Origin of the sequence: Polynucleobacter sp. IMCC30063 (assembly GCF_021395235.1) — a bacterium.
Classification (GTDB): Bacteria; Pseudomonadota; Gammaproteobacteria; order Burkholderiales; family Burkholderiaceae; genus Polynucleobacter.
The window spans coordinates 228,827-286,497 of the sequence record NZ_JAJVCQ010000002.1 but is presented as its reverse complement, the minus strand read 5'-3'; the positions used below and the strand labels follow the sequence as shown (position 1 = coordinate 286,497).

General features: G+C 45.5%; 56 protein-coding genes and 1 tRNA gene (1 of these 57 cut by a window edge). 24 read left to right on the top strand and 33 right to left on the bottom strand.

Annotation, left to right across the window (positions count from 1 at the left end; translation table 11 throughout):
* Positions 1–16: 16 nt before the first annotated feature.
* From pnp to LZG75_RS06035, 8 genes are all read right to left on the bottom strand, one after another.
* Positions 17–2,200 carry a polyribonucleotide nucleotidyltransferase gene (gene pnp / locus LZG75_RS06070; protein ID WP_233936211.1) on the bottom strand — a complete coding sequence of 728 codons (2,184 nt, stop codon included), beginning with the start codon at positions 2,198–2,200 and terminating at the stop codon, positions 17–19.
* Positions 2,201–2,437: 237 nt separating this feature from the next.
* A complete protein-coding gene (gene rpsO, locus LZG75_RS06065; RefSeq protein WP_233923981.1) occupies positions 2,438–2,707 on the bottom strand; it encodes a 30S ribosomal protein S15 in 270 nt (89 codons plus the stop codon).
* Positions 2,708–2,843: 136 nt separating this feature from the next.
* Entirely contained in the window at positions 2,844–4,391 is a 1,548-nt protein-coding gene (locus tag LZG75_RS06060) for a 2-isopropylmalate synthase (protein WP_233936208.1), read from the bottom strand.
* A gap of 231 nt (positions 4,392–4,622) precedes the next feature.
* Positions 4,623–5,492, bottom strand: a complete 870-nt coding sequence (pssA, locus tag LZG75_RS06055) for a CDP-diacylglycerol--serine O-phosphatidyltransferase (protein WP_233936205.1) — start codon at positions 5,490–5,492, stop codon at positions 4,623–4,625.
* Complete coding sequence (locus tag LZG75_RS06050; protein ID WP_233923978.1) at positions 5,492–6,142, bottom strand: phosphatidylserine decarboxylase; 651 nt, start codon at positions 6,140–6,142, stop codon at positions 5,492–5,494. Before LZG75_RS06050 ends, pssA begins: the two co-directional genes overlap by 1 nt.
* A gap of 20 nt (positions 6,143–6,162) precedes the next feature.
* Positions 6,163–7,179: a ketol-acid reductoisomerase gene (gene ilvC, locus LZG75_RS06045; RefSeq protein ID WP_233923977.1), complete on the bottom strand. Its 1,017-nt coding sequence runs from the start codon at positions 7,177–7,179 to the stop codon at positions 6,163–6,165.
* 53 nt (positions 7,180–7,232) lie between these two features.
* Complete coding sequence (ilvN, locus tag LZG75_RS06040; protein ID WP_233923976.1) at positions 7,233–7,724, bottom strand: acetolactate synthase small subunit; 492 nt, start codon at positions 7,722–7,724, stop codon at positions 7,233–7,235.
* On the bottom strand, positions 7,724–9,502 hold the full coding sequence (locus tag LZG75_RS06035; RefSeq protein ID WP_233936203.1) for an acetolactate synthase 3 catalytic subunit: 1,779 nt from the start codon (positions 9,500–9,502) through the stop codon (positions 7,724–7,726). Before LZG75_RS06035 ends, ilvN begins: the two co-directional genes overlap by 1 nt.
* Before the next feature lie 221 nt (positions 9,503–9,723).
* Here LZG75_RS06035 and LZG75_RS06030 point away from each other — a divergent pair, with 221 nt between their 5' ends.
* From LZG75_RS06030 to LZG75_RS06015, 4 genes are all read left to right on the top strand, one after another.
* On the top strand, positions 9,724–10,293 hold the full coding sequence (locus LZG75_RS06030) for an RNA polymerase sigma factor (protein WP_233923974.1): 570 nt from the start codon (positions 9,724–9,726) through the stop codon (positions 10,291–10,293).
* Entirely contained in the window at positions 10,290–10,844 is a 555-nt protein-coding gene (locus tag LZG75_RS06025) for a DUF3619 family protein (protein ID WP_233936199.1), read from the top strand. Before LZG75_RS06030 ends, LZG75_RS06025 begins: the two co-directional genes overlap by 4 nt.
* A 74-nt stretch (positions 10,845–10,918) precedes the next feature.
* A complete protein-coding gene (locus tag LZG75_RS06020) occupies positions 10,919–11,482 on the top strand; it encodes a DUF3106 domain-containing protein (RefSeq protein ID WP_233936196.1) in 564 nt (187 codons plus the stop codon).
* Positions 11,483–11,490: 8 nt separating this feature from the next.
* Positions 11,491–12,018 (top strand): RDD family protein, encoded by a 528-nt coding sequence (locus tag LZG75_RS06015; RefSeq protein ID WP_233936194.1) that lies wholly within the window; start codon positions 11,491–11,493, stop codon positions 12,016–12,018.
* 27 nt (positions 12,019–12,045) lie between these two features.
* Here LZG75_RS06015 and LZG75_RS06010 read toward each other — a convergent pair whose 3' ends face one another.
* From LZG75_RS06010 to LZG75_RS05975, 8 genes are all read right to left on the bottom strand, one after another.
* On the bottom strand, positions 12,046–14,550 hold the full coding sequence (locus LZG75_RS06010; protein WP_233936191.1) for an ABC transporter permease: 2,505 nt from the start codon (positions 14,548–14,550) through the stop codon (positions 12,046–12,048).
* Positions 14,551–14,576: 26 nt separating this feature from the next.
* On the bottom strand, positions 14,577–15,362 hold the full coding sequence (locus LZG75_RS06005; protein WP_233923969.1) for an SDR family oxidoreductase: 786 nt from the start codon (positions 15,360–15,362) through the stop codon (positions 14,577–14,579).
* Between the two features lie 32 nt (positions 15,363–15,394).
* Positions 15,395–16,366 carry a tripartite tricarboxylate transporter substrate binding protein BugE gene (locus LZG75_RS06000; RefSeq protein WP_233936188.1) on the bottom strand — a complete coding sequence of 324 codons (972 nt, stop codon included), beginning with the start codon at positions 16,364–16,366 and terminating at the stop codon, positions 15,395–15,397.
* A 2-nt stretch (positions 16,367–16,368) separates the two neighbouring features.
* The gene (locus LZG75_RS05995) at positions 16,369–17,052 is read right to left on the bottom strand and encodes an ABC-type transport auxiliary lipoprotein family protein (protein ID WP_233936184.1); all 684 of its coding nucleotides are present in this window, start codon (positions 17,050–17,052) and stop codon (positions 16,369–16,371) included.
* Entirely contained in the window at positions 17,049–17,999 is a 951-nt protein-coding gene (locus LZG75_RS05990; RefSeq protein ID WP_233923966.1) for an MlaD family protein, read from the bottom strand. The genes LZG75_RS05995 and LZG75_RS05990 overlap by 4 nt, the downstream gene beginning before the upstream one ends.
* A complete protein-coding gene (locus LZG75_RS05985; protein WP_233923965.1) occupies positions 17,996–18,751 on the bottom strand; it encodes an ABC transporter ATP-binding protein in 756 nt (251 codons plus the stop codon). The genes LZG75_RS05990 and LZG75_RS05985 overlap by 4 nt, the downstream gene beginning before the upstream one ends.
* Entirely contained in the window at positions 18,751–19,926 is a 1,176-nt protein-coding gene (locus LZG75_RS05980) for an ABC transporter permease (RefSeq protein ID WP_233936182.1), read from the bottom strand. Before LZG75_RS05980 ends, LZG75_RS05985 begins: the two co-directional genes overlap by 1 nt.
* A gap of 52 nt (positions 19,927–19,978) precedes the next feature.
* Positions 19,979–20,055: transfer RNA gene (locus LZG75_RS05975), tRNA-Arg, on the bottom strand.
* 18 nt (positions 20,056–20,073) lie between these two features.
* Between LZG75_RS05975 and greB the strand changes: the two genes are divergently transcribed.
* Positions 20,074–20,571: a transcription elongation factor GreB gene (gene greB / locus LZG75_RS05970; RefSeq protein ID WP_233936180.1), complete on the top strand. Its 498-nt coding sequence runs from the start codon at positions 20,074–20,076 to the stop codon at positions 20,569–20,571.
* Positions 20,572–20,594: 23 nt separating this feature from the next.
* Here the strand turns inward: greB and LZG75_RS05965 are convergent, their stop codons facing one another.
* The 4 genes from LZG75_RS05965 to LZG75_RS05950 all read right to left on the bottom strand — a co-directional run bounded on the left by LZG75_RS05965 (position 20,595) and on the right by LZG75_RS05950 (position 24,797).
* Complete coding sequence (locus LZG75_RS05965) at positions 20,595–22,910, bottom strand: bifunctional (p)ppGpp synthetase/guanosine-3',5'-bis(diphosphate) 3'-pyrophosphohydrolase (protein ID WP_370634791.1); 2,316 nt, start codon at positions 22,908–22,910, stop codon at positions 20,595–20,597.
* 69 nt (positions 22,911–22,979) lie between these two features.
* Positions 22,980–23,183 (bottom strand): DNA-directed RNA polymerase subunit omega, encoded by a 204-nt coding sequence (gene rpoZ, locus LZG75_RS05960; protein ID WP_233923961.1) that lies wholly within the window; start codon positions 23,181–23,183, stop codon positions 22,980–22,982.
* Between the two features lie 43 nt (positions 23,184–23,226).
* Positions 23,227–23,853 carry a guanylate kinase gene (gene gmk / locus LZG75_RS05955; RefSeq protein ID WP_233936170.1) on the bottom strand — a complete coding sequence of 209 codons (627 nt, stop codon included), beginning with the start codon at positions 23,851–23,853 and terminating at the stop codon, positions 23,227–23,229.
* A gap of 2 nt (positions 23,854–23,855) precedes the next feature.
* Complete coding sequence (locus LZG75_RS05950) at positions 23,856–24,797, bottom strand: YicC/YloC family endoribonuclease (RefSeq protein WP_233936168.1); 942 nt, start codon at positions 24,795–24,797, stop codon at positions 23,856–23,858.
* A 50-nt stretch (positions 24,798–24,847) separates the two neighbouring features.
* On the opposite strand from LZG75_RS05950, the gene rph reads away from it, so the two are divergent.
* The 3 genes from rph (at position 24,848) to hemW (ending at position 27,450) form a co-directional block, all read left to right on the top strand.
* Entirely contained in the window at positions 24,848–25,627 is a 780-nt protein-coding gene (rph, locus tag LZG75_RS05945; protein ID WP_233936166.1) for a ribonuclease PH, read from the top strand.
* 66 nt (positions 25,628–25,693) lie between these two features.
* Positions 25,694–26,290 (top strand): RdgB/HAM1 family non-canonical purine NTP pyrophosphatase, encoded by a 597-nt coding sequence (gene rdgB / locus LZG75_RS05940; protein WP_233923957.1) that lies wholly within the window; start codon positions 25,694–25,696, stop codon positions 26,288–26,290.
* The gene (gene hemW / locus LZG75_RS05935; protein ID WP_233936163.1) at positions 26,287–27,450 is read left to right on the top strand and encodes a radical SAM family heme chaperone HemW; all 1,164 of its coding nucleotides are present in this window, start codon (positions 26,287–26,289) and stop codon (positions 27,448–27,450) included. Before rdgB ends, hemW begins: the two co-directional genes overlap by 4 nt.
* Before the next feature lie 2 nt (positions 27,451–27,452).
* Here the strand turns inward: hemW and LZG75_RS05930 are convergent, their stop codons facing one another.
* Positions 27,453–28,670 carry a CaiB/BaiF CoA-transferase family protein gene (locus LZG75_RS05930; RefSeq protein ID WP_233923955.1) on the bottom strand — a complete coding sequence of 406 codons (1,218 nt, stop codon included), beginning with the start codon at positions 28,668–28,670 and terminating at the stop codon, positions 27,453–27,455.
* A 63-nt stretch (positions 28,671–28,733) separates the two neighbouring features.
* On the opposite strand from LZG75_RS05930, the gene LZG75_RS12325 reads away from it, so the two are divergent.
* The 5 genes from LZG75_RS12325 to LZG75_RS05905 all read left to right on the top strand — a co-directional run bounded on the left by LZG75_RS12325 (position 28,734) and on the right by LZG75_RS05905 (position 32,685).
* Positions 28,734–29,021: a hypothetical protein gene (locus LZG75_RS12325; protein WP_370634782.1), complete on the top strand. Its 288-nt coding sequence runs from the start codon at positions 28,734–28,736 to the stop codon at positions 29,019–29,021.
* The gene (locus LZG75_RS05920) at positions 29,021–29,824 is read left to right on the top strand and encodes an enoyl-CoA hydratase/isomerase family protein (protein ID WP_233936161.1); all 804 of its coding nucleotides are present in this window, start codon (positions 29,021–29,023) and stop codon (positions 29,822–29,824) included. Before LZG75_RS12325 ends, LZG75_RS05920 begins: the two co-directional genes overlap by 1 nt.
* 63 nt (positions 29,825–29,887) lie before the next feature.
* The gene (locus LZG75_RS05915) at positions 29,888–30,229 is read left to right on the top strand and encodes a hypothetical protein (protein WP_233923953.1); all 342 of its coding nucleotides are present in this window, start codon (positions 29,888–29,890) and stop codon (positions 30,227–30,229) included.
* A gap of 13 nt (positions 30,230–30,242) precedes the next feature.
* Entirely contained in the window at positions 30,243–31,517 is a 1,275-nt protein-coding gene (locus LZG75_RS05910) for an NAD(P)/FAD-dependent oxidoreductase (RefSeq protein ID WP_233923952.1), read from the top strand.
* Positions 31,518–31,542: 25 nt separating this feature from the next.
* A complete protein-coding gene (locus LZG75_RS05905; protein WP_233936159.1) occupies positions 31,543–32,685 on the top strand; it encodes a mandelate racemase/muconate lactonizing enzyme family protein in 1,143 nt (380 codons plus the stop codon).
* Positions 32,686–32,721: 36 nt separating this feature from the next.
* Here the strand turns inward: LZG75_RS05905 and LZG75_RS05900 are convergent, their stop codons facing one another.
* A complete protein-coding gene (locus LZG75_RS05900; protein ID WP_233923950.1) occupies positions 32,722–33,735 on the bottom strand; it encodes a tripartite tricarboxylate transporter substrate binding protein in 1,014 nt (337 codons plus the stop codon).
* Positions 33,736–34,006: 271 nt separating this feature from the next.
* Between LZG75_RS05900 and LZG75_RS05895 the strand changes: the two genes are divergently transcribed.
* Genes LZG75_RS05895 through pcaF form a run of 5 tightly spaced genes read left to right on the top strand, consistent with a single transcriptional unit; the run spans position 34,007 to position 38,447 of the window.
* Positions 34,007–34,480, top strand: coding sequence for a MaoC family dehydratase (locus LZG75_RS05895; RefSeq protein WP_233923949.1), 474 nt, complete (start codon positions 34,007–34,009; stop codon positions 34,478–34,480).
* 20 nt (positions 34,481–34,500) lie between these two features.
* On the top strand, positions 34,501–34,941 hold the full coding sequence (locus LZG75_RS05890) for a MaoC family dehydratase (RefSeq protein WP_233936157.1): 441 nt from the start codon (positions 34,501–34,503) through the stop codon (positions 34,939–34,941).
* A gap of 49 nt (positions 34,942–34,990) precedes the next feature.
* A complete protein-coding gene (locus LZG75_RS05885) occupies positions 34,991–35,968 on the top strand; it encodes a tripartite tricarboxylate transporter substrate binding protein (RefSeq protein WP_233936155.1) in 978 nt (325 codons plus the stop codon).
* Between the two features lie 3 nt (positions 35,969–35,971).
* Positions 35,972–37,225 carry a CaiB/BaiF CoA-transferase family protein gene (locus tag LZG75_RS05880; protein ID WP_233923946.1) on the top strand — a complete coding sequence of 418 codons (1,254 nt, stop codon included), beginning with the start codon at positions 35,972–35,974 and terminating at the stop codon, positions 37,223–37,225.
* 4 nt (positions 37,226–37,229) lie between these two features.
* Complete coding sequence (gene pcaF, locus LZG75_RS05875; RefSeq protein WP_233923945.1) at positions 37,230–38,447, top strand: 3-oxoadipyl-CoA thiolase; 1,218 nt, start codon at positions 37,230–37,232, stop codon at positions 38,445–38,447.
* A gap of 158 nt (positions 38,448–38,605) precedes the next feature.
* Here pcaF and hpaH read toward each other — a convergent pair whose 3' ends face one another.
* From hpaH to LZG75_RS05845, 6 genes are read right to left on the bottom strand one after another with little or no spacing between them, the layout of a single operon-like run.
* Positions 38,606–39,409, bottom strand: a complete 804-nt coding sequence (gene hpaH / locus LZG75_RS05870) for a 2-oxo-hept-4-ene-1,7-dioate hydratase (protein ID WP_233936153.1) — start codon at positions 39,407–39,409, stop codon at positions 38,606–38,608.
* 7 nt (positions 39,410–39,416) lie between these two features.
* The gene (locus LZG75_RS05865) at positions 39,417–40,208 is read right to left on the bottom strand and encodes a fumarylacetoacetate hydrolase family protein (protein WP_233936151.1); all 792 of its coding nucleotides are present in this window, start codon (positions 40,206–40,208) and stop codon (positions 39,417–39,419) included.
* On the bottom strand, positions 40,205–40,855 hold the full coding sequence (locus LZG75_RS05860) for a fumarylacetoacetate hydrolase family protein (protein WP_233923942.1): 651 nt from the start codon (positions 40,853–40,855) through the stop codon (positions 40,205–40,207). Before LZG75_RS05860 ends, LZG75_RS05865 begins: the two co-directional genes overlap by 4 nt.
* A gap of 27 nt (positions 40,856–40,882) precedes the next feature.
* The gene (locus tag LZG75_RS05855) at positions 40,883–41,755 is read right to left on the bottom strand and encodes an amidohydrolase family protein (protein WP_233923941.1); all 873 of its coding nucleotides are present in this window, start codon (positions 41,753–41,755) and stop codon (positions 40,883–40,885) included.
* Positions 41,756–41,759: 4 nt separating this feature from the next.
* On the bottom strand, positions 41,760–42,143 hold the full coding sequence (locus tag LZG75_RS05850; RefSeq protein ID WP_233936142.1) for a RidA family protein: 384 nt from the start codon (positions 42,141–42,143) through the stop codon (positions 41,760–41,762).
* A 37-nt stretch (positions 42,144–42,180) separates the two neighbouring features.
* Positions 42,181–43,158, bottom strand: coding sequence for a tripartite tricarboxylate transporter substrate binding protein (locus tag LZG75_RS05845; RefSeq protein WP_233924084.1), 978 nt, complete (start codon positions 43,156–43,158; stop codon positions 42,181–42,183).
* A 168-nt stretch (positions 43,159–43,326) separates the two neighbouring features.
* On the opposite strand from LZG75_RS05845, the gene LZG75_RS05840 reads away from it, so the two are divergent.
* Positions 43,327–43,962 (top strand): flavin reductase family protein, encoded by a 636-nt coding sequence (locus LZG75_RS05840; protein WP_233936140.1) that lies wholly within the window; start codon positions 43,327–43,329, stop codon positions 43,960–43,962.
* On the opposite strand, the gene LZG75_RS05835 is transcribed toward LZG75_RS05840, so the two are convergent.
* On the bottom strand, positions 43,955–47,521 hold the full coding sequence (locus LZG75_RS05835; RefSeq protein WP_233936138.1) for a UvrD-helicase domain-containing protein: 3,567 nt from the start codon (positions 47,519–47,521) through the stop codon (positions 43,955–43,957). The genes LZG75_RS05840 and LZG75_RS05835 overlap by 8 nt on opposite strands.
* Positions 47,518–50,496 carry a PD-(D/E)XK nuclease family protein gene (locus LZG75_RS05830; RefSeq protein ID WP_233936135.1) on the bottom strand — a complete coding sequence of 993 codons (2,979 nt, stop codon included), beginning with the start codon at positions 50,494–50,496 and terminating at the stop codon, positions 47,518–47,520. The genes LZG75_RS05835 and LZG75_RS05830 overlap by 4 nt, the downstream gene beginning before the upstream one ends.
* 82 nt (positions 50,497–50,578) lie before the next feature.
* Here LZG75_RS05830 and trxA point away from each other — a divergent pair, with 82 nt between their 5' ends.
* From trxA to LZG75_RS05805, 5 genes are all read left to right on the top strand, one after another.
* Positions 50,579–50,905 (top strand): thioredoxin TrxA, encoded by a 327-nt coding sequence (gene trxA / locus LZG75_RS05825; protein WP_233923936.1) that lies wholly within the window; start codon positions 50,579–50,581, stop codon positions 50,903–50,905.
* Positions 50,906–51,146: 241 nt separating this feature from the next.
* A complete protein-coding gene (rho, locus tag LZG75_RS05820) occupies positions 51,147–52,409 on the top strand; it encodes a transcription termination factor Rho (protein ID WP_233923935.1) in 1,263 nt (420 codons plus the stop codon).
* A 155-nt stretch (positions 52,410–52,564) separates the two neighbouring features.
* The gene (locus tag LZG75_RS05815; protein ID WP_233936132.1) at positions 52,565–52,930 is read left to right on the top strand and encodes a type B 50S ribosomal protein L31; all 366 of its coding nucleotides are present in this window, start codon (positions 52,565–52,567) and stop codon (positions 52,928–52,930) included.
* A 144-nt stretch (positions 52,931–53,074) separates the two neighbouring features.
* Positions 53,075–54,793, top strand: coding sequence for a glycosyltransferase family 39 protein (locus LZG75_RS05810; protein WP_233936129.1), 1,719 nt, complete (start codon positions 53,075–53,077; stop codon positions 54,791–54,793).
* An 18-nt stretch (positions 54,794–54,811) separates the two neighbouring features.
* Positions 54,812–56,203, top strand: coding sequence for an MATE family efflux transporter (locus LZG75_RS05805; RefSeq protein WP_233936126.1), 1,392 nt, complete (start codon positions 54,812–54,814; stop codon positions 56,201–56,203).
* 62 nt (positions 56,204–56,265) lie between these two features.
* Here the strand turns inward: LZG75_RS05805 and LZG75_RS05800 are convergent, their stop codons facing one another.
* From LZG75_RS05800 to LZG75_RS05790, 3 genes are all read right to left on the bottom strand, one after another.
* Positions 56,266–56,709 (bottom strand): glycine zipper family protein, encoded by a 444-nt coding sequence (locus LZG75_RS05800; protein ID WP_233936124.1) that lies wholly within the window; start codon positions 56,707–56,709, stop codon positions 56,266–56,268.
* A 30-nt stretch (positions 56,710–56,739) separates the two neighbouring features.
* On the bottom strand, positions 56,740–57,243 hold the full coding sequence (locus LZG75_RS05795) for a hypothetical protein (protein WP_233936448.1): 504 nt from the start codon (positions 57,241–57,243) through the stop codon (positions 56,740–56,742).
* Positions 57,244–57,359: 116 nt separating this feature from the next.
* Positions 57,360–57,671, bottom strand: the final stretch of a protein-coding gene (locus tag LZG75_RS05790) for a tripartite tricarboxylate transporter substrate binding protein (RefSeq protein ID WP_233936113.1). The gene runs 726 nt beyond the window's last position; 312 of the gene's 1,038 nt are visible here — the last part of the coding sequence; the start codon falls outside the window, past its right edge; it ends in the stop codon at positions 57,360–57,362.

Sequence of the window (57,671 nt, the reverse complement as noted above, 5' to 3'; positions counted from 1 at the left end):
GTAAAAACTCTTTTACTTAGACCGTTTCACCATTCGCAGGTGAACTTTCAGCAGATTCAGCAGTAGGCGAGCTACTAGCACCAGCCGCTAAGGGTGCAATTGTGCCACCCTCTTCAGCCATTGCTGCTTTTAATGACAGGCGTAAACGACCACGTTCATCGGCAGCCAATAGCTTCACTCGCACAATTTGACCTTCCTGCAAATAATCTTTGACTTCTTTCACGCGCTCATTAGCAATTTCGGAAATATGCAAAAGACCATCTTTGCCGGGCAGAATATTAATTAAGGCGCCAAATTCAAGCAACTTCACTACAGGGCCTTCATAAATCTTGCCTACCTCAGCTTCAGCGGTAATGCCCTCAATTCGGCTCTTTGCTTCAGCTAAGCCATCAGCGCTGGTAGAGGCAATGGTAACCGTACCATCATCTTCAATATTGATGCTGCAACCCGTTTCTTTAGTTAAGGCTTGAATGGTAGCGCCACCCTTACCGATTACTTCACGAATTTTATCGGGATGAATTTTGAAGGACACCATTCTGGGAGCATGCTCTGATAACTCAGTACGAACCGAACCCATCGCTTCTTGCATTTTGCTCAGAATATGTAGACGACCTTCTTTAGCTTGCGCTAAAGCCACTTGCATAATTTCCTTGGTAATGCCTTGTACTTTGATATCCATTTGCAAAGCGGTAATGCCATTTGCTGTGCCGGCTACCTTGAAGTCCATATCGCCTAAATGATCTTCATCACCCAAAATATCAGTTAAGACAGCAAATCGGTTGCCATCTAAAATGAGGCCCATTGCTACGCCAGCAACGTGTGCTTTAACAGGGACACCTGCATCCATTAAGGCTAAACAACCACCGCAGACTGAAGCCATCGATGAAGAACCATTTGATTCAGTAATTTCAGAAACAACTCGAATGCTATAAGCAAAATCTTCTGGGTTTGGTAACACAGGAATGAGTGCGCGCTTCGCTAAACGACCATGGCCAATTTCGCGACGCTTCGGGCTACCAACCCGACCGGTTTCACCAGTAGCGAATGGAGGCATGTTGTAGTGGAACATGAAACGATCACGGTGCTCGCCTTCAAGTGCATCGATAATTTGTTCGTCGCGTGCAGTGCCCAAGGTAGCAACTACCAAAGCCTGGGTTTCACCACGGGTAAAGAGCGCTGAACCATGGGTACGAGGCAAAACACCACTACGAATTTCAATTGGGCGAACAGTGCGAGTATCGCGCCCGTCAATCCGGGGTTCACCATTCAAAATCTGACTACGCACAATTTTGCCTTCAATCTCAAACAAAATATTACCCACAGCAACTTCATCTATATCACCGTCAAGCGCTAACTTAGCCAACACTTCTTTATTAATTTCTTTGAGCTTGGTTGAGCGCGCTTGTTTCTGGCGCATTTGATAGGCCTCACGTAAAGGCGCCTCAGCAAGGGCTGTCACCTTGGCAATTAAAGGCTCATCCTTCGGTGCGGCTTGCCAATCCCATTCGGGTTTACCAGCTTCGCGGACCATTTCTTGAATGGCGTTAATCGCAATTTGCATTTGATCGTGGCCATAAACGACTGCACCCAACATCACATCTTCTGGTAATTGTTGTGCTTCAGACTCAACCATTAACACTGCGGCCTGCGTACCAGCCACAATTAAATCGAGATCGCTGGTTGCTTGCTCAGCACGGGTTGGATTAAGTAAATACTGACCATCACGATAACCCACGCGGGCCGCACCAATGGGGCCATTAAACGGAATTCCTGAAATCGATAAAGCCGCTGATGCAGCAATTAAGGCAGGAATGTCTGAAGGAATGTCGGGGTTAATCGATAAAACATGAATGACCACTTGCACTTCGTTATAAAAACCTTCAGGAAATAGCGGGCGAATTGGGCGATCGATTAAACGCGAAATTAAGGTTTCGCCTTCTGATGGACGTCCTTCACGGCGGAAAAAGCCACCAGGAATTTTGCCTGCGGCATAGGTTTTTTCTAAATAATCAACCGTAAGAGGGAAAAAATCTTGCCCGGGTTTTGCTGATTTTGAAGCTACAACAGTGGCTAATACCACCGTATCGCCTATATCTACCATAACCGCACCGCCAGATTGACGCGCGATTTCACCCGTTTCCATTGTTACTTGCTGTTGGCCCCATTGAAAGGTCTTTACTACTTTATTAAACATGGTCATTTTTTCATTCTCCAAATTGTGCTTGTGCATTCCAAATGGATGCTAAAACAAGCTACTTAACGCTCGCCGAGGAAATGCAGCGCCTCGACTACGCTGGAGCAATTCGAGATTACAAGGGATGCCATTCCAGTGAGGCACTCAGCGCAGGGCAATGGGGGCTGAGAGACGCATTGGAATGACACGATCCCCTAAACAGGTAATCTAGAAGCACTCAAACTGCTACTAAATGCCAGCCAATTACTTACGGAGGCCTAACTTCTCAATCAACGCGCGATAACGATCCAGATCTTTGCCCTTGAGATAATCCAAGAGACGGCGACGACGCGAAACCATCTTCAACAAACCACGACGGCTGTGATGATCTTTGGCGTTTGCCTTGAAATGGGGTGTAAGGTCGTTGATACGAGCGGTTAATAAGGCCACTTGAACTTCAGGGCTACCCGTATCATTTGCGCTACGCGCGTTTTCTTTGACGATTTCCGCCGTTTGACTATGAACTACTGACATCGTATTACTCCTTACTTGCGAACACCCGAGCTTTCACCCTTTTAGTGTCGTGCGATTAAAAAAAGCTTTATAAATCAAAGCCATCGAATTGTAGCAGAATTCAAAATAGAGGGCAATCTGCTTGATATAAGGCAGCTTATGGGGTCATTTGGGCGTTTAACTTCACATGCCGTGGATCGTAAAGCTTGTTTAAGGCAGATAAATAGGCTTTAGCTGAAGCTGCAATGATGTCAGGATCGGTACCCACCCCATTCACAATACGTCCTCCTTTTGCCAAGCGCACAGTCACTTCACCCTGCGATTGGGTGCCAGAAGTAATCGCATTAACCGAGTACAAAAGCTGTTCAGCACCACTTTTAGCTAAAGTCTCAATTGCGTTTAAGCTCGCATCAACCGGCCCATTGCCTTCAGCCTCTGCACTGACGTCGGTATCACCCATGCGAAAACTCACTCGAGCCATTGGTCTTTCACCGGTTTTAGAGTGCTGGCTAATGCCAATAAAATGATAAAAATCGTGTTCTTCAGCATGAGCAGCCTCCGACATAATCGAAATAATGTCTTCGTCGAAGATTTCCGCTTTTTGATCTGCCAAGGTTTTAAAGCGCACAAATGCTTCATTAAAGTCGGCCTCCGACTCTAAAGTTAAGCCCAAATCATCTAAGCGTTGTTTAAATGCATTTCGACCAGATAACTTACCCAAGACTATTTTATTTGCTGACCAACCTACATCTTCAGCACGCATAATTTCATAGGTTTCGCGGGCTTTCAAAATACCATCTTGATGAATACCAGAGGCATGTGAAAACGCATTAGCTCCAACCACGGCTTTATTGGGCTGCACGACAAAGCCCGTAATGTGGGAAACCAATTTTGAAGCCGGCACAATTTGAGTGGCATCAATTGTTGAAACTAAATTGAAGTAGTCTTTACGGGTGCGCAAAGCCATCACAATTTCTTCCAATGAAGTATTACCAGCGCGCTCACCTAAACCATTAATCGTGCACTCTACTTGTCGAGCCCCTCCAATCTTCACCCCAGCCAAAGAATTAGCCACCGCCATACCTAAATCGTTATGGCAATGTACCGACCAAACCGCTTTATCCGAATTAGGCACGCGGGTACGCAAAGTTTTAATAAACTCGCCATATAACTCAGGAATGGCATAGCCAACAGTATCGGGAACATTAATGGTCGTTGCTCCAGCATCGATAACGGCTTCAAATACGCGACACAAAAAATCCATTTCTGAGCGATACCCGTCTTCAGCTGAAAATTCCACATCATTAGCTAAGTTACGTGCGAAGCGAACTGAGCGTATCGCTTGATCTAAGACTTGGTCGGGCGTCATCCGCAATTTCACTTCCATGTGCAATGGGCTAGTGGCAATAAAAGTATGAATCCGCTTTGAATTAGCGGCCTTTAATGCATCGGCAGCCCGCGTAATATCACGATCATTGGCACGCGCTAAAGAACAAACAGTGGAATCTTTCACGGCTGCAGCAACTGCCGAAATTGCGTCAAAATCACCTTCTGAGCTAGCCGCAAAGCCTGCTTCGATCACATCCACCTTAAGGCGCTCAAGTTGTCGCGCAATGCGGACTTTTTCGTCTTTAGTCATCGAGGCGCCAGGCGACTGCTCGCCATCGCGCAAGGTGGTATCAAAAATAATTAATTTGTCTGTCATGGTTACTCTCCAATAAATCGCTACTCATCGATCTGCACTGCATTACGCAAACTACAAAACAAAAACCCCAGCAATTTGCTGGGGCCGGTATGTTTGGATTAATGAATCAATCTGGTTTCATTAACTCAAGGCTTACCCGCCCCAAGCGCTAGGCTTAGTGCTAATAGAAGCAGGGCTAAATTAGGGGTTAAATTCATCAACATAGATAAACTATACATCAAATTAGTTTACTTAGCCTTTAGCGGCAAAGCGACGCCAAGCCCAAATGACATATCCTGAGACTGAATAGGCAACAAAAACAGCAAATAAGGTCACCGGGGGGTTTGATGAAATCAGCACAAAACCCAGTATTAGCAAGACCATAACCCAAAATGGCACGCGGTAGCGCACATCTAAGGCTTTGCCGCTATAAAAATAGCCATTAGAAACCATCGTTAAACCAGCATAAACCGTTATAAAGAAAGTCACCCAAGGAATGGCGTAATCTTTAACGGGCAACTTATTGTCATCAGCCAACCAAATAAAGCCTGCTAATAAAGCGGCGGCGGCTGGGCTTGGCAGGCCTTGAAAAAATTTCTTATCAACGACGCCGGTATTAATATTGAAACGTGCTAGTCGTAAGGCTGCACCAGCACAATAAGTAAAGGCAGCTAACCAGCCCCATTTACCTAAATCTTTTAAAACCCACTCGTACGCCACCAAAGCCGGCGCAACGCCAAATGAAACCATGTCAGATAAAGAATCATATTGCTCACCAAAAGCGCTTTGGGTATTGGTCATCCTTGCTACCCGACCGTCCATGCCATCTAAAACTAAGGCTGCGAAAATTGCAATTGCCGCAGTTTCAAATTGGTGGTTCATGCCATTCACGATCGCAAAGAAACCACAAAATAAAGCAGCGGTTGTAAACGCATTAGGTAACAAATAAATTCCCTTGCTACGCAGGCGAGGCTTCAATTCAATTTCTTGCTCAACCTCAAAATCAGGATGATCGTCGGCCGCGCTATGCGTATCTCCATTCCAAGCATCGCCTTCGCGACCTAAAGTACGCTGGCGCTTTAAACGGCTACGATCGAATCGTAAACGGCGACGAAATGGCATTACGTATCTAAACCTGGTAAACGCGCTAGCGCAGTTTTAGTCGCAAAAACAATATCGCCCACACTCACTAATGGCTCAGCGGTTAGAGGTAAGTACACATCAACCCGCGAACCAAAGCGAATGAAACCATAGCGCTCACCCCTTTTTACGCGGTCGCCAACATGCACATAACATAAAATGCGCCGTGCAATGAGCCCTGCTACCTGCACTAAAGTAATGATTTGGCTGTTAGCCTCAATTACTACAGCATTGCGTTCATTCTGCGTAGAGGCTTTGTCCAAATCGGCATTCACAAACGAGCCCGGAAAATATTGAATGCTACGTATATGCCCCGTCACTGCAATTCGGTTCGAGTGCACATTAAAAACATTCATAAAGACACTCATTTTTAATGCCTCGCGATCAGCATAGGGGTCATTACACACCTCAACCGCAACAATTCGGCCGTCAGCAGGCGACACTACTAAATCGCGACCTAATGGAGCAATACGCTGTGGGTCACGAAAAAACTGCAAGACAAAAAAGAAAATGAGCCACAGCGGCCATGACCACAATAAACCGCCAAAATGCTGCACGATCAAAATAACGATCGCCAAACCAATTAAATAAGGCCAGCCTTCTTTAGCAATAAGGGGATGGGGATACATCATCGAAACTGGCCTATATCCACTTAGTTTTTCGCTTTATCAACTAATTTATTTTTCGCAATCCACGGCATCATCGCGCGTAACTTAGCACCAACCTCTTCAATCTGATGTTCTTCAGTTAAACGACGACGGGAAATTAAAGTGGGCGCACCCGCTCTATTCTCCAAGATAAAGCTCTTTGCATACTCACCAGTTTGAATATCTTTCAAACACTGACGCATGACATTTTTAGTTTCTTCAGTCACAATGCGTGGGCCAGAAACATATTCACCATACTCGGCATTATTCGAAATCGAGTAATTCATGTTGGCAATACCGCCTTCATAAATTAAATCAACAATGAGCTTTAATTCATGTAAACATTCAAAGTAAGCCATTTCAGGCGCATAGCCAGCTTCAACCAAAGTTTCAAAACCCGCTTTAATTAACTCAACCGTGCCGCCGCACAACACTGCTTGCTCACCAAATAAATCGGTCTCAGTTTCTTCGCGGAAATTCGTTTCAATAATGCCGGCGCGTCCACCGCCATTGGCAGTGGCATAAGAGAGTGCGACATCACGAGCATGACCTGATTTATCTTGATATACCGCAATGAGATGAGGCACGCCACCACCTTGGGTATACGTATTTCGCACGGTATGACCAGGCGCTTTAGGGGCAATCATGATCACATCTAAGTCGGCGCGTGGCACTACTTGACCATAATGCACATTAAAACCATGGGCAAATGCTAAGGCTGCGCCCTGCTTAATATTGTTATGTACTTCCGCTTTATAAACCGCACCAATATCTTCATCGGGCAATAACATCATCACCACATCGGCGTCCTTAACGGCATCGGCCACTTCTTTCACTGCTAAACCGGCTTGTTCAGCTTTTTTCCATGAAGCGCCATGTTTACGCAAGCCCACCGTAACATTGACACCAGAATCTTTCAGATTTAAGGCATGTGCATGACCCTGTGAACCATAACCAATGATGGTCACATTTTTTCCTTTAATTAAGGATAGATCTGCATCTTTATCGTAAAACACTCTCATACTATTTCCTTCTTGTTGATATAAGTTATCGCTATTACAAAATAAACTACCAATTACACTTTAAGAATACGCTCACCCCGACCAATGCCTGTTGCGCCAGAACGGACGGTTTCTAAAATAGAAACTCGATCAATCGAATCGATAAACGCATCTAACTTCGTGCTATCGCCAGTTAATTCGATGGTGTAGCATTTATCAGTCACATCGATAATGCGCCCACGAAAAATATCGGCGGTACGCTTTAATTCTTCGCGTTCCTTGCCAACTGCCCGTACTTTAATCATCATTAATTCACGCTCAATATGTGGGCCTTCAGTCAAATCAAATACCTTGACAACTTCAACCAAGCGATTCAAGTGCTTAGTAATTTGCTCAATAACATCATCCGAGCCAATCGTGACGATAGTCATACGTGATAGTGAGGGATCTTCAGTTGGCGCAACGCTTAGCGTTTCAATGTTGTAACCACGCGCCGAAAATAAACCCACCACGCGGGACAAGGCGCCAGGTTCATTTTCAAGTAAAACTGAAATAATGTGACGCATTACAACTCCTCGCTACCTAACAGCATTTCAGTAATGCCTTTGCCCGACTGCACCATCGGCCAGACGTTTTCTTCTGGATCGGTTTGAAAATCCATAAAAACTGTGCGATCTTTAAGGCGAATAGCTTCTTTTAAAGCAGGCTCAACATCGGCTTTCTTTTCAATTAACATGCCGACGTGACCAAAGGCTTCCGCTAACTTCACAAAGTCTGGCAAGGAATCCATGTAAGAACTGGAATAGCGGCGGTTATAGGTGAGTTCTTGCCACTGCCGTACCATACCCAAGTAGCGATTGTTTAATGAAACAATTTTGACTGGTGTGTTGTATTGCTTGCAAGTCGACAATTCTTGAATACACATTTGAATCGAGCCCTCACCCGTAATAGTGAAGACATCTTTATCAGGAAAGGCTTTTTTAATCCCCATGGCATAAGGCAAACCAACCCCCATCGTGCCTAGGCCTCCTGAATTGATCCAGCGTCGGGGTTGATCAAATTTATAAAACTGTGCTGCCCACATTTGATGCTGGCCAACGTCGGAGCAAATAAAGGCATCGCCTCCAGTCAATTCAAATAACTTCTCAACGACATACTGTGGCTTAACAATTTGTGAGTCGCGATCATATTTAAGACAATCTTTCTTACGCCACTCATTAATTTGTTGCCACCATGCGGCGAGCTTAGTATCATTTTTTAATGGGCCAGCGGCCTGCAATTGCGCGGTCATCTCGACCAATACCTCTTTGAGATCGCCAACAATGGGTACATCTACCTTAACCCGCTTCGAAATGACGGATGGATCAATATCAATATGAATAATTTTGCGCGGATGACTGGCAAAATGTTCGGGATTACCAATAACGCGGTCGTCAAAGCGTGCACCAATCGCAATTAAGACATCGCTATGTTGCATGGCCATATTCGCTTCATACGTTCCATGCATACCGAGCATGCCCAAAAATTGGGGGCTCGTACCAGGAAAGCCGCCCAAACCCATCAATGTATTAGTGACGGGGTAACCTAATAAATCAGCAAAGGCTTTTAATTCCGGCGCTGCATTGCCTAAAATGATGCCGCCGCCAGTATAAATATAAGGACGTTCAGCTTGCTGCAGCAAGGCTACAGCCTTACGAATTTGCCCGCTATGACCCTTTACCACTGGGTTATAAGACCGCATTGTTAACTCAGCAGGATAGTAAAACGGGGCCTTCGCTGCCGAAACGTCTTTGGGTATATCAACCAAAACAGGACCAGGACGCCCAGTTTGAGCGATATGAAAGGCTTTTTTCAAGGTTAAAGCTAAATCCTTAACGTCCTTAACTAAAAAATTATGCTTAACGATTGGCCGCGTAATACCAACGGTATCCGCCTCTTGAAACGCATCTTCACCAATCGCATAAGTAGGTACGTTGCCAGAAATAATCACCATGGGAATTGAATCGGTATACGCCGTAGCAATACCGGTAACAGCATTAGTTACGCCAGGGCCCGAAGTAACTAAGGCAACACCAACCTTACCAGTCGCACGCGCATAGCCATCGGCAGCATGCACTGCTGCTTGCTCATGGCGCACCAAAATGTGTTCAAACTTATCTTGTTTAAAGATTTCATCATAAATAAAGAGGACCGCACCACCGGGATAACCCCAAACATACTCAACGCCCTCAGCATGCAAAGCATGAACGAGCATTTCGGCGCCAATCATTTCGGGGCCAGTATTTTGAGAAACGGTGGGGGTATTAGCCTTTGAGGCCAAGAATTCTGCGCTGCTGGTATTCATTTCATTTCCTTTGCAATTTTCGGCAAAAAATTGTTTAGTCAGCCCTTTCCTAGACTTTTGGACCTGGTTCGGGCGGCGCTGCTGCTTAAAATTAAAGCAAAAATAAAAGCCACTTCTTGAATGGTTTTTAAATACTGAGCCTTAGATTGTAAAGCAATACCCTAGAATGGGGGTGAAAACCCTTATTTAACCGTGAATTCGTCCTTTTATATCTAGCCATTATGGCAAGCCCCCAACAGTTAGCCGACTTTCTCAGTGGTATCGATAAACGGGCCTTTAAGCAGGCGGTATATGCCGTGCGAGACGATGATGCAGCCCTAGATATTGTCCAAGATGCCATGATTAAGCTGGCTGAAAAATATGGCGACCGCCCCGCTAATGAGCTACCCCTCATCTTTACGCGGATTCTACAGAACCGCATTCATGATTGGTTTCGACGCCAAAAGGTTCGCAATACCTGGGTTACCTTGTTTTCGGCTTTAGGTAAAAAACAGCTTGAAAACGAGGATTACGACCCGCTAGAGCACTTAATTGCGCCCGATGAAAGCAGTATTCATCAAGATGGTGCACAGCAACTCGAGAAAATTCAGTTAATTGCTATTCTTGAAGCAGAAATATCAAAATTACCAAGTCGTCAACAAGAAGCCTTCCTAATGCGTTATTGGGAGGAGTTCAGTATTACCGATACCGCCTTAGCAATGGGATGCAGTGAGGGTAGTGTAAAAACTCACTGCTCCCGCGCTACCCAAGCATTAGCTAAGGCATTAAAAGCCAAAGGAATCTCGCTGTGAACCGCCCTACCGCACCAACCCAATCTTCTCGACCCACTCAATCAGGCGGGCAAAGCCAAACCGCGGGCCTTACACCGACCGAAGAGGCACAATTTGCCCAGAGCGCAATGGCTCTTTTGCAGCAAGGTGCGCAACAACTTGTGCCAAAAATTCGTCATCGTCTAGACGAGGCAAGACTGCACGCGCTACGCGCGCAAAAAACCCCTACGCCGTTTTTCTGGCAGCGTAACTTTGCACCTGCTTTTGGCGGTCAAACGGGAAGCCAACTCAGTGGCGATGCTAAGCACGGCCCCATATTTAACATGCTGATGTGGCTTGCCGCTAGCGCAGCGGTTATTTTTGGTTTGATGGCGATTACCGATTGGCAACAAGAATCGCGCTTGCAAGACCTTGCTGTTCTAGATGCAGCAATTCTCACCGATGATGTGCCCCCCAACGCTTATGCCGATAGCGGTTTTTTAGCGTTTTTAAAAGCGCATCGTGACCTGAGTCACGAACTGAGTCCCGATAGTCTTGAGCCCGCCGCAGCAAACGCTGCCTCTCCCTCCTGAATCGATACTTCAATCCACCCATAGCGATGTTGAATCCGCAGCGCCTCAGCTTGATCTTTAGTATTGGCTTACTCATGAACGCCAATCTAGTTCTTGGTCTACTCGCCCCGCAAGTATGGGCACAATCTACCGTGAGCAATGAGGTGCCGACTGAAACCACTAACCAACCAGTAACGAATGCCTTAACACCTCCGCTAGTTACGCCAATTGCACCCCATGGCAAAACCAGCGCGAATACTGGTGATAAAAAACCCATTAGTAATTGGGCGAGCTTAAGTCCTGCGCAACAACAAATTCTTGCGCCCTTAGAGGGTGACTGGCCCTCAATGACCAACGAAAGTCGGCAAAAATGGGCTAAGTTAGCCAACCTATATCCTAAAATAGGTGCTGCAGAACAAGAGCGATTACAAGCCCGAATGCTCGAGTGGGCCAAGTTATCTCAAAAAGATCGTCGCTTAGCCCGTGAAAATTATTTAAGTAGTCTCAAGTTTCCTAACGATAAAAAAAATGAGGCCTGGCAAGCGTATCAACAATTACCTGATGAAGAAAAACAAAAACTCGCAGCACGCGAAAATAGCCAAAAAAAACCTAGCACGGCTACCTCCCCCAGCTTGCAAACTTATCCAGCTAATAAATAAGTTCTGCGATGAGTCAAGCAGCAATTAACCGCTTACCCGCGCCCGGTTTTTGGCGCCGTGTAGCCTGCAATCTCTACGAGCAATTAGTCTTGCTCGGGGTCGTTGCACTAACATTTTTACTGCCCAATTTAGCTTTAGGCATGCTCTTTCAAATTACACTACCCAGTTGGCTTACTTTTTTTTATTTATATGGTGTATTAGGTCTGTATTTTGTTTGGTACTGGACCCGAACTGGTCAAACGCTAGCCATGCAAACTTGGCAAATTCAACTGCTTTCTAATTCAGACCAAATCCTTTCTCGGCGGCGGGCAATCTCGCGCTATATTTATGGCTCTCTGTGGTTGCTTCCCTGCATAGTCTTACAGGGCATCTTTCACTTTCAACAATGGCAAATTATTGAATTATTATTTGTGGTGGCGCTACTATTTTCACCGCTGAGTATTTTTCTCGATCGCCGTTCAGACACAAGTCGCCAAAGCTGGCCAGATCGCTTTGCTCAAACTAAGCTGGTGCAATTGCCACGCCTAAAGCGCTAAACATTATCGAGTTTCACTACCTTTATCTTACATTGCCTCTCTCAGGCAATTGACTGCAGTGGTTACTTGAATTTTGCGATAAAAACGATAGCCCGCCAAAGCACAAGCTACTAAACCCATCAGCAAACCAAAGATGAGGGGTTGAAAAAAAGCATAAAACTCAAGCTCCATCACATAGCGCCCTAAGGCCCAAGCTGCAGCAGAAGCCGCCAAACCACCTAATAATCCTGCCAAGCCGCCAATCACGACTAACTCTAGCGCAGCAATTTGCGCTAGCAAGCCCCGCGAAGTACCTAATGCTTTTAACAGAGCGGCATCGCGAAAACGCTCTTCTTGTGTCGCTGCAATGGCAGCAAACAAGACCAAAATAGCCGCAACGATAGCAAACAAAAAGAGAATGCTTAGGGCTGAAGTTAAACGCTCGATGACATCTTGAATTTGTTTAAGTGACAAGCCTACATCAACGACAGTCAGGTTTGGATATTTTTGACTTAACTGCAAATCGAGGTTTGCTTGTGTCGGAGGCTGATAAAAAGAGGTAATCCACGACTGGGGTAAATTTTGTAAAGTCTGAGGCGGCATAAGGACAAAGAAATTCACCCGCATTGAGCTCCAGTCTAGTTTACGTAATGAAGTAATTTTGGCCGAAACAATTTGACCGGCAATTTCAAAGCTAAGTACGTCACCTAACTTTAGGCCTAGGGTTTTAGCAATGCCACTCTCGAGGGAGATTTGGGCTGCATCCGAACTAAACCATTCGCCTGCGATTAAGCGATTGCCAAGGGGCAAGGTATCAGTATAAGAAAGATTAAATTCACGATCAACTAAACGCTTTGCATTTTCATCTTTGTAATCACTTGGGATTACCGACTTCCCATTGATATCAATTAAGCGACCACGCACCATTGGATATAGTGGCGCAGCACGAATACCAGCCAACGATAAATCTTCAGCAACCGCAAGGCGTTGATCATTTTGAATGTTAATCACAAAGCGGTTGGGCGAATTGGCTGGCACCGATCCCTGCCATGCAGGCAACAAATCTTGCCGTAAAACAATAATTAAGAGCATTGCCATTAACGCAATCGCTAAGGCGCAAATTTGCATAATCGTAAAACTACTCCGCCGAGTTAAGGCAGCTAAAGCAAAGCGTAATGCAAAGGCCGAGCTACCACGCAGCGAAAATTGCTTGGAATCACTCCATTTTTTTAAGCCGCGCAATATTAGCCAAATAAGCACTACAAAAATGAGAATGGCACCAGCAAAACTGAGGCTCACCCACCCTGCCAGCTTCCAATCACGCGCTGCCCAAAAAATCATTGCTAAACAAGTTGCGATACTGATGATGGTCGACCAACGTGCGGCAATCGGTAGCGCACCTAATTCACGGCGAATTAACCGAATTGGCGAGACCGCTGTCAGCGTAAGTAATGGATAAGCGGCAAAACCAAAGAGCAGTAATACAGCCCACAAAATACTCCACACCACTGGCCAAATTGATGGTGCAGGCAGGCTGGCTAATAGTAGGCCACCTAAAAACCACACCAAACCTTCTTGCACTAACCACGCTAAGCCCGCACCAATAAAACAAGCGCCACCAACTAAATACAGTAGAAGATGTAATTGACGCCAGATTAAATCGCGCTGAGTCGCACCAAAACATTTCAAAATGGCATAAGCATCAGCCTGCTTTAATACATAACGACGAGCTGCTAAGGCTATTGCTACTGCTGCAATCAATGCAGTTAATAAAGCCATGAGAGTGAGAAATCGCTCGGCCCGCTCTAAAGTTTTACGCATCGTCGGTTGCGCTGTTTCCAAATTTTCGACTTGAATACCCCGCAGGCCGTTGGACGCTATTTGTTGTCGCACCCAAGCTTCATAGGCTTGAATTGCTGCATCGCTACCAGCAAATAGGGCTCGATACGTAACCCTGCTGCCTAAGCCAATTAAGCCCGTTGAATTTAAATCGATTAAAGGCATCATGACCCGTGGCGCAAAATTCATAAAGCCTGCACCCCGATCTAATTCTCGAACCAACACCCCGCTAATTAAAAATTGCCGCTCACCTAGCTTAAGCTGCTCACCTACTTGGGTATTGAGGGCAATAGCAGCGGCTGCATCGATCCACACTGTACCTACTTTTGGGCCGCCGATTAGCTCAGTAGTACTTTCAGCTAGTTGTAAATTACCACGTAAAGGATAGGTATCACTCACCGCCTTTAAAGATACTAACTTGGCTTGCTTGGCTGAATTAGCCATACTAGGAAATACAACTGTAGTGGCAACACGAATATCTCGTCGCTTGGCTTCAGCAAGAAAAGTCTCGGTAATGGGTCGATCAGAAACAATTAATAAATCGCCAGCGATTAATTGCCGTGCATCAAATTGAAATGCCCGTTGTAAGCGATCGGCTAAAAACCCCACGCTGGATAATGCCGTAACCGAAATAATGAGCGCTACTAATAAATAGAGCAGCTCAGTAGAACGTAGATCACGCCGAAGGTGGCTGAGCACAACTGAATTAAACAAAAAGACCAGACCTTTAGCGTAATAAATCAAATGCCCTGAACTTGTCCACCATCAACCCGAATAACTGAGCCAGTAATGTATGCAGCGCTCATACTAGCTAAAAATGCAGCTGTATCACCGTATTCTTTAGGGTCGCCATAACGTCCGGCGGGAATCAGCTTAAGGCTTGCCTCAACAACAGCTTCATAAGTCATATTTTCGCGCTTCGAGCGCGCCTCATCAAGCTGCCTTAATCGATCTGTCGCAACCCGCCCTGGCATGATAATGTTAGCAGTAATACCTTCGCCTGCAACTTCATTCGCTAAGGTTTTAGACCAAGCCGATAAGCCTGCCCGCAGCGTATTTGAAATCGCTAAATTACGAATCGGTGCAATTGCTCCCGACGTCGTGCTAGTAATAATGCGACCCCAACGGCGTTCGCGCATACCAGGCAAAACACGATCAGTAATACTAATTAAGGATAGGACCATATCATGAAAACTTTTTTCCCATAATTTTGGGTCTTGGCCAGCTGCAGGCGTCGGCGGTGGGCCACCAGTGTTATTAATCAAAATATCTATCGGCCCCAATTGCTGCTCGACCAGACTCACATTAGGATCAATTGCGCCTAACTCAGATAAATCCCAAGGGATTGGCAACGCTGTGCCACCGAATGCTTTAATCATCTCAACGGTAGTATTTAAACCCTCGGGATTACGCCCCGTAACGGCGACTTTGACACCTTCACGCGCTAAAGATACTGCCATCGCCTGACCCAAGCCCCGACTAGAGGCCAAGACTAAGGCTACCTTACCTTGAATTCCGTAATCCATATCTTTCCTTTGCTGTTATTCATTGATCTGCATTAGTCAATTTGCAGTTTTTGTTTTACTACTACTTCTTTATATACGGTGTACTCGGCTTTAATTTCTTTGGCAAACTCCTCGGGTCCATTCACATTAATGATTGATCCAGTATCTTCAATACGCTTGCGAACTGCAGGCTCAGTGACTGCTTTTTGTGTCGCTACGTAAATTTTCTCAACAATATCACGGGGAAGTCCAACTGGACCATAAAGCCCATAGTAGGCCATCCGATTCACGGGAGCTAAACCCACTTCAGCAAAAGTTGGTACATTAGGTAGCTGCGCTAAACGCTTCGGGGCGGCAACCACAATCGGTACTAACTTACCATCCCGAATAAACGGCAAGGCCGAAGGTAAGTTATCAAAAATGATCGGCACTTGCCCTGCAACGGTGTCCGTTAATGCTGGACCTGCGCCACGGTAAGGAATATGCACAATATAAACACCAGTCAAACTTTTGAATAATTCCGTTTGTAAATGACCAATACCACCAGTACCCGAACTAGCATAAGAATATTTACCTGGATTTTTCTTCAACACTTCTAAAAAAGTTTTGAAATCTTTTGCTGGAAAATTGGGGTTTACCGCAATGATGTTTGGGGTAGCCGCAATATTCGTAATAGGTGAAAAATCTTTAGTAGGATCATAGCCAATTTTGGGGTTAATGGCCGGGTTAGCCGCAGTAGTAGACACCGTTGCCACTCCAATGATGTAGCCATCTTTTGGCGCCCGAGCAACCTCAAGCGCACCAATACTACCGCCGCCGCCTGCCCGATTTTCCACAATCACAGGTTGACCCAATTGTCGTCCAAGGGGATCAGCAATACTGCGCGCAATAATGTCGGTTGTACCTCCAGGCGCAAATGGCACAATTAAACGAATCGGGCGACTAGGATAAGTATCAGCAAAACTTGGTGCACTCAAAATTACGGCTAAGGCAAACGCCAAAAAAAAGCGGTAACTAAAATTCATATTTACTTTCCTAAAGGGGTGGGTAGCTGCAGATTTTTTTGATAAAAATCGGCTTCTAGTTGCTGCAAAATTGCCGTCAGCGCTTGTTGGTAACCCTGCATTAACGCCGCCCGACTATTATCAGCCAAGGCAATGCGTTGGCTGTAGCGTGGCGTAAAAATAACTGGATTAGCTGCTTTTGAAGTACTTGCAGCGCTTAAAAAATATTGAATGGTCACAACTGCTTCAGGCTTTGTTCGGTAATCACCATAAAATTCTTCAACGTGAGCTTGTAAAGTGTAATACGGGAAAAAACTATTACTTTGATCAACGGTTAAACGAAATACACCCGCATCGTTTAACCAAGTACGTGTAGCGTTAGCAAACATTTCATTGGGCAAGGCAATATAGGCATTATAAAAATCTTTATCGTAGCGCCCCTCACTCAGTCGGTAAACTAGTGACTTACCGTCAAAGGGTGCTGTCACACTAATCGTTCCCACCTTCAACCAAACTGGTGAGATGGGTTTACGAGGCTCGCCACTTCGCTTAACTGATACGAGCCAATCGGAGGTTTGCTCAGCCGGCTTAGTTGGAGCGCACGCATTAAACAAAACTACACAGGCACTGGCAATGAGTACTAAGCCAGCACTTCGCAGTGATCGTCGACCTTGCCAAGGAAATTGTTGCAGTGGTGTAAAAATCATTTCTGACCTCCTGCCGTGATTGCGCCTGGCGTACCACCTTGCGTGCCATTTGTCGGCAAAATAATTTTTGCGGGCGGCTCAGACCAAATTAAAGAACTGGGGCTTTGACTAATAATTCGAGTGAGGTCGTTCAATTGCGTGCTAGCTTGTTTAATATTTTCGACTGACAATGCTGTATCGCCTTGAACCGAGCCGAGCATTTGCCGTAGGGTAATTGCTGAAGCAATAATTTCCCGCATTAAGACTTGCAGCTCTTCGCTGTTAGTCACTTGATTGACTTTAGTAAGCAAGATATTTAAATCTTGAACCGATTGCACAATACCGGCATTCGCTTTACCATCGCCCGTCAAAATGGAGTTTAAGTTCGTTAGTAAAGCATCAAACTTACGCTGGGTTGAAGCAAAGTCAGTCTGATCGAGCTTCAGCATTAACCCTTGCAAGCCTGCTAATAATTGCTCCGTTTGACTTGGTAAGGATGGAATAACAGCATATTCTGGTGTCCAGGTATAGGGCAGTGTTGGATAATTTTTATAGTCTGGATAATAATCAAACTCAACATAATTTACGCCTGTAATGCCCATGCTTTTTATCCGCGCGCGCAAATCAATGGCTACCAAGCTATTGACGTTATTCAGTAATTCGTTAGGGTCTCCCAAAATGCGCATCCGCACGATCACATATTCTTTGCGATCATCTAATTTAATTTCATTTTCATAAACTCTGCCAGATAATAAAATTGCCGTTACTTGCCCTAGTTTCACGCCGCGAAAACGCACATCGGCGCCCACATCTAAACCCGTTACCGATTTCTCGACATAGGTTTCTACAATAAAAGATTTTTTAAAGAACTGACCCGAGCCAAAAATTAGAATAACTGCCACAAGAGCCGCTAAACCGCCAAAAACAAATAGGCCTAAACGAAAATAATTGGGGTTGGAATTACTCATACCGCTTCCTTGCTCATGATTCGATTAAAGAATTGATGCACACGGGGATCGGAACTTTGATCCCGTAATAGCTTGGGGTCGCCTTCCGCAATGATACTTTTAGTGGCTCCATCTAACATAATGACCCGATCAGCAATCGCATAAATACTAGCTAGCTCATGCGACACAATCACAAAGGTGATGCCGAGATTTTTCGATAAATCTAAAATCGTCCGATCTAAGTCAGCAGAGGTAATAGGATCCAAACCAGCCGAAGGTTCATCTAAAAAGAGTATTTTAGGGTCTAATGCCATCGCGCGAGCAATCGCCGCTCTTTTTTGCATGCCGCCACTAATTTCACTGGGCATATAGTTTGCAAACGGTAGTAAACCCACTAAATCGAGTTTGCAGCGGGCCAATAAATCCATTTGTCTATCATCTAGGCTGGTGTACTCCTCCATAAAGAGTTTGACGTTATCCAATAAATTCATGGAGCCAAATAAGGCGCCTTGCTGATACATCACCCCAAAACTCGTCATGATGCGCTGCAACTCTGCACCATAAGCATGCGTAATGTCCTGCCCCTCAATTAAGACATCACCCCCCATCGGGCGATATAAACCAAATAGATTTTTAAGTAAGCTTGACTTACCGCACCCCGAACCACCCAAAATAATAAAAATTTCACCGAAATTAACGCTGAAGTTGAGATTTTGCAAAAGCACTCTTGTGCCATAGCCAATGGTGAGATTTTTTGCTTCGAGGGCTAACATTAGAATCCCGTCCGATAGGAGATGTAGGCAAAAACCCCATCAACTAACACAATTAAAACAATACTGCTAACTACAGCTGATGTGGCAGAAATTCCTACCGCTGCGGCACCGTTGCCAGTTTGCATACCACGTAAGCAGCCCACACTCGAAACTACAGTCCCAAATAACAGGGACTTCAGTAGGCCCGATAAGATATCTTCAGTGCCGACCATAGTCAGTGTACCGTTGTAAAAATTAATAAAGGGCACGCCATAGGCAGTCATGGTTATGGCCGATGCCAAGATCGCCACAATATCAGCATAGAGGGTCAGAATCGGCGCCACTAAAATACCCGCTAGCACCCGCGGTATAACCAAAAATCGCACTGGACTAAGACCGCCACTGACCAATGCATCTACCTCGCTATTGACCGTCATCGTACCAATTTCAGCGGCAAATGCTGCCGATGACCGTCCCGCTAATAAGATGGCAGTAATGAGGGGGCCTAATTCACGAAAAACGCCTAAAGCCACTAGGGGGCCGACAAAAGTCACTGCACCGAACTTTTGCATGCCAATAGCCGATTGAAAAGACAAAATCACCCCAATTAAAAAAGCTACCAATCCTACAATCGGCAATGCCGCTAAGCCCGCTTGCACAGCGGCATTAATAAAATCGCCCCAACGTACTTGACGTGGGTAGCGTAATGACCAAACTAAATCGGCTACAACGTGTCCAGCAAAAGTAATTAAAGCCACCGTATCTTGCCAAAGCGAATAAGCAGCCTTACCGGTTGCTTCAATTGGGCTTTGTGCTGGAACAACTTGTGGCGCTGGAAATAGTTTGCCAATAGGATCAAACTGTTTTAATAAAGGTTGATAGCGTGCTGCTAAGTTCGGCATCGTAAAGACCGCCTTGGCATTCATTTGCGCCTCTTGCACGTCTATTAAAAAAGCAATTCCTGCCCCGTCGAGTGACTCAATTTGACTAGCATCCACTTCCAGTGTTTTTTGCTGGCTAGCGCCGGTGGTCAACCAGGCGTTTTGAGCAGCGCGAATAGGCGACCAAACTGCTCCTAAGGCGTAAATATTCAAGGTGCCACTCAAAAGCAAGCTGGCGCGTGAGTCATTCACAATGGTTAAAACCGCTGGGGAGGCTAGCGGTGGCTGGCCCGCATCGATGGCAATCTTGCTCATAGTGCAACTATAAGGGATCACGCCCCCTACCCCATGGTGCTACGAATCAGAATGGTGCGGCTGGCAGGAATTGAACCCACGACCCCTTGGTTCGTAGCCAAGTACTCTATCCAACTGAGCTACAGCCGCAACAGGCACAATTATGCCATGGAAGAAAAGAACTACATTACGCCAGACGGTCATGAGCGCCTCAAAACTGAGCTCTTACACCTATTAAATCAGGCGCGGCCAGAAATTGTGCAAATTGTGCATTGGGCAGCTTCGAATGGCGATCGCTCCGAAAATGGAGACTATATTTATGGCAAAAAACGCTTACGGGAAATTGATCGACGTATTCGCTTTCTTAATCAGCGCCTTGAATGTGCCTTAGTCATTGATAATGCCGCACGAAAATTGGGTGAAACTGATGATGCTCAGGTGTTTTTCGGTGCTACCGTTACTTATCTAGAAAGTGACCCAAAACAAGGAATCGACGAAACCACCATTAAAATTGTCGGGGTGGATGAAGTAAATTTAGAACAAGGTCATGTGAGTTGGGTTTCCCCTATTGCCAAGGCCTTAATTAAAGCGAGGGTGGGCGATGAAGTAGTCATTCAAACGCCAACGGGACCAAGAACCATTGAAATTATTGAAGTGAACTATTAGTCCATCAACGAATCTTGATCTACTTAGGTTTGCCGACTGCGTATAACGCGCATGACATCTGCATTATTGTGTAAGCTGCGCATCACCCGCGATAAGTGCAAGCGATCAGATACTTGAATGGTGAAGCGCATCGATACAGCATCTTCTTTGTACGGATCTTCCATCGATACATTCATAATGTTAGCGTCAGCCGCGGTAATACTACTAGCAACCCGAGCTAGAACACCCTTTCCTTGGCGTGTATCTAGCACTAAATCCACTTCAAACTCACGATGCACATCTTTACTCCACTCCACTTCAACCCACTTATCAGGATCTTTAGACAGCATACGTAAAGCATGTTGACAATCGCTAATATGAATTTGCAAACCTTCACCCTTACCAAGATAGCCAATAATGTTATCGCCAGGGATGGGGTGACAACACGATTGAAAACTAGTCGACATCCCCTCGCGCCCATCCACCAAAATTGCATGATGACGAATTTCTGGTTGCGGCAAAACAAAATTACTAACCCCTAAAACCATTTGCTCAGCGCCCGAGTCTTCAGCCAATAAAATTTTCAAACGCATCGCTAATTCTTGTGGCGAGCGTCGACCCAAAGCAATATTGACACACACCTCATTACGATTTCTATCGCCAGTCCAGTGCAATAAGCGGGTCCATATCGCTTCAGTAAGAAGACCCACATCCACCTCTTGCTGTCTAAGTGCATTGGCTAATAGGCGCTCACCCAATTGCAAAGACTCAGCGTAATGCTTGGTTTTAAGGGCATGACGTAAGGCTGCGCGCGCTTTACCGGTGCGCACAAAACTTAACCAACCTGGATTAGGTTGTGACTGCGGTGAGGTAATAACCTCAACAATATCGCCATTACGTAACTCACTACGCAAGGGTAATTGCATACTATTAATTTTTACTGCAACACAGGTGTTACCTAATTCACTGTGAATTGAATAAGCAAAATCGAGTGCGGTGGCGCCTCGTGGCAGCGCACGAATTTGACCTTTTGGCGTAAAAACATAAACTGCATCAGGAAATAAATCAATCTTAACGTGTTCTAAAAATTCTTGCGAATCACCAGTACTGTCTTGAATATCGATTAGTGATTGCAACCATTGGTGTGCTCGATTTTGTACCTCACTCAGCTCAGGCGAGCCATCTTTATAAGCCCAATGTGCCGCTACTCCTGCCTCAGCAATGGCATGCATATCTATCGTGCGAATTTGAAACTCCACCGGAACGCCCGACGGCCCTACTAAAGTAGTATGAATCGATTGATAGCCATTGAGCTTTGGAATAGCAATGTAGTCTTTAAATTTACCAGGCATGGGCTTATATAAAGCATGCAAAACCCCTAAAGCCCGATAACAGTCATCAATCGATTGCACAGTCACCCGAAATGCATAAACATCAAGCACTTGGGAAAAATTCAAGTGCTTTGATTTCATTTTGCTGTAAATACTAAAGAGGGTTTTTTCGCGCCCATGTAAGTCAACTTCAATTTTTGCTTTAGCAAATGTTCTGCGCGTAGTATCCAAAATCTTCTCAACCATTTCCTTGCGATTACCGCGCGCCTTCTTCACTGCCTTTTCAATTACTCGAAAACGTAGCGGCATCGAATATTGAAAACCTAAGTCTTGTAAATCGCGATAAATTAAATTGAGGCCTAGACGATGGGCAATGGGGGCATAAATTTCCATCGTTTCTAAAGCGGCGCGATGGCGTTTTTCTAAAGGCATCGCGTCTAAGGTACGCATGTTGTGCGTACGATCGGCCAGCTTCACCAAGATTACACGTACGTCGCGCGCCATTGCCATAAACATTTTGCGGAAACTTTCAGCCTGCGCTTCAGCATGACTTTGAAATTCTAATTTATCTAATTTGGTCAGACCTTCAACTAGTTCAGCTACCTTAGATCCAAAGGTTGTAATTAAATCAGCTTGAGTGCTACCGGTATCTTCAATCACGTCATGCAATAAAGCTGCCATGATCGATAAAGCATCCAAGCGCCAAATAGCACATAACTCAGCTACAGCAAGTGGATGGGTAATGTAAGGTTCGCCACTTTGACGATATTGTCCTAAATGGGCTGCATCAGCAAAATGAAAGGCTTTTTTAATGAGCTCACGTTCATTCGGTTTTAAATAACTCAGTTTGTCGGTGAGAGCCGCAATGGAAACCACTTGTTGCTTGGGTGGCAACTGGGGTTGTGAAGTGGGGCCAAACAGATAGCGACTCGACTGCGTTAGCAGCGAAGCAATAATCGATTTTTTAGAACTGGTTTCAGCAACTACCTCAGGCGAGGCACTCGTGCTACTAAGTAAGACGTCGCCAATCTCGCTAGACGAGCGCTTACCCTGATCTCCCGTTGTGGTTAGCGCAGGCGCCACAGCGGGGCTTTCAAATTACAGCGGTACTTTGGTCAACATATCCCGGTCGGTCACGCCTGCAGCTACTTCACGCAAAGCTACAACGGTGGCTTTATCTTTAGACTCAACTCGGGGAGAGTGACCTTGAACTAATTGGCGCGCACGATAGGTTGCTGCCAACACGAGTTCAAAACGATTGGGAATGGTTTTCATGCAATCTTCTACGGTAATTCGGGCCATGCTGAACTCACTTATTTAGGGTTAATGCCTATAGGATACCTGATTACACCCCGAGGCGCCTCAAAAGGGTTGGGTTGCGCGCCATCACCGCAGTGGTGCGCAGGCGAGTAGCCGCCAAAATACTCCTTAAATCAGCTAGAGCCTGCTCAAAAGAGTCGTTAATCACAATGAAATCAGCCTCGGCTGCATGTTGCAGTTCGAGATGCGCCGCAGCTAAACGTCGTTCAATAGTCTGCTCATCATCTTTGCCGCGTTTTCGCAGACGCGCTTCAAGGGCCTCAAATGAGGGTGGGAAAATAAAAATCCACTGCGCCGCGGGAATCAATTGCCGAATCTGTTGAGCGCCCTGCCAGTCAATTTCTAAAATCACATCACTACCCGCCTGCATTTGCGCCGCAAGCCAGGAACGGGAAGTGCCGTAAAAATGATCATGCACTTCAGCCCATTCTAAAAAATCTTCATTTGCCCGCTGCTGCATAAATTCTGTTTCAGTAACAAAGTGATAATCCTGGCCATGTATTTCACCTACCCGCGGCGCTCGGGTTGTAGTCGACAAAGATAATTTGACGCTGGCATCGCTTTGTAATAAGGCCTGTACCAACGACGATTTTCCTGCGCCCGATGGAGCCACAATCATTAGCATGCTGCCTTGGTAAGTATTCGCATTCATGATTATTCTAAATTTTGTACTTGTTCACGCATTTGCTCAATGAGGAGCTTTAATTCTAAAGCAGCTGAAGTGCAGGCGACTGCCGCAGATTTAGAACTAAGGGTATTGGCTTCGCGATTCAATTCTTGCATTAAAAAATCCAGTCGTTTGCCAACCGGCCCTTTGGCCTTTAAGGCGGTCTCTACTGCTTGAAAATGGGTTTTTAAGCGCGCAAATTCCTCGGCTACATCGATGCGCACGGCGTAGAGCACTACTTCTTGGCGAATACGCTCCAATACTTCGGCCGCAATAGCTGGCGCATGTTGACCTGAACTTGCTTGGCTAGCTAGAGCTTCGGTTAAGCGCGCGGTTAGCTTCAGTTGATATTGCTGCACAAACTCAGGAATTTGCGGTTCGATTTGTTCAACAATCAAACGCATTTGGGTCGTAATCTGCTGTAACACTGCCGCTAGTGCCTGGCCTTCGGCAGCTCGCGTTTCCACTAAAGCTTGCAACGCTGCGGTGCCTGCAGCTAACGTAGCTGCTACCCATACTTCTTCATCGCCTCGCGGCTCGCTAACCATACCAGGCCAACGTAATACATCGGCAACGCTCAAAGGGGCTGCATTCGTAAACTGGGTCTGTACTTGAGCGGCAAGGACTTGCAAGGCGTTGCAGCGTTCTTGACTAAGGCTTTGGCTGACTTCCGCAGTTGCAGTAGTTGACTTACCGCTGGAATTAATACGCCAAACTGCCCTAAACTCTACTTTGCCGCGAGTCAATTGCTGAACTGCCAGCTCGCGCAAAGCAGGCTCGGCGGCGCGACACTCATCGGGCAAACGAAAGCTGAGGTCTAAAAAGCGGCTATTCACCGCCCGCACCTCTAGCTGCAAATCGGCTACTATCCCTGCGCCAAGGGATACTTGCCGTGAAGCGCTACCATAACCTGTCATGCTCGATATCATGTAGGCATTGTAATTACTAAATTATCTTCTCCAACTAAGGAATTAAAGCTATGAGCTCTAGCACTAGCCAACCAAGCCAAATTAGCCAGCGTCCAAGCCACCGGCAACCGAATCAACTGCGCCAAGTGACAATTACCCGTGGCTTTACTAAGCACGCTGAAGGGTCGGTGTTAGTTGCATTTGGTGACACCAAGGTACTCTGTACTGCTAGTATTTTGGAGCGCGTACCCCCGCATAAAAAAGGTTCTGGCGAAGGCTGGGTTACAGCAGAATATGGCATGCTGCCACGGGCTACCCATACCCGCGGCGATCGTGAGGCAGCGCGCGGCAAACAAAGTGGTCGTACCCAAGAAATTCAGCGCCTAATTGGACGTGCATTGCGTAGTGTATTTAACTTAAAGCTACTGGGCGAACGCACGATTCATTTAGATTGTGATGTCTTACAAGCCGATGGGGGCACCCGCACTGCTGCTATTACGGGTGCCTATGTTGCCGCCCGCGATGCCGTCAACCAATTAATTCAAAGTGGGAAAATAAGCCCTGAGCCTCAGCTAGATCCAATTCAGGATAGTATCGCCGCTATTTCGGTGGGTATTTATCAAGGTATAGCAGTATTAGATTTGGATTACGCCGAAGACTCATCTTGCGATACCGATATGAATGTAGTGATGAATGGGCAAGGGGGCATGATCGAAGTCCAGGGTACCGCAGAAGGCCCAGCATTTTCGCGAAAAGAGTTAAATGCGTTGCTCGATTTAGCCCAACACGGTATTCAACTATTAATTGAGCAGCAAAAAATTGCCCTGAGCCACCCGCTTAATCCGCATTAATTATGGATTAAAACTGAGTAACAAGATCAATAAACCATTTTATTCATTCCACTAAACAAATTGTTGATGCAGCTTACGCAACTATTAATCGCGTCTCACAATACTGGTAAAGTTCGCGAGTTTCGCCAATTATTAGCGCCACTGAACATTACCGTGCAATCCCAAGCCGACTTAGGAATACCCGCTGCTGCAGAACCTTTTTTTACTTTTACTGAAAATGCCCTTGCTAAAGCACGGCATGCAAGCCAGCTCAGTGGCTTGCCAACGCTCGCAGACGACTCGGGAATTTGTGTCAGCGCCCTTAATAACCGCCCTGGAGTTCACTCAGCGCGTTACGCTTCTAATAAATATGAGCCCGCTAATGACGAGCGCAACAATGCCAAGCTCTTGGCTGAATTAAAAAATCAAGTTAATCGCGCTGCTCATTATGTCTGTGCACTAGTTTTAGTTCGCACAGCCACCGACCCTAAGCCGCTCATTGTCGAGTGCCGCTGGGATGGCGAAATCATTGATCAACCACGTGGTACCAATGGCTTTGGTTACGATCCCTATTTTTATTTACCAAACTTAGGGAAAACAGCTGCGGAACTATTGCCAGCCGAAAAAAATCGCCTTAGTCATCGCGGACAAGCCTTACAGCAATTACTCGCCAACTTGGCATGACCATAAAACTCGCCGCCCTTCCACCCTTATCGCTCTATATTCATTTTCCCTGGTGTGAAAAAAAATGTCCTTATTGTGATTTCAATTCACATCAGATTAAAGATACAGGTTTTGATGAAGCGCGCTACCTCCGCGCGCTCATTCAAGACCTACAAACCGAATTACCCCGAATTTGGGGTCGTAAAGTTCAAACCATTTTTATTGGCGGTGGCACCCCTAGTTTAATTTCTCCCGCTGGCATAGACTGGTTGCTCTCGAGCATTCGGGCCTTAGTGCCGCTCGATCCTGCGGCTGAAATTACCCTCGAAGCTAACCCTGGCTCAGTTGAAGCAGCTAAGTTTGCGGCCTTTGCTGGTACTGGCATCAATCGCATCTCACTGGGCATTCAGAGCTTTCATGACGCTCAGCTTCAGGCTTTAGGCCGTATTCACAATGGCAACCAAGCTAAGCGCGCGATTGAAATTGCCCAGACTCATTTTCAAGCCGTTAATCTTGACTTAATGTATGCCTTGCCGCAACAAACCTGCGCCGATGCTACTGTAGATTTACGCACGGCACTGGCCTTTAACCCCACTCATCTTTCGCTCTACCACCTTACCTTAGAGCCGAATACTTTATTCGCCAGCCAACCTCCCGTGCTACCCAATGAAGATGACAGTGACGCTATTTTTGAAAATAATCTTGCTCTGCTTACCGATGCAGGTTATGCACGGTATGAGGTCTCAGCCTACAGTAAACCTCAGCAGGCCTGTAAACATAATCTCAATTATTGGCAATTTGGCGACTATATTGGCATTGGTGCTGGTGCCCATGGCAAAATTTCGCTGCCCCATTCAATTACGCGTCAAGTACGCGAACGACATCCAGAAACGTATATGCACGCTATGGAAACCCAAGGCCATGCACTGATTGAAACCCGCGAACTTACTCCAAGTGAAATCCCCTTTGAATTTATGTTGAATGCACTCCGTTTAACCGCTGGTGTCGCCACCACTAGTTTTGCTGAACGCACCGGCTTATCGCTCCAAACGATTGGCAAGGAAATAGAGCGAGCCACTGCTAAGGGTTTGCTTGATAGCCACCCCACCACCATCAAACCTACTGCCCTGGGTTTGCAGTACTTGAATGATTTGCAAGAACTGTTCTTAAAATCACCTTAAACTTAAGGCTGAAAAGCACCATCGGCAGTTAAGCTTGCAAGTTCAACTTCGTTCACGCCTAACTCGGCCAAAATGCTCGCGGTGTGCTCGCCCAATAATGGCGGAGGCATTCTCACTTGTTGTGGTGTAGCCGATAACTTCACTGCAAAGCCAATATTCGGTACCTTGCCTTCTATGGGATGGTCGATTTCAATGCGCATTTGCCGGTGTTTACCATGAGCGCTATCAAACGCTTCGGGGTAGGTATTAATGGGTCCCGCAGGAATCCCTTCGGCAAGTAATAGCTCAACCCACTCAGTACTCGCACGGGTAATAAATGTTTTTTCTAATTCAGCTACGAGCTCTAGGCGATTAGCTAAACGCAAAGGGTTCGTCATAAAACGGGCATCGTCACATAATTCAGGACGGCCAATTTTGGCGCATAACAAACTCCATAATTTTTGGTTCGTTGCACCCATCACAAAATAACCATCAGCCGCTTTCAGCGCTTGATAAGGTGCGCTCATATGATTTGCCGTGCCTAGTTTATAAGGCTCAACTCCTGTGCCCCAGTATTGCGCAGTATCCCAAATCGAAAAAGCCAGTGCTGCATCAAACAACGAGGCATCAATAAATTGACCTTCGCCACTTTTTGTGCGGCCAATATAAGCAGCCAAAATTGCATACGTCGCAAACAAAGCGCAACCAATATCAGCCACCGGCACCCCTGCTTTAACTGGTGGTCCATCGGGATACCCCGTGACACTCATCACGCCCGACATGGCTTGAGCCATTAAATCAAATCCAGGGCGATCGGCCCAAGGACCTGTTTGACCAAACCCAGAAATACTGGCGTAAATTAATGCGGGATTCACTTCATGCAAAACCGCGTAATCAATACCTAATCTTTTCATGACACCAGGCCGATAATTTTCAACCAAGATATCTGCTGTTTTTACCAAACGTAAAAATACTGCCCGCCCTGCTGAACTTTTTAAATTCAGCGCAACGCTGCGCTTATTCCGATTCATGTTTAAAAAACCCATGCTATCGGCGCCTTTCATTTTGAAGCCCATCGCGCCCCGCGTTTGATCGCCAGTACCGGGTGGTTCAATTTTGATCACATCGGCGCCTAAGTCAGCCAATAACATGCAGCTGTATGGCCCAGCCATCACTTGGCTTACATCTAATACACGGACCCCGGCTAAAGGAAGAGGTTTGGTGGCACCTGAATTAATCATGCAGTGCTTTACTTTGAGGGAATAGAATAAGCTGATTAATATAAATCATTTACAAGGAAGAAGATGAATAGCTTGCGCATGACTGCTCTTTTAGCCATTGCTCTGCTTGGTTTGGGTACTTTGCCTGCAAACGCACAAGGCTATCCCACTAAGCCCATTCGCTTAATTGTGGGCTTTGCGCCAGGTGGCGGTACAGATATCGTTGCTCGAGCCTTAGCACCAAAAATGAGTGAGTCGCAGGGCTTACAAACCGAGGGGCCTAAAACTCCAGCAGCTTTCAATGCTTTCTTAATTGCCGAAATTGCAAAATATCGCCAATTGGTTAAAACGCTTGGTATTAAAGCGCAGTAATGAGTCGCGTAATGAACGCAGAGCAGAAAAATATCGCCCGCGTATTTTTAGCGGTTGAGGGGTCAATTGCGCATATTCATTTTGAACACCCTGCCGCTCGCAATGCCATGACCCAAGAAATGTATGAAAGTTTGCGAACAATTTGCCAAGAAATTCAAAATACCCCCGCGATTCGGGTCGCCATTTTACGTGGTGTTGGCGAAAAATCATTTGTCTCTGGAAGTGATATTGCGCAATTCGCCACTTACCAAGATGGTGAGGATGGGATGCGTTATGAAGCTTCAATTGCAGCCTATTTGCAACCCCTGCAAGAGCTCAGCATTCCAACCATTGCGGTGATTGAGGGCTTTGCGATTGGCGGTGGCCTAGCCATTGCCAGCAGCTGCGACTTTCGTATTGCCACGCCCGAAGCTAAGTTTGGCGTGCCCATTGCGAAAACACTCGGTAATTGCCTGTCGATTGGCAATTTAGCCTGGCTTACTGCGCAACTTGGCACCAGCATTGTTAGGCGTATGTTGCTTTTAGCAGAATTAATTAGTGCTCCAGAGTTGCTTAGCCATGGATTTATTTTGCACACCTACCCACAAGCCGAATTAAGTGCTGCCGCATTTGCCTTAGCTCAGCGTCTTGAATCGCTAGCGCCGATTACGCAAAAGGTAACAAAACTTAGTTTATTACGGCTCTCACAAAGTAATTTACCGAATTGCGATGATTTAATTCGGGAATGCTATGGCAGTGCTGACTTTAAAGTGGGGGTAACGGCTTTTTTAACGGGTGAAAACCCTAAGTGGCAAGGGCAATAAGTTGCAGTAAATTATTGTTATAAACCGTCTTATAAAATATAAAATTTATCGGTGGGGGAGCCAATGCCTTTAATCCATTTTCAGCCGCTTATCAAAAGTGGGGTTTTTAGCTTAGGCCTTCTCGGGTTGGCCCTACTTAGCCTGCCGAGCATTGCACAAACATCGGCTAGTAATCTTAACAATCGTTCACTCGCGGCCACCTGCGCTAATTGCCATGGCACTAATGCCGTCATCGTGCCCAATAGTGGTATGCCAAATATTGGTCAGCTTACTAAAGACGAGATGCTAACTAAACTCATGGCTTATAAAAGTGGTGCGCAGCAAGGCACTATCATGCCGCAATTAGCCAAAGGCTATACCGATGAACAACTCACTACCATTGCCAGCGTTCTAGGCAAAAAATAATTCAGGAGCCAAGATGAATCGACGTCACTTTATAGGTCAAAGTCTTGCCTCTGCTGGCTTTCTAGCGGGATGCGCTTCTTCTGCCCCCATTAATATTAGTAAAGCACAAGTTGTTGTTATTGGAGGGGGTTATGGCGGAGCAACAGCAGCAAAATATATTCGCATGTTCTCCAACAATACGGCTCAAGTTACTTTAATTGAACCCAATGCCGATTTTATTTCTTGTCCGATGTCAAATCTGGTTATTGGTGGCTCGCGCACTATGGCAGAAATTACGTCACCTTACGATAACTTATCAAAACGTCATGGGGTGAAATTAATTAAAGATATGGTTGAGTCAATCGATCAAAAACAAAAAACCGTCAAACTCGCATCAGGTTCGACTATCAAGTATGACAAGTTGGTTGTATCGCCAGGTATACACCTGATGATGGATCAAATCAAAGGTCTGGCCGAAGCGAATCAAGCCGGCGTTACCATTCAAGCTTGGAAGGCTGGCCCAGAAACAATAGCGCTTCATCGGCAACTTGCGGCCATGCGCGATGGTGGTGTATATGCCATTAGCATTCCTGAAGCCCCCTTCCGTTGCCCCCCTGGGCCATACGAACGTGCCTGTCAAGTGGCAAGCTACTTTAAAAAGAATAAGCCTAAATCCAAAGTCTTAATTTTTGATGCTAATGCTGATATTGTTTCTAAGGCAGGTCTATTTAGAAAGGCTTGGGCTACTTTATATCCAGGCATGATTGAATATCATCCAAAATATAATGTTGTGGGCGTCGATGCAAAAACTAAAACGATCAAGTTTGAAGTGCAGGATGATGTTAAGGCAGATGTCTTAAATATTCTGCCCCTCATGCGCGCAGGCGATATTGCTGTCAAAAGTGGTATTGCGAATGCCAACGGTCGCTGGGTGCAAGTGAACTATCTGAATTTTGAAGCTACCGCAGCTAAAGATATTCATGTCTTGGGTGATTCAATTCAAGTGGCGCCGCTCATGCCTAAATCAGGTCACATGGCCAACTCCCATGCCAAAGTAGCTGCGGCAGCTATCGTTGCCGAACTGGGTAACTTAGAAGTAAATTCTGCACCAGTATTGACTAATACTTGTTATAGCTTTGTCGATGCTACACAAGTCGTTCACGTAGCCAGTGTGCATCAATATAATGCAGCAGAAAAAACCTTTAAAACGGTGCCTGGATCTGGCGGTCTATCGCCCGAACCAACGACGCTTGAAGGAATTTATGCTTGGGGTTGGGCAAAAAATATCTGGGCTGATAGCTTAGCTTAACTGCTCTTACAGTAAAGGGAGATCTTTGCTGCAGAATCTGCCCCCAATTGATTTAGTTAAAGCGCATGCAATCGTTTACCGTGCGCCCATTGCCGAGCCCGTGCAAACTTCATTTGGCCTCATGCATAATCGCCCCGCATTGGTGCTTATGCTCGAGGATCGCGATGGCAATTTAGGCTGGGGTGAAATTTGGTGTAATTTCCCCACCGTTGGGGCTGAGCATCGCGCACGGCTTTTTGAAGCCGCAGCTGCCCCGCTCTTACTCAGTAAAACGTGGGCGTCGCCAGAGCAAGTTTTTTCTTCGCTGACTACAGATTTGCATATCTTAAGCTTGCAAAGCGGCGAGCCTGGCCCTATTGCCCAAGTCATTGCTGGCATCGATATGGCCCTGTGGGATTTAATCGGCAAAAAATTACAGCAACCCCTATGGCAAATTTTTAATGGCTCTCCTACCGTACAGGTCTATGCCTCAGGCATTAATCCACGCAACCCTGAAAAAATTACGGCCCAAAAATGGGCGGAGGGGTATCGGGCTTTTAAATTAAAAATTGGTTTTGACCCACAAAGTGACCTTGCTAACTTAGCTAATTTAAGGGCCTTACTAGGCGCCGATACACCGCTGATGCTCGACGCCAATCAAGCTTGGACACCAGCAGAGGCGAGTGAATGCATTCAGCAATTGGCCGCTTACAAACCTTTTTGGATAGAAGAGCCCATTGCAGCAGATAGTGCTTTAAGCGTCTGGCAAGAATTGGCTAAACATTCGCCCATCCCATTAGCTGCTGGGGAAAATATGCGGGGCATGCTCGAATTTACCAATGCAATAGAGAGCAAGGCCTTTGCGATCCTGCAGCCCGATATGGGTAAATGGGGCGGCTTTAGCGCCGGCGTAGCACTTGGCCAAGCGATTGTGAAAAGTAAAAATATGTTTTGCCCTCATTGGTTAGGCGGCGGCATTGGCTTAATAGCCTCAATGCATCTCAAAGCAAGTGCAAATACCTTTGGCTTTGTTGAGGTCGACGCTAATCCTAACCCGCTACGCGAACTTTTAGCGCCCCAACTACCTAAACTTGATCAGGGTTGCATCACCTTAAATGCGCTTCCAGGACTGGGTATTACTCCAGACCTGGCCACATTAAAAGAATTTCAAGTGCCGCACCACTATTAATTAAATTAGGCAGAATTAACAGTGGCTTGCTGTTGATTACTTACGTAAATTTAGCGCGGTACCTAACTTTTCATATAACTCAACTTGCTCGCGAGCAAATTTTTCGGTATCGGCTGGCGAGCGAATAGCCGGAATTGCAGCCACAGTGTTATTGCCTTTACTCCAATCAGGATCTTGCGCCACTTTTTTCAGCACTTCAACCCATTTATTGACCACCTCTGGAGGCAAGCCGGGGGGGCCATATAAGCCGCTCCAACCCATTACTTGCTCTAATGGGGCCACACCCATTTCACGCGCGGTAGGAATTTCAGGGAATTCTTTTAGCCGTTCGGCAGAAGAAGATACTAAGGCGCGCATTGCACCCCCTTTAATTTGCCCTACTAAGGTAGTTAGGTTATTACATAAAAATTGCACTTGGTCGCCCAGCAAGGCTGCAGTTGCCTCGCCACCCCCCTTATAACCAATCATAACTGCAGAGCTTGAAGGAATATTGACTGAGCGCAGCATGACCTCAACCGCTAAATGCTGGGTCGTACCGGGCCCAGCAGTAGCGTAATTTAATTTGCCCGGCTGCGTGCGAATAGCCTCTAATAATTCTTTCAGATTTTTATAGGGTGAATCGGGCCTGACAACACACACAACCGGATTAAAATCCAATAAAGAAATCATTGTAAATTCATTCCACTTATAAGGCGTTTTACTATCTAAGGCAGGCGTAATGGCCTGTGAACCGCCACGCGAAATAAGTAAGGTATAGCCATCAGGCGCAGCGTTTCGAACGCGCATTGAGCCAATGGTGCCAGAAGCCCCCACCACGTTTTGTACGATTAAAGGTTGACCCATTAATTTGGTCGCAACGGCAGCTAAATTGCGTCCAGAAAAATCACTATCGCCACCAGCAGCATAAGGCGCAATTAAAGTAACTTGCCGATTAGGATATGGCTGAGCAAATGCGGAATTCATCGCTACCATACCGCTTATGCCGCAAGCTAAAACCAACAATATAGTTGTACGGCACCAAGAGCAGCTATTTAATAATCTACTTGTCATACAGTCTCCTATGTCTATTTTGTTTAACCATATCATAGGTAATTCCCAGAAAAAAGCGGGTAAGTACTAGGTTTTTAGGAATTCGGCAGAATATACCTAAACCATTGAGAAAAATAGGGAAAGATTTTTTTCAGCGCATCCCATAGAAAATAGTTCACTAAATGTTGATCCCTTGACAGGCTAATTTAAACACCCTAGCATAACCATGATTCGATTGCTATAGTCTGCTTAGCAGTCGTCATATTCTATTTAAATACAATTGAAAAGAGCAATGTCAAATAGTAATTTTGAAACAGATTTCTGGAAGGATGAAAAAATTCGCAAGAGCTGGGATGACATTATTCCGGGCGAAGCTAGAAAAACAATTCCTTACACCCTTACGCTTGAAGCAATCCAAAAATATTGCAAAGTCATTGGCGATACTCACCCACTCTACTTTGATGAAGCCTATGCAAAAACCACTCCTTACAAAGGCATCATCGCCCCGCCTGCAATTCATATTCTTTTAATGTTTTCTTGTACCCCAGCCGACGATTGGATGAGAAGTCCCGGAACCATTAACGCCGGTCAATCGTGGAGTTATAACATTCCAGCGCGACCAAATGATGTTATCCGCCTTGAAGCAAGAGCACTGGATAAATTTATAAAAAAGGAGCGTTTGTTCGTCATTCATGACAATGTCTTTTTTAATCAAAATAATGAAGTAATCTGCTCGGGGCGTGGTTGGACCATTCGTCCACAATAAAAAATAATGAGATCAAGTTAATGAATCATGCATTAGAAAAATGTCATATTGGAGACAAAATTCAGGGCACGCCGTTCTACCCTACAAGAGAATCGATACGTGAATTTTGTGAAGCTTCGCTCGATTTTAATCCCTTACATCTTGATGATAATTACATGCAAACACAGTTTGGTAAAACCAAATTTGACGGCATCATCATGCATGGCATGAATAATTTTGGAGTCATCTCCAAAATGATCACCGACTGGGTATATCCCCAAGGCGGAGTGCACCGGCGCTTAGAAACCCGTTGGAAGTCACCAGTGAAACCAGGCGACACAATTACCCCTAGTGCCGTCATCACTGCAGTCAAAACCACACAAAAAGGTCAGTGGGTATCATTAGACATCGCGGTGAACAATCAACGAAATGAAATAATTGCCGTTGGTGAAGCCTTAGTTGAATTTCCCCTCGCGTCGTAATGAAGTGGCGAAATGACGCATATTAGGTTAACAATAAGGAGTTAGGCAATTGAGCAAACTAAATACATTCGTACGCAATCTTTTATTAGGTTTCAGTTTCGCAATTGTCGGAGCTAGCGCTTTAGCGCAAAATTTTCCCAATGGCCCAGTTAAAATTGTTGTCCCATTTCCACCCGGCGGCACAACGGATATCCTCGCTCGTATTCTAGCCAATGAATTAACCAAAAAATGGTCGCAATCTGTCGTAGTTGAAAATAGAGCGGGTGCAAGCGGTACAGTATTTTCCGAGCAACTGGTGAAGATGCCGCCGGATGGCTACACCCTCATGGTGACAGCTACACATCATGTCATTAATCCGAATTTATATAAAAACCTGAAGTACAACACCCGCACCGACTTTACGCCAGTTGCCTTGGTGGCAAACGTACCTAATGTGTTGGTTGTCAATCCCGCATTTCCAGCAAAAACAGTCAAAGAATTAATTACCTATGCTAAAGCGAACCCTGGCAAGGTTATGTTTGGCTCTGCAGGAACAGGCGGGGCGAATCATCTCTCTGGTGAGTTATTTAACGCGATGGCTGGCATCAACATGGTTCATGTGCCATATAAGGGCGCTGCACCTGCCCTAAACGATCTTTTAGGCAATCAAATTTCAGTGATGTTTGATTCTGTACCTGGCGTATTGCAACACATCAAATCGGGCAAGTTACGGGCACTTGGTGTTACCTCCCTCACCCGCGCTACTGCTTTACCAGATGTACCTACCATCAGTGAAGCGGGTTTGAAAGGCTTTGAAGCAACGGCTTGGTTTGGCATGTATGCGCCGCCTAAAATGGCTCCCGATCTTTTAAGTAAAATCTCCAGCGATGTCTTAGCTGCTCTGCAAAGCGCCCAAGTAAAAAATCAATTTGCTGAACAAGGCGCAGATGCAGGCAGCATGAACCAAGCTCAGTATGCAAAGTATGTTGACGATGAAATGAATAAATGGGCCAAGGTAATCACCGATAGCAATATTAAAATTGAGTAATCCATGTTAAAAAAAGCCCGTGCTAAGCCAACTATTGGTGCCTTAGCGCATATCCGCGTACTTGATTTATCGCGCATCCTCGCTGGTCCTTGGTGTACCCAAAATTTAGCCGACCTTGGAGCAGAAGTCATTAAAGTTGAGCGGCCAGGATGCGGTGATGACACCCGTAGCTGGGGGCCGCCTTGGATCAATCCGACAGAAACCATTCATGAGCAGCGCATTTCTAGTTATTTCGCTGCTGCTAATCGCGGTAAAAAATCCCTTACCCTCGATATATCATCCGCAAAGGGTCAGGAAATAATAAAAGAATTAGTTAAAGTTAGTGATGTCTTGATAGAAAACTATAAGCTTGGCGACCTGAAACGTTACGGCCTGGACTATCAGAGCCTGAAGAAAATAAATCCCCGTTTAGTCTATTGCTCTATTACCGGCTATGGTCAAGATGGACCCAATGCGCATAAACCAGGTTATGACTTTGTCTTTCAAGCCATTGGTGGAATGATGAGTATTACTGGGGAGGCTGACGCTTTACCAGGTGGTGGCCCACAAAAATTAGGCATTGCTATTGCTGATGTGATTACTGGCATGTACAGTTCAATTGCCATTCTGGCAGCCCTCAATAGCCGCAATGAAACCGGCCAAGGTCAATATATCGATATGGCGCTACTCGATGGCATTATTGCCCTTGGCGGCAATCAAGTAACCGGATTTTTTGCCGATGGGACAATTCCTTTTCGTTATGGCAATGCCCATGCAAGCCTTGTTCCCTATCAAGTTTTTGCTGTTAAAGACGGTGAAATTGTGGTCGCCGTAGGTAATGATACCCAGTGGCAGCGCTATTGCGAAGCCATTAAGCGGCCCGACCTAGCCCAAGATAAACGCTGGAGTAAAGTAACCGGCAGAATTACTGGACGCTCTGAACTTGTGCCAGAACTAGCGAAAACCATGCTCAAGAAAAAAGCAGCAGCATGGATTTCAGTGTTAGAACAATTTGATGTGCCCTGTGGGCAGATCAATAATTATCAACAAGTATTTCAAGACCCGCAGGTAATTTATCGAAAAATGAAGATTGATACCGCCTATCCCGATGGGGCAACAGTTGCAACTATTGCCAGCCCACTTAGGCTACAAGGTACTCCTCCACAATATCTTCGCCCGCCCCCAAAATTAGGCGATTCAAATCACGCGGTGCTAGTTAATATTTTGGGGTACTCCGAAAAAGCAGTACAAGATCTTAAAAAGAAAAAAATAATATAAGCTAATGAACTCAAAAAATACGCTGCCCGTTTATATCTGCGATGCAATCAGAACGCCGATTGGTCGTTATGGCGGTTCTTTATCAGGCGTGCGGCCAGATGATCTGGGGGCAATTCCTATCAAGGCCTTAATGGAGCGCAATCCGTCAGTATTATGGAATGAGGTAGAAGATGTGATTTATGGTTGCGCCAATCAAGCAGGTGAAGATAATCGCAACGTGGCCAGAATGAGCTCTTTACTTGCTGGCTTATCAACCAGCATACCTGGCGCGACGATTAATCGCCTTTGTGGCTCTGGGATGGATGCGGTCGGTACTGCGGCAAGAGCCATTGCGGCTGGCGAAGCTGAGCTCATGATTGCTGGCGGTGTAGAAAGTATGAGCAGAGCACCTTTTGTGATGCCCAAAGCAGAGTCAGCTTTTTCAAGAACGAACTCCATTCAAGATACGACGATTGGCTGGAGATTCATTAATCCCCTCATGAAACAAGCTTATGGTGTTGATTCAATGCCCGAGACCGCAGAAAATGTAGCGGTAGACTTTAATATTAATCGGGCTGATCAAGATCAGATGGCACTGCGCAGTCAAAATAAAGCAGCGGCCTCACAAGCAAGTGGACGCCTTGCAAAAGAAATTACTCCGGTTGTCATTCCACAGAAAAAAGGTGACCCCATTGTTGTTTCTGCCGATGAACATCCCCGCGCTACAACATTAGAAGCGCTTGGCAAACTGAAGCCTATCGTTCGCCCTGATGGCACAGTTACCGCAGGAAATGCATCAGGTGTTAATGATGGGGCCTGCGCCCTTCTACTTGCAGGAGAAGAGGCGCTTAAAAAACATGGCCTCAAAGCTAGAGCCAAAATTCTTGGCATGGCTACTGCTGGAGTCGAGCCACGCATTATGGGTATTGGCCCCGCCCCCGCTACAAAAAAATTACTTAAGCGCTTAGGGCTAACGATTGATCAAATCGACGTGATCGAACTAAACGAGGCTTTTGCTGCACAAGGTCTTGCGGTACTTCGGGAACTGGGCGTTGCCGATGATGATGCACGCGTTAATCCGAATGGGGGCGCTATTGCCCTAGGTCATCCTTTAGGAATGAGTGGCGCGCGCTTAATTACCACTGCTCTAGTTGAACTAGAAGAAAAAAAGCTGCGTTATGCCCTTTGTACTATGTGTATTGGTGTTGGACAAGGAATAGCATTGGTAATTGAACGGGTTTGAAATGATCCTTAATTATCTTTTCCTCAATTTACCTACCTAGTTATTCGCCTTACTAGGTATTAGCTTAATAGTCCTGCTCTCGTCTAAGGGGCTAATTTAGCTGGCTAGGGCCCAGAGTGATGTGAGGGCAACGCCAATTGGTATTTGAAATGAAACCTTCAAATAAAGCGGAAATGAATTGCCCCCAATGGGCCATAGTCTGCAGCAATTTCATCGCCAGCTACAGCAGTAATCGGGCGGGTAAATGAGCCAGCCAAAACAATATCGCCGCTATTTAATTGTTCCTTGTAAGGAGCAATCTTATTGGCCAACCAAGCTACGCCAGTAGCAGGATGATTCAGCACACCAGCAGCAAGGCCGGTTTCCTCTACCACACCATTTTTCGACAAAATAGCGCCTACCCAACGAAGGTCAAGCGCGTCAGGCTTCACCCGCTGATCTCCGAGAATAATGCCAGCATTAGCAGCAAAGTCAGAAATCGTATCAAATACTTTGCGCATCACTTTGGTGTCTCGATCAAATTGCTCAATGCGTGCATCAATAATTTCAAGTGCAGGGATGACATATTTCGTGGCCTCCAAAACATCCTCAGTCGTAACATTGGGGCCACGTAAAGGCTTGCCTAACTCAAAAGCCAATTCGACCTCAATACGGGGGGCAATAAATTGATCGATAGCAATATCAATGCCTGCCTTAAAAAACATATCGTCCATTAAAGGGGCAAAATCAGGCTCAGTAATTTGACTAGCCTGCTGCATAGCGCGTGAAGTTAAACCAATTTTGCGGCCTTTAATTACCCGCCCATCAGCTTGCTCGAGCTTGACCCACGCTCTTTGTATCGCATAGCCGTCTTCAATCGTCATTACCGGAAAACGGCCAGAAAACTGGCGAACTTGTTGCCGCTTTTTTCTTGCAGTGTATAACTCGTGCGCAAGCTCAGTAATGATTTCTGGTGATAACATTTTTGCCCTAAGTTGTAACTTGCCAATCGGCAACGATGGTATTGACTAATTTACCAATACTCTCAACTTCGCAGATTATCTGGTCTCCCGGAAATACATCGACAGAGCCTTTTGGAGTGCCGGTCATAATCACATCACCAGGATTTAAGGACATGAAATCACTAATATATTCAATCAAGGCGCTAATATCATGAATCATATCTTTGGTATTGCCTTCTTGAGTCAATACCCCGTTGACATGGGTAGTTAAAACTAAATTCATGGGGTCGGCTATGTCATCCCTATCTACCAGCCAGGGGCCAATTGGAGTACACGTATCACGACTTTTAACCCGTAAATTGGGGCGATAGTAACCTTCTAAAAAATTACGAATTGCATAGTCATTCACAACAGTATATCCAGCTACATAATCCATCGCGTTTGCCCGGGCAATTCGTTTGCCTGCTTTACTAATTACTACACCCAACTCACACTCATAGTGCATAAATTCTGCGCCTTCAGGCCGCTTAGTAAAGCCTTGATGGCCAATAAGCGTATTTGGGCCCTTCAAAAATATCACTGGCTCAATAACTGGGGCCTTGAGAAAGCTACCAGTTTCTTTTGAAGATTTTTCAGCTAACTCTTTGGCATGATCAGCATAATTTAATGCCAAGGCAAAAATAGTTTGCGGTTGCAGTGGCGGCAACCATACCACCTGGTCTTCAGCTAGCACCCTACCATCTTCCAGTTTTAGCATTCCATCGGCTAGCATCATTGCCTGATGAAGTGCACCACCATAAGCTACGCGCGCATGTTTCATGAGACAAGCTCCTGCTTAACAAAATTAACCAGATGCCCAATGCTCTTACCTTCACAACTAATGTCAATGGAAACTTTATCGCCAGCTCGTGCAAGAGGTAAATTTTCCGGGGTACCTACCAAAACAACATCCCCCTCATTTAAAGTCATAAATTTTGTAATATCAGCAAGCAGTTTAGCAATTGGGCGGACTAAATTTTTAGTAGAATTTTGTAACTTAAGTTCGTCATTTATGTAAACGCTAATATTAAAATTATTTGGATTTTTAATATCAGAAGCAATAATCATCTCACTCATTGGGCAAAAGCTATCGCGACATTTCTGTTTAATAGGTGGTCGCAAGATTTTCTCGTGGGCAATAGTTACGTCGTTAGCTATTAAGTAACCCTGAATATATGAGAATGCAGCAGCCTCCTCAATTTGCACTGCTGTTTTCCCAATCACAATGCCCAGCGTTGCTCCAATTTCGATTTCCTGAATCCCTGCCGGCAGCATAATTGGCTCACCCGATTTTCTCCAGGTATTAACAGGCTTGATATATAAGACTGGGTATAGAGGCGGCTTGTTATGTGGCTCTTGATTCATTATTGGAGCGTACCGATCCCAAACTCCTTGAAAATTTAATAGTGCGCCAATGACAGTCTTCAACTGATACCCATTTCTAAAAATAGCTGTTTATTTAAAACCAAATAATGTAGCCGGGTTATCCACCAGAATTTGCTGAATAAGTGCATCATCATTCTGTGCGTATTTATAAAGTTGATTTATTAAGAGCGCTTCATCTGGTGGCGGACTTACTGATAATGGATGAGGCCAATCGCTCCCCCAAATCATACGATTAGGGGCGGATTCAATCAATTGATGAGCCAATGGCAAGACATCATCCCAGGGCAATCCAGATTTAGAAAGTTTTTCTGTTAATGACAACATTACCCAAAAATTACCTTGCTTTAATAAATCTAATAATTTTTTTAACGATGGGTCGGCGCTGCCCAAGCTAACATCACTTCGACCCATATGATCAATAACAACTGGCATATCTAAATTAGTGAATAAGCCAACTTGCTCTAAGATGCCGGCAGTTTCAGGTTGAAATTTGACATACCAACCTAACTCTCGCACCCTACCTATAGCCCGATCAAAATCTGCATTGCTCATCGTTATGCCTAAGCCCTGTCTTGTAAATCGGGCTCCCCTCACACCAGCAGAATGAAGTTGTTCTATGTAAGCATCACTACCTTCGAGTAAAACAATTGCGTTAGCGCAGCCACGATAGTTAGCGCCCGCATAAGCTAAGCCATCCAGTACAACCTGATGATCTACACCATAAGTCGTAGCCTGTACGATGACCCCTCTCTCAATACCCAAAATTCGATGTAACTCGAGAGCCTTTTCGATAGTTGCTGTTGGCATCTCATAAGCTGCACCAACACGAATTGGATACCTATCTTGGGGACCAAACACATGAAACTGACTATCGCAACTGAAGGGAGGCGGGGGTTTGGATGGCGCGGTCGGCTGCGGGTTAAAGGGGTGATAATTCTTCATCTAGTTACAGGTCTAGCACTGCAATAAAATCGCACTCAATTAATTTTTCTCCATCTAATGGAGCCTGCATTGTGTGTCTAGCTGGCCGTGAGGCTGAATCAGGAAAGATTTCGAGCCAAACTTGATTTAGGGGTGCTCGCTGCGCACGATCTTTCATCCAAACCGTCATTTTAATAATATTTTCCATTGATGCACCACTAGCTTTAATAATCCGCTCGACATGGGCGAACATCAAACGGCATTGATCATCAATAGTTTTACCATAGGCGCCTGTCGACGCATCGGTTCCTTGAATGCTTCCTGAATACAACATATTGCCAACTTGGCACGCTGCAGGTATTGGATTTTTATGACTAAAACCTTCCGCATAAATACTTTTACGTTTCATACTCATTTTTTCTTAAATTGGCTGCCGAGTGAAGCAATTAATCAGCTTTAATGCGCGCACTCTTAATAATAGGCGTCCACCTAGTGTCCTCTTCAGTTAAATAGGCAGTAAATGCCTTAGGTGAACTGCCACGCGCCTCTGCGCCTAATTTTTCAAACTTTTCTTTAATAACTGCTTGTTGCAATATTTTTTGCAAAGCCTCACTTAAGCGCTCTAAAACTTCATTTGGCGTTCCCTTAGGCGCAAGCAAGCCAGTAAAAGTTACCGCTACCATGCTCGGTACTCCCGCTTCGGCAAAAGTAGGCACATCAGGAATTGACGTAATTCGCTTAGGCGACGTCACCGCTAAACCCCTAACTTTGCCTTCCTTGATGAATGGCAATGCAACTGAAATTTGATCAAAATTAAAATCAACTTGTCCGCCTAACAGATCGGCCGTAGCCGGAGCATTGCCCTTGTAGTGCACGGTATTCCATTGCGCGCCAGTAAGAGACTGTAGTAGCTCGCTAGCCAAATGATTAGTGGTGCCTGCACCCGGTGAGGCCATATTTAATTTATTGGGCTCTTTCTTGGCGAGGGCTATAAATTCGCCTAGCGTTTTAACCGGCAATGATGGCTTAACTTGCAGAATTAAGGGCGTATAGGAAACTGAACTGATAGGCGCAAAGTCTTTATTCCATTTATATACATCTTTACCAAAAATAATTGGACTAAAGAGTAAGGGGCCATTAGCCGCCATAAATAGCGTGTAGCCATCAGGTGCTGAACGAGCAACGAATTCCCCAGCAATCATGCCTCCTGCCCCAGCTTTATTCTCCACGACAAAAGGTTGCCCAAAAACGGTCGTTAATTCTGGAGCTATGATGCGGGCGGCAACATCAACATTGCCTCCGGGTGGATAAGGAACAATAATTTTTACCGGCTTATCTGGCCACACGGCAAAAGCAAGGGAATGAAATAAGGCCGTCGCAATTAGTAAGCTAAATTGCAAAATATATTTTTTTAGAGGTGTCATCATGTAATTTTAATATTGAATGTAAAAGTATATTCTTTTTATCAATTCTTATATCTGCATCATCAGTTTAGAATAGAATTTCCCTAAGTAAGCCTTATTTCGCGGCTTATTTATTCCAAATTTATCTCAAATAATAGCTTATAGGCCAGCAAGATTATGATTTCTCCGATGCAACATATTCACTCATGCGATATAAACCCCGAACAGGCCTATAAATTGCTGGCTGGCATTGTTGTACCGCGCCCAATTGCTTGGGTTACCACTTTAGGCCCTCTTTCCGGTAAAAAGCGAATTATTAATCTTGCTCCCTATAGTTGCTTTACTTTTGTTTCAAACAAGCCGCCGATGATTGGCATTAACGTTGGCCGTAAAGATGGAAAAATGAAGGATACAGCGCGAAATATATACGAGCACGGTGAGTTTGTGGTCAATATCGCTGATGAAACCATGATAAGCATGATTCATGAAAGTGCTGTAGAGCATCCGCCGGAATGCAGTGAAGCTGAATTACTAGGGCTAACAACCATATCCTCAGAAAAAGTGAAGGTTCCTCGTCTGACAAACGTGCCCGCAAGCATGGAGTGCCGTTTTCACTCTGCGACATCCTATGGTGATACCGGCTCTGAATTTATTGTCGGGGAAATCGTGGTTTTTCATATTCGCCCAGATTTAATTCAGAATTATAAAATTGATAGTGCTCAACTACGTCCAGTCGCACGCCTAGGTGGGCCAAACTACGCTGGACTAGGATCAGTAATTTCGCAAAAGTCGATTTTTCAAACACCCAAAACAGTAATTAAATAATCTGCTCCATTTCCCCTAATGCTGAGATTAAATAAGCTTCAACCACTTTGTCTGGCCGAATTCGCGTGAGCTCTTGCGCATAATTATTCAACTGTGCGCGATACTGATCTGCTCTGGCCTGTGTTTTAGCATCACCGGCTAAAGGAATCGTCAGCTTAAAATCCAGTATGACTAAGCGATCGGAAAATTCTACTAAGCGGTCCAGGCGAAAATTTTTACCGCTAGTACTCACAAGATCCAGTTCATTCCATGCGGCAATCCACTCACCAGACGTGAGGTAAGTCTTAAGTGCCGGTACATTTAATACGGTTCGGGCGCGCTCGAGCGCGCGAGCTGCAAGCTCAATATCAATATTGAACCAAACAGCAAGCTCTTGCACATCGGGCAAATTAGCGGGTGTAACACCGGTTTGCATGGAAAAGGACTCCATTAGCCGGTGAAAATGCTTACCTTGCTCCAAAATATCCGGATTGAATTCAGCCTCTTCTGCTGCAGAAGCAAAAGCATCTAAAACTATGCCGTCTTCAATCTTGCCAATTAACTGCTGATGGTGAGCTTTTGCCGCCTCCCACTTGATTTGAAAATCATCGATTGAGAATGCTGCCTCGGCCTGATTTTTATCTTGCGGGATCTTTTTTTCGTTTCTACCTATAGCTACTCTTACTGGCGCTAATAAAGTCTCTTCAAGCAAGGGTAAATTACCTTGAAGCGCCCTGCTGTACCACGATTTTTCATCAACACCTATGTCATTGCCTTTGGAATGAGCCACCCCACTAATCCATAAACCCTGTTTAGCGCGAGTCATTGCCACATAGAGTAAGTTCCAATTTTCATTTTTAGCAATCACCAATTCTTTATCACGAATTTCCCTGCGGGGACTAGTTAAAGTATCTAAGGTGTACATCGATAAATGACTTGGACTAGTTTGATTTGAAGGCCAATCAAGCAATACCCCGCGGTGCTCGTGGGTGCCTGCAGTATGGTTTGCATCGAGCACCATTACGAATGGGGCCTCTAGACCTTTGGCGCCGTGAATCGTCATTAAGCGCACGCGTTGCTGGTGCTCCTCTTCCAACATATCATTTAGCGCATCGGTATCTCCAAGGTTAAAGTCAACCTCCCCCTCATCGGGAGTTTCATCGTCATCTCCGCGTCGTTGCAAATTTATTTCGGCAATAAAGTGACTTAAGCTTGGATAACGACCGCCGTCTAGATTTAGTGCAACATGCATAAATGCATCTAAATTAGCAAGTACTTGCGGGCGGTCAATTGTTTTTGATGCCTGCGCGTATCGCATCCGCAAATCGCGCTCATGAAAAATACAATCCAATAAATCATGCACTGGCAAGCGCTCACCCAATATTCGCCAATGCTCTAAATAACGCGCAGCCTGCTGAATCTCATGATCTGCTGAATGTTGTAAGGCATCCCACCAGGAGCGATAAGTTTGCGTGGCCATCGCACTAGCTAAAATTTGCATTTGCTCTTCACTAAAGCTAAAAAGTGGGCTTCGTAATACTTGGGCTAGGGGTAAATCATGCCGAGGCGTGACCAAAATGGTCAGTAAGGCGATTAAATCATCTACCTCAAGGGTATTCAGCAAACCCCCAAGGCGAGAGCTTTCAAAAGCAAGGCCCGCTTCACGCAGCGCAAGTTCAAATTGCGGGATATATTTACGCCGTTTTACGAGAATTAAAAAATCGCTAGGTTGCGGTTTTCGCCAAATGGGCTCAACACTATCTGTGTCCAAAACCATTCGGGTTTGCAGCACATGATGAATAAGTTCAGCAATTCTCTTCCCTTCGGTATAACGCTGCAGAACATCAGCAGTTTGCCGAACATCGACAATTGCCGCTTCAAAAGCGCTACCCTTCCGCGGGGAAGCCTCATTAACATCCAGCGGAATTAAGGGCAACAATACTGCCTCACCATGTAGTGAATATGGCATCTTTAAAATAGCTTCATCTGGCTTACTGGCATCATCTAATTGAATAGGTGGCGTATTCCAAGTCGTAGTTTGACTAACAAATGGATAGCCCTCGGGCAACTGATCACGCATAAAAATAGCATTAACAGCCTTATTTACTTTCATGGCATTGCGGCGAGTAGTATTTTGCTTTAAGGTCACCGCCTTTAATTCTTGCTGCAGAAAATTTTCAGCCTCCTGAAATAATCTAGGATCAGCGCGGCGAAACCGATAGATCGATTGCTTCGGATCGCCAACAATAAAAACGCTAGGCTTCGATTCATCATTGCCATATCCATCAAGCCACGAGCGCAAGATTTGCCATTGCAAGGGATTCGTATCCTGGAACTCGTCGACTAAAATATGTTTGTATTTAGCGTCTAAACGGGCTTGTAAATAAGCCGCATTAACTGCGTGGTTCATGAGCCGACTAACGTCAATTTCCAAATCATCAAAGTCACGCACACGCAATGCTTCTTTACTTTGTTTTAGATGCTCCATCATTGCTGCACTCATTGCAAACCAGGCTTGATTTAACGCATACGCAACTTGATCTTTTTGCCATGAGATATAAGCAAGGCAGGCTTCACCCCAAGATTGCTTAATACTAAGTATTTTTTCTGCTGCAATGCCAAGTTGTTTTAAGTAAGCTTTTAAAGGAGTTGAAACTATATTATTGTCACTGCGAATATAATATTTTTGCGTCAAAAAAATAAATTGAAATTGATGAATTACAGTCATTAAATCATCGCCTTGCACTTTGCATGCTATGGCGAGTTCGAGCGCAGGTATTGATTTAGCATCGGTAGCTGTGCTATTACTAAAACACTGTAGCAGTAAATCTAAATCTGCTTTGATATTAGGTGCATTCCACAAGGCTAAAAGTGGGTTAGGTTTTTTTACCAGCGGTAAATCTTGTTCTAACTGCTGCAATGGTGTAATACCTTTTTGCGCACATGCTTCGGCATAGAACGCCCATGCACCTCTTTGTTTAAAGAGGCTGTAGTGCCCAAGTAAAAATTGCTGAGTCTCGTGTGCACCTAAATGTGCCAAGAGTACGTCATAATGATTTTTTAAAGTGACGGGTAAATCCCCCCACCAATCGTCGAGACACTCTGCCTGCAAACGCTTGCTATCTTCACGCAAACTAAAGCCCGGCTGAATTCCTGTAGAAATTGGTGCGGCACCTAATAACCTCCCAAACCAGCCATGAAAAGTATCAATCACAATCCCTTGCGGACTAGCTAAAACCTTGGCGTATAAAGCCCTTGCTTCTGGCAATGCAGCAGTAGCCTGTGCTGCACTTAAACCCCGCTTAGTTAGCTCATCAAGTAATTGCGTATCGCTAGCTCGGGCAAATTGTGCAAGCAAACCATACAGGCGAGCGCGCATTTCTTGTGCGGCTTTACGTGTAAAAGTTAAGGCTAAAATTTCTTGCGGTTTAGTACCTGCCAGCAGTAAACGTACCATGCGGGCCACTAATAACCACGTCTTCCCGCTACCAGCGCAGGCCGAAACCACTACACTGCGTTGCGGATCGCATGCAAGCGCAACATCAAATTGGATTGGCGAAGCGGCGTTTAAATCACTCACCATACCCCCTTGCGACAGATGCCGCGTGCCTCGCAATACAAGCACACCCCGTCAGGGGCAAAAGCTGTCAGCGTTGCGCCCGACCATAACTGAGTCAGATCTTCAGTGAGTTGCTCATTAAACTCGCTCATGAGTTCAGGCATTTGCTCAAGTGTTAACGCGCGTTCTACCTCTTCTTGTCCAGCTTTAATAGTCGGTCTTAAGGCAACCCATGCAGCCAGGTTTACTTGATGCGCTGGAAAAAGCCGACTTTCATTGGCGCCGCGCGCATAAATTAATAGCTGGGGATCTTCTAAAATACTTTCAGCACGCGAAATAATTTTATCCAGACGCTGATGCTTATAGTCAATCACCTCGGCACTTTGGTTATGGATATTGGTATCAAACCGGTCAGCGCGTCCTTCAATGCGCATGGCTCGCTCAATCCCATTGCTATCTTGAAACATTAAATCAAACCCTACGGGAGTCTCGGCATTCATGAATTGCCAACCATTTGCCTCACGTGCTAATTGCCAATCAACAAAACTGGGGATTTGTTTTTGCCAATCGCGTAAGACGCCTAAGACTCTGGCATCACCATCAATTAAACGTTTAAAAACCTGCTCAGAAATTTGCGATAAATTTTGTAGCATCCATTGGCGTCGTACTACCAGATTTTTCTCAAGATCCAGATGTGTTTGCATTTCAGCACTTTTAAGTGCGTCATAAAATTGCCGCAATACCTTATGCACAGTTTGTCCTGCTAAAGAAGCATCAAAACCCTCTTCGAAGTCGCGTAGCTTTCTGAGGTTTAATAAACTGCGCACATAATATCGGTAAGGGCAATCGCGTAAAGCCCGATAAGCGCTGGGACTCATTGATAAGGGCATCGGCAAGTCGGGGCTTAAACGCGCGCTGGCCATTTGTAAAGGCTGGGCTTTACCAGCACGAAGATTAACCCTTGCTGGCTGTACTTGCCAAAGCGGAAAGTCCAGCTGTAAACGCTGAATCCAGGGTGAAGGTCCCAATGGTTCTGCTTGATTCGTTTTGCTTTGCCACAGTAAATCTACCTGCGGGCAACTCATTAATAATTGCGACAAATCTTTAGCCTGTTGAATGTATTGCGCAGTAATTGTTGAGCTCTTCAGAAAATAATTTAGTGCCTCTGAAAAAAATAAAGGGGGGTCTGCATAAGCAGGTAGCTGCTGCTCATCGCAGCCTATTACCACTACGGCATCGAATTGGCGTAGACGCGTCGAGCTTAATGGCAAAATGCTCAAGCTCGCAGCTGCTTCCCTTCCAGACTCTTCATAAGCAGCTTCTTCAATTACCGTTTTTAATAAACTCAACCATTCGCCCAAGCGCATTTTTTGATTTTTATAATCACTTGAGCCCAAATCAAAGCCATGTATAACATTTAATAATTGTTGACCAGCAGAATCTTGCTCTAAACCTTGAGCCATTCCAAATATTTCTAAATCTGCAATCAGCGCTTCGTACGCAGTTGCACAACTTAACTTTAATTTCTGCCAAGTATTTAAGCGCCCACGAATACATTGCACTAATTGCAGCAACAGTGGGTTTGGTGCCGTGGTTGACGAATATGCCGAGACCCCTTCAATTGCCAAATAAAATGTTTCCCATCCCGCTTGCGCTTGTCGCGCAATGAAAAGGTCTTCTAGCTCGGCTACTAAGCCAGCACAATTCTCTGGAGATTGCCCTAAGCAATGCGGCAAATTTAAAAATGGATTTTTTAAAAACTCTAAAAGATCTAACGCACTTGGCCCTTGCTCGGGCGCCCGCAATAAAACCAACCAACTATTTAAAGCTGCAGCAGCGCGGGTAGTAGATAGTTTCCAGCCCGTTTCATCGAGAATATTCAGCGCGGGCCCAAGGCGCGCCAATAAAGCGCGCGCGCGACGAGCTGCTAAACGATCTTGGGCGACCAAAGCAATCTTGGTTTTGCCAGCCATCACTTGCTCTTCAATACTGCGGGCTGCAGCCCATGCCAGCTCTTCAAAACTGCGCGCAGATATTAATCGCCAATTTTTCATTGGCGCATGAGCTAAATTGTGTGCAATGTGTTCGGCAGTTTGGGCTTCATGGTTTTGCTCAAGCCGCTCTGCGGATATCGCAGCAAGCGCCTCGGGCCACAGGGCTACGGTTTGCCAAGCCATTTCAATTTGCACAACTACTGCATGCTGCGCATAATCATTTAAAAACGCTTGCACTATATCTTGTTCAATGGGTTTAGCATCGGCGGTTTGCACCCAAATCAGCGGCCGTGCATAGACTCCTTGCCCTGCGCTTCTCAACTCTTTTGCTGCTTGTAAATGCGCTGCCATGGCAAAATGCCGCCGAAATATGGGATCGCCTACGCCACTTAAATAACGCCAAAAATTCAGTAAGACCTGCGCCTCTTTATCAACCACTTGCCGGGCTAAAACTGGGTATGCTGCAGCTAAAGCTTTTTCTAAAATAGGTTCTAGGGTGGCCAACCAAGTGGCAGAATTTTGCGTTGATAAATCGAGGGCTTTTTGTAACTCGGGCAAGGCAGCTGCTGATAAGGTGTCGCAAGCCTCAATAATGGCTTGGGCTAAACCCCAAGTACCCGCTTCGCTGTCTGCGGTAAACCAAGCTTGTAATTGTGGGTGTTTCTTAAGGGTTGTATACACCGCCAACCAACGGGTCAAAGCATTTTGCGCTGGCGGTAAAGACCAAATTTTGGGTGCAGCCTCTAACCAATCGTTACTACTCATTACTTGAGGCAAGAAGGCAATTCCAGGTTGAACACTTGCACTTAAGTCTTGAGGGCGATACCGCTCAAGACCAGCTCGCAAGCCAATTACAGGCCCTGCCGTACTGAGTACAACCAAAGGGCGTTGACCCGTTTGTACTGCGCACTGCCAAATCCCTTTTGCCAAAGTCTCTAAAGCAGTGCCGTTCGGAGCTACCTGCCACGCATGAATGGTCGCAGCGTTGCTAAATGTGGGCATTATTAAGTGGGGAAAGGGTGGGTTCATTAAATGCTAATATAAGCCTTGTAACGCTACCCATCTATCTATTGAAGGAATTTTCATGAGTGCCGGCATTAAACATGTTAGTGACGCATCTTTCGAACAAGATGTGCTGAAATCGGATAAACCTGTACTGCTCGATTTTTGGGCAGAATGGTGCGGGCCCTGCAAAATGATTGGCCCCATTTTAGAAGAACTTTCCCAAGAATATGGCGATAAATTGCAAATTGCCAAGATGAATGTTGATGAAAATCAAGGGGTTCCAGCACAATTTAATATTCGTGGCATTCCCACCTTAATTCTGTTTAAAAACGGGGCTGTAGCCGCTCAAAAAGTCGGTGCATTGGCAAAATCGCAAATGACCGCGTTTATCGATAGTCATATATAAAGTCTAGACTTTCATTAGCTCACCCATTGATCTAATCAGGGCTGAGCTGATGAAATACCGTTTTTTTTCTATTATTTGCCTTTTTTAGTGTAGTATTCACCCTCAATAGCGCTGTTTTCAATACAGCCACCCCCCCTTAGTTCCCCTCTCCCCCCATAGTTTCTTTTTAAGCTCTCTCCCCTCCCTAAATCTCGTTTTCCTGATTTCCTCTTAATTACTCTGATTTACCCACCGAAAATCTATGCAACTTACTGAACTTAAAGTCCTCCACGTTTCCGCTCTGCTTGAAATGGCAGCTAGCCTTGAAATTGAAAATACCCAACGGATGCGCAAACAAGAGCTAATGTTTGCGATTCTTAAAAAACGCGCCAAAACGGGCGAATCTGTTTTTGGTGATGGCGTTCTTGAAGTTTTACCTGATGGTTTTGGTTTCTTACGCTCACCCGAATCGTCATACATGGCCTCGCCAGATGATATTTATATATCGCCAGCGCAAATTCGCCGCTTTAATTTACACACTGGCGATGGCATTGAGGGCGAAGTACGGACGCCGAAAGATGGCGAGCGTTACTTTGCTTTAGTGAAGGTTGACAAAATTAATGGTCTTCCCCCAGAGGCGCTTAAAAACCGCATCATGTTTGAAAACCTAACCCCCCTACACCCTAATCGCACTATTCATTTAGAGCGTGATATTAAAGCGGAAGAAAATTTAACCGGCCGCATCATCGACATGATTTCGCCAATTGGCTTTGGTCAGCGCGGTCTTATCGTGTCGTCACCGAAGTCTGGTAAGACGGTGATGATGCAACATATTGCGCATGCCATTTCAACCAATTTCCCAGATGCTATTTTAATTGTGCTGTTGGTAGATGAGCGCCCTGAAGAGGTTACTGAAATGCAGCGCTCAGTACGTGGCGAAGTAGTTGCCTCCACCTTTGATGAGCCAGCAGTACGGCACGTACAAGTTGCTGAAATGGTAATTGAAAAAGCTAAACGTTTAGTCGAAATGGGCAAAGATGTCATCATCTTGCTGGATTCGATTACCCGTTTAGCGCGCGCCTATAACACCGTAGTGCCTTCCTCTGGTAAGGTGCTCTCAGGTGGTGTTGATGCGAATGCCTTGCAACGCCCCAAGCGCTTTTTCGGTGCCGCCCGCAATATTGAAGAAGGTGGCTCTTTAACCATCATCGCTACCGCCCTAATAGAAACAGGTAGTCGTATGGATGACTTAATTTATGAGGAATTTAAGGGTACTGGCAATATGGAAGTGCACCTCGAGCGGCGTTTAGCCGAGCGCCGGGTCTACCCCGCAATTAATCTCAATAAATCGGGCACCCGCCGCGAAGAGTTGCTAGTCAAAGCTGAAAACCTGCAAAAAATCTGGGTATTACGTAAGCTGTTGGCCGATATGGACGAAATTGAAGCAATGAACTTTATTGTGGATAAGCTTAAATCGACCAAAAATAATGCGGAATTCTTTGATTTAATGCGTCGCGGGGGCTAAATTCCCTGGCCTCAAAAGGGCTAAAGTTCGCCTTTCCCATTGATTTCATGGCATAATTTTGCTTTCCCAATAAAACCTGGATAAGTATTTCCCCCTCTTTAGTCTTTTTAGGCTGAAATTAAGGGCTGAAACGGCTACCCGCTAAAGGACTTAATATGAAACCTGGCATTCACCCCGATTACCGCGAAGTCGTCTTTGTCGACGTCTCGAATAACTTTAGCTTTAAAACCCGCTCTACCATTGCCACAAAAGAAAAGATTAAATGGGAAGACGGTCAAGAGTATCCCTTGGCTAAAGTAGAAACCTCATCTGAATCACACCCCTTCTATACTGGCACCCAAAAAATTATGGATACCGCTGGACGGGTTGAGAAATTCCGCCAGAAATTTGGTAGCAAAGCGGTTGCTAAAGCAACTGGTGATGGCGTTGCTAAAACCGCAGAAAAGAAAGCTGCCGCTAAAGAAGCAAAAGCAACTGAAAAACCAGTGGCTAAAAAAGTGGCCGCTAAAAAACCCGCTTAATTTTGCTGGGGGTAAGCAGCACATCCCCCGCGGTAGAAAAAAGGCAGCCTGTGCTGCCTTTTTTATTGGAAAACCTAGAGTAGTCGCTATAAAAGTGCTCGTTATTAAAACTGAAAACTTGAAATTTTTAAAATTGTGTAACTGATGGTTAAACTTACCGCCGCTTCTACCGCTTCGATTCCGCGAGTCATTATTTTTTCGCTGACTTTGGTATATGGCTTAGCTGGTCTTTTTGAGCGCGATCCCTGGAAGAACGAAGACGCAATTGGTTTTGGAGTGATGTGGACTTTACATCACGGCGGTCTCCAAGATTGGTTGGTGCCTCATTTGGCAGGACGCGATGCCTCGATGGGTGCACCTCTTCCCTACTGGTTAGGCGCCCTTCTAATGGATTGGTTTGGTCCCTTCGTTGGCTTGGCCAACGCTACCCGTATCTATTCAGCGCTCTGTTTTTTTGCTGCTGCTTTAGCAATTTGGTATGCCAGTTATTTGCTAGGCCGACGCCCTGAGGTGCAACCCATGAGTTTTGCGCTTGGTGGACAACCGCATGCCAAGGAATATGGCATGACCTTGGCCGATGGCGCGCTGCTTATTTTCTTAGCCTGTGTCGGCATTGCCCAGCAAGCTCACGAAACCACGCCAATGATGGCACAACTCATGGGTGTAAGCCTGATGCTCTACGGCACTATTCGTGGCTTAGATAAGCCATGGCAAGGGGGCATCTGGACAGGCCTTGGGCTTGCTATTGTGATCCTCTCGGGTAATTTAATCATGGCGGCTTTATTAGCCATTGGCACTGCTAGCGCAGTTGCCGCAAGTAATGCTCGTCTGCGCTTTCGTTGGTCGATTACATCGATTGTCTTAGGAATCATTGGGCTTATCTTCTGGCCATTACTGTGGCTCTATTTTGATCTCAGCGCGGCGCAACAAGCCAATGCACTCGAGGGCTGGCTGAATTGGCCACTCATGCAAGCTTATCCCTCATATAAATCCCTCAGTTTTTTAAGTATTAATTTTTGGCTCTATGCATGGCCAGTTTGGCCTTTAGCACTCATTGCCTTAGTGCACTGGGTTGGGCAAAAAAAAGCCGGCTCATGGCGCGCACCCCATATTTGCATTCCATTGGGTATTGCCTTGGGTGGTCTCCTATATAACTTATTTCGTACTGAAGCCAATGATCATGATTTAATTATTTTGATTCCACCTCTTTCAGTATTAGCGGTTTTTAGTTTGCCCATTTTGAAACGCAATCTCATTAGCTTTATCGATTGGTTTGCCATGCTCAGTTTTACTGTGATTGGCTTCATGATTTGGCTCATTTGGTTTGCCAAAATAACCGGCTTTCCAGCAAGTACGGCAAGTAATGTTGGGCGCTATATTCCGGGCTTTCAAGCAGAATTTAATCTCACCACCTTTATCGCTGCCATCATTATTACTTCTTTATGGGGCTTAGTAATCCGCTGGCGCACCTCGCGCGCGCCTAAAGTCATTTGGCGTTGTTTAATTATTTCGGCTTCAGGCACTACCCTCATGTGGGTTTTATTAATGACCCTGTGGTTACCCACTATTAACTATGCTAAGACCTATCAATACGTGGCTCAACGCTTAACTCAAGCCGTACCCAAAGAGGCCTATTGCATCGATACCACGCATTTGGGGTACTCGCAATTAGCTTCATTTGATTATTTCACCCGCCTGCCATTGCGCGATGATCTCAATTGCCCGTGGCTTCTTACCCATAACCCCAATGAAGTTCAAGGTTTGGGTCACTTAAATCGAGAAAAGTTAACTTTACTTTGGGAAGACCGTCGTGCGGCTGACCGCGATGAGCGGTTGCGCCTCTATCAAGAACAATTGCAGTAGAACGCGCGGGTACTGCAGATGATTCATTTTAAATTAGCGCGTTTACGCGAAGATGTCCCGGCTATTTTAAAGTTGGCTACCCCTATTTTGGTGGGTCAACTAGCTGTTATCGCTTTTGGCGTACTCGATACCGCCATGACTGCGCGCTATTCGGCTGAAGATTTAGCGGCCCTAGCGATGGCTTCAGCAATCTTTATTAGTATTTATGTTGGCTTAACGGGCATTGTCTCTGCTTTAGCACCTATAGCAGGCCAACTCTTTGGCGCAAAGCGGTCTCATGAAATTGGCGAAGAAGTAAGACAAGCAACCTGGCTGGCTATTGGTTTAGCAATTTTGGGATGCGCGGTTTTACTTAATGCCGACTATCTCCTAGACCTTGCCCATGCAAACGCTGAGATTCATGCTAAAGCAAATCTGTATTTATCGATCTTAGCTATTGGCCTGCCGGCCAGTTTAGGCATGCGGGTTTTAATGGCACTCCATAATGCCGTCTCACGACCGGCAGTCATTACTGCCGTCCAACTTGCTGGGCTAGCCTTAAAACTACCTCTAAATGCTCTATTTATTTACGGTGGACTGGGGATCGAGGCGATGGGTGGGCCCGGCTGCGCAGTTGCTACTGTTATTGTTACTTGGTTATGGCTGTTGGTCACTTTAATGATTGTATGGAACGGTAAATTCTATCGACCCTTTGCAATCTTTAAGCAATTGAGTTGGCCTAACTTACAACGTATTTGGACCATCTTGAAGTTAGGCGCGCCCATTGGTTTTAGTTATCTAATTGAAGTAACTTCATTTACGTTTATGTCTTTGTTTATAGCCCGTTTTGGAATTACCGCTCTAGCAGGACACCAAATTGTGGCTAACCTTGGCACTGTCATCTATATGGTGCCGCTCTCACTTTCGATTGCCACTATGACTTTGGTTTCACAATCGATTGGGGCCAATCGCCAAGATCGTGCCGAAGAAATTGGCTGGTCTGCCGTCACCTTTACTACCTTATTATGTATTGCAATCGGTATCGCAGTGTGGTTTCTGCGTATGCTTTTGCTAGACCTATACAACCCACCCGCAGCAGTAAAACAATTTGCCATTCCTTTGTTTTTATTTATAGCTTTATATCAAATATTCGATTCTTTACAAGTTACCGCAGCATTTATCTTGCGGGCTTATCGCATCGCCTTTCTACCAATGATTATTTACGCTGTGTCTCTGTGGGGCGTGGGTTTAGGTGGCGGTTATATTTTGGCATTTAACATGACTGGCTCTGTTCCCTTATCGATGCAAGGCGCAAGTGGCTTTTGGTTGGCCAATAGCATTAGCCTTGGCTTAGCAGCTATGCTCTTACTATATTTATTTAGAAGAACCGCTGAACGGTTTGAATTAACGCATCCGGCTGTTGTAACTTAAGATTAAAAAATCAACAAGCCAATTAAAGTATTGAATCATTCAGCAATCATCGTTTTGTGCTTCTAGCGCTGGGTTGGGAAGCTTGGTACTTGGTTACCCTTAGCATACATGCATTGTTGATAAGCAATGTTGTATTGGGTTTGTGATTGATTTTGTTTGCCTGCTGCGTTTGCTGCTCCCATTGCTGCGCCGCCCAATAAACCCACTCCTGCGCCCGTTCCCACATTTTGATGATTACCACCTTGAATAACAGCGCCAGCAACTGCCCCTAACGCAGCGCCAACCGCAGCACTAGTTGCCCCCTCTTTCAAAGCTGCATTCGATGTATCCACGGTGGAGCTGGTAGCGTATTGTTTGCATTCTTGATCTTCTTTTTGAAAGACATCAAAGGGTTTGCCTGCTCTTGGCATTACTGCTACCGTTGGGCCAGTTGGGGCTGAAGTACATGCGGCTAAGCCAATAACAGTAGCGGCTACGCCAAAAGCCGAACAAATTAAACGTTTCATTAAAGACCTTTAAATAAATTAAAAATTGCGCTACTGCGGCTTTACTTCATGAGCCCCAGAGGGCGGCATAGCAGGTAGCACCTGCCAATCGGTTGCACAAGTTTGCACATACGGAAAATAAGCTTTACTCGGCGCGCAGTAATACCAAATGTTAGGCTGGGGCTGAGAAACCATGACCATAGGCTCAGGTGGTGTATAGACCACAGGAGCAGAATAGGGATAAGCCGGCGGCCCATAAAAACCCGCCCCTACAAAAACAGGGGCAACCGCATATGGGTAACCCCAACCATAGCCGTAACGAAAGCCACCACCATAGCCGTAAGCAGGTCCACCGCGCCAGCCAACGTTCCATCCAGCACTGCCTCCGTTACCACCTCGCCACCCACCATAGTGTGCGCCAGCCTGCACAAAGCTAGTATGAGATAGACCTGCAAGCCCGCAGATAAGCGCTAAGATAGTAAAAGTGGATTTCCCAAAAAAGCCATGCGGATCAAATTTAGATTGGGTTGAATTAGGTTTGAGCTTTTTTTGCATAATCTCTCCATAAATTCGGGGTTAGTCGTCAGTATTTATTCTATGCTGATCAGCTATTAACGGCTGAAAAGATACTACGCTGACAAAGCACTTCATTTAATCCCTCAAAAATAGGCCTAATCGGCCTTAGCCCCCGACTTTTTCACGATTCCAGTCCATTTTTCTCGTTCTTGGTCAATAAAGCGTGCTAATTCTGTGGGACTATTCGGTGCAGGCTCGAGCCCACTTGCCCTTAATTTGCTCTGTACAACAGGCTGCATCAAGACTTCTTTAGTCAGTCGGCTTAAGCGAGTTTGTATTGCAATAGGCAGACCCGCAGGCCCTACCAAGGAAAACCAAGAAACCGCTTCAAAACCTGGTAAGCCTTGCTCTGCAATAGTCGGAATATCGGGTGCAGCCGCCGAACGCCTTAGCGAAGTAATACCAAT

What these genes read in the sequence shown, in the direction of transcription:
- pnp (WP_233936211.1), bottom strand. Translation starts at nt 2,200, where the DNA reads ATGACCATGTTTAATAAAGTAGTAAAGACCTTTCAATGGGGCCAACAG.
- rpsO (WP_233923981.1), bottom strand. Translation starts at nt 2,707, where the DNA reads ATGTCAGTAGTTCATAGTCAAACGGCGGAAATCGTCAAAGAAAACGCG.
- LZG75_RS06060 (WP_233936208.1), bottom strand. Translation starts at nt 4,391, where the DNA reads ATGACAGACAAATTAATTATTTTTGATACCACCTTGCGCGATGGCGAG.
- pssA (WP_233936205.1), bottom strand. Translation starts at nt 5,492, where the DNA reads ATGCCATTTCGTCGCCGTTTACGATTCGATCGTAGCCGTTTAAAGCGC.
- LZG75_RS06050 (WP_233923978.1), bottom strand. Translation starts at nt 6,142, where the DNA reads ATGATGTATCCCCATCCCCTTATTGCTAAAGAAGGCTGGCCTTATTTA.
- ilvC (WP_233923977.1), bottom strand. Translation starts at nt 7,179, where the DNA reads ATGAGAGTGTTTTACGATAAAGATGCAGATCTATCCTTAATTAAAGGA.
- ilvN (WP_233923976.1), bottom strand. Translation starts at nt 7,724, where the DNA reads ATGCGTCACATTATTTCAGTTTTACTTGAAAATGAACCTGGCGCCTTG.
- LZG75_RS06035 (WP_233936203.1), bottom strand. Translation starts at nt 9,502, where the DNA reads ATGAATACCAGCAGCGCAGAATTCTTGGCCTCAAAGGCTAATACCCCC.
- LZG75_RS06030 (WP_233923974.1), top strand. Translation starts at nt 9,724, where the DNA reads ATGGCAAGCCCCCAACAGTTAGCCGACTTTCTCAGTGGTATCGATAAA.
- LZG75_RS06020 (WP_233936196.1), top strand. Translation starts at nt 10,919, where the DNA reads ATGAACGCCAATCTAGTTCTTGGTCTACTCGCCCCGCAAGTATGGGCA.
- LZG75_RS06015 (WP_233936194.1), top strand. Translation starts at nt 11,491, where the DNA reads ATGAGTCAAGCAGCAATTAACCGCTTACCCGCGCCCGGTTTTTGGCGC.
- LZG75_RS06005 (WP_233923969.1), bottom strand. Translation starts at nt 15,362, where the DNA reads ATGGATTACGGAATTCAAGGTAAGGTAGCCTTAGTCTTGGCCTCTAGT.
- LZG75_RS06000 (WP_233936188.1), bottom strand. Translation starts at nt 16,366, where the DNA reads ATGAATTTTAGTTACCGCTTTTTTTTGGCGTTTGCCTTAGCCGTAATT.
- LZG75_RS05995 (WP_233936184.1), bottom strand. Translation starts at nt 17,052, where the DNA reads ATGATTTTTACACCACTGCAACAATTTCCTTGGCAAGGTCGACGATCA.
- LZG75_RS05990 (WP_233923966.1), bottom strand. Translation starts at nt 17,999, where the DNA reads ATGAGTAATTCCAACCCCAATTATTTTCGTTTAGGCCTATTTGTTTTT.
- LZG75_RS05985 (WP_233923965.1), bottom strand. Translation starts at nt 18,751, where the DNA reads ATGTTAGCCCTCGAAGCAAAAAATCTCACCATTGGCTATGGCACAAGA.
- LZG75_RS05980 (WP_233936182.1), bottom strand. Translation starts at nt 19,926, where the DNA reads ATGAGCAAGATTGCCATCGATGCGGGCCAGCCACCGCTAGCCTCCCCA.
- greB (WP_233936180.1), top strand. Translation starts at nt 20,074, where the DNA reads ATGGAAGAAAAGAACTACATTACGCCAGACGGTCATGAGCGCCTCAAA.
- rpoZ (WP_233923961.1), bottom strand. Translation starts at nt 23,183, where the DNA reads ATGGCCCGAATTACCGTAGAAGATTGCATGAAAACCATTCCCAATCGT.
- gmk (WP_233936170.1), bottom strand. Translation starts at nt 23,853, where the DNA reads ATGAATGCGAATACTTACCAAGGCAGCATGCTAATGATTGTGGCTCCA.
- LZG75_RS05950 (WP_233936168.1), bottom strand. Translation starts at nt 24,797, where the DNA reads ATGATATCGAGCATGACAGGTTATGGTAGCGCTTCACGGCAAGTATCC.
- rph (WP_233936166.1), top strand. Translation starts at nt 24,848, where the DNA reads ATGAGCTCTAGCACTAGCCAACCAAGCCAAATTAGCCAGCGTCCAAGC.
- rdgB (WP_233923957.1), top strand. Translation starts at nt 25,694, where the DNA reads ATGCAGCTTACGCAACTATTAATCGCGTCTCACAATACTGGTAAAGTT.
- hemW (WP_233936163.1), top strand. Translation starts at nt 26,287, where the DNA reads ATGACCATAAAACTCGCCGCCCTTCCACCCTTATCGCTCTATATTCAT.
- LZG75_RS05930 (WP_233923955.1), bottom strand. Translation starts at nt 28,670, where the DNA reads ATGATTAATTCAGGTGCCACCAAACCTCTTCCTTTAGCCGGGGTCCGT.
- LZG75_RS12325 (WP_370634782.1), top strand. Translation starts at nt 28,734, where the DNA reads ATGAATAGCTTGCGCATGACTGCTCTTTTAGCCATTGCTCTGCTTGGT.
- LZG75_RS05920 (WP_233936161.1), top strand. Translation starts at nt 29,021, where the DNA reads ATGAGTCGCGTAATGAACGCAGAGCAGAAAAATATCGCCCGCGTATTT.
- LZG75_RS05915 (WP_233923953.1), top strand. Translation starts at nt 29,888, where the DNA reads ATGCCTTTAATCCATTTTCAGCCGCTTATCAAAAGTGGGGTTTTTAGC.
- LZG75_RS05910 (WP_233923952.1), top strand. Translation starts at nt 30,243, where the DNA reads ATGAATCGACGTCACTTTATAGGTCAAAGTCTTGCCTCTGCTGGCTTT.
- LZG75_RS05900 (WP_233923950.1), bottom strand. Translation starts at nt 33,735, where the DNA reads ATGACAAGTAGATTATTAAATAGCTGCTCTTGGTGCCGTACAACTATA.
- LZG75_RS05895 (WP_233923949.1), top strand. Translation starts at nt 34,007, where the DNA reads ATGTCAAATAGTAATTTTGAAACAGATTTCTGGAAGGATGAAAAAATT.
- LZG75_RS05890 (WP_233936157.1), top strand. Translation starts at nt 34,501, where the DNA reads ATGAATCATGCATTAGAAAAATGTCATATTGGAGACAAAATTCAGGGC.
- LZG75_RS05880 (WP_233923946.1), top strand. Translation starts at nt 35,972, where the DNA reads ATGTTAAAAAAAGCCCGTGCTAAGCCAACTATTGGTGCCTTAGCGCAT.
- pcaF (WP_233923945.1), top strand. Translation starts at nt 37,230, where the DNA reads ATGAACTCAAAAAATACGCTGCCCGTTTATATCTGCGATGCAATCAGA.
- hpaH (WP_233936153.1), bottom strand. Translation starts at nt 39,409, where the DNA reads ATGTTATCACCAGAAATCATTACTGAGCTTGCGCACGAGTTATACACT.
- LZG75_RS05865 (WP_233936151.1), bottom strand. Translation starts at nt 40,208, where the DNA reads ATGAAACATGCGCGCGTAGCTTATGGTGGTGCACTTCATCAGGCAATG.
- LZG75_RS05855 (WP_233923941.1), bottom strand. Translation starts at nt 41,755, where the DNA reads ATGAAGAATTATCACCCCTTTAACCCGCAGCCGACCGCGCCATCCAAA.
- LZG75_RS05850 (WP_233936142.1), bottom strand. Translation starts at nt 42,143, where the DNA reads ATGAAACGTAAAAGTATTTATGCGGAAGGTTTTAGTCATAAAAATCCA.
- LZG75_RS05845 (WP_233924084.1), bottom strand. Translation starts at nt 43,158, where the DNA reads ATGACACCTCTAAAAAAATATATTTTGCAATTTAGCTTACTAATTGCG.
- LZG75_RS05840 (WP_233936140.1), top strand. Translation starts at nt 43,327, where the DNA reads ATGCAACATATTCACTCATGCGATATAAACCCCGAACAGGCCTATAAA.
- LZG75_RS05830 (WP_233936135.1), bottom strand. Translation starts at nt 50,496, where the DNA reads ATGCCCACATTTAGCAACGCTGCGACCATTCATGCGTGGCAGGTAGCT.
- trxA (WP_233923936.1), top strand. Translation starts at nt 50,579, where the DNA reads ATGAGTGCCGGCATTAAACATGTTAGTGACGCATCTTTCGAACAAGAT.
- rho (WP_233923935.1), top strand. Translation starts at nt 51,147, where the DNA reads ATGCAACTTACTGAACTTAAAGTCCTCCACGTTTCCGCTCTGCTTGAA.
- LZG75_RS05815 (WP_233936132.1), top strand. Translation starts at nt 52,565, where the DNA reads ATGAAACCTGGCATTCACCCCGATTACCGCGAAGTCGTCTTTGTCGAC.
- LZG75_RS05810 (WP_233936129.1), top strand. Translation starts at nt 53,075, where the DNA reads ATGGTTAAACTTACCGCCGCTTCTACCGCTTCGATTCCGCGAGTCATT.
- LZG75_RS05805 (WP_233936126.1), top strand. Translation starts at nt 54,812, where the DNA reads ATGATTCATTTTAAATTAGCGCGTTTACGCGAAGATGTCCCGGCTATT.
- LZG75_RS05800 (WP_233936124.1), bottom strand. Translation starts at nt 56,709, where the DNA reads ATGAAACGTTTAATTTGTTCGGCTTTTGGCGTAGCCGCTACTGTTATT.
- LZG75_RS05795 (WP_233936448.1), bottom strand. Translation starts at nt 57,243, where the DNA reads ATGCAAAAAAAGCTCAAACCTAATTCAACCCAATCTAAATTTGATCCG.